The organism is Edaphobacillus lindanitolerans (genome assembly GCF_900156305.1).
Taxonomy (GTDB): Bacteria; Bacillota; Bacilli; order Bacillales_A; family Planococcaceae; genus Bhargavaea; species Bhargavaea lindanitolerans.
Genome location: NZ_FTPL01000001.1, coordinates 747,740 through 804,764, shown reverse-complemented (window position 1 = coordinate 804,764; position 57,025 = coordinate 747,740). Strand labels below are relative to the sequence as shown.

Genomic DNA, 57,025 nt, shown 5'->3' with positions numbered 1-57,025 from the left:
TTGCTTGTTGCCGAACGTCCCCGCCTGATGCCAAGCCTCTCCAAATTCTCCGCCGCCCCGCAGGTTGGCGACGGCGTAGATGCCGCCGTCCTCGATAAAGAGAGCGTTCGACGCCGAGTAGGATGGAGTCATGCTGATGTTGAACCCGCCGTATCCGTATAAAAGAACAGGGTTCGTCCCTTCCGCTGCCACTCCTTTTCTGCGTGTGAGGAACATAGGAACCTTCGTGCCGTCTTTTGAGGGATAAAAAACTTGGACCGTTTCATACCGGCCCGGATCCAGACCTCCCTCTGCAGTGAACACGCTGTCCATTTTTCGTTCATCCAGAGACCAGCGGACAACGGTCAGCGGTGTCAGGAAGGACGTATAGGAAATGAACAGCTTACGGCTTTTCTTATCGAAGGAAAGCCCCTGGACAGTGATCATTTCAGGAAGCGAAGGTCCTGCTTCTTGTTTGCCGTCCAGTTTGTGGATTTCCAGGTGGTGCCAGGCGTCCTTCAAGTAGGCAACGGCCAGACGGTCATCCGCCAGTTTCGGGTAATAAAGGACTTCTTCGCGTTCGGGCAGAATGTCCAGCCAGTTGGAGCGGTCCGGTGAGTTCAGGTCGACTGCGATGATTCTCCCGTTCGGCGCTTCGCTGTTCGTGTACAGGTAGAAAAGGTTGTCTTTGTTGCCGATGTAAGAGTAATAGGCGTCGCCTTCTGCAGCGAGCGGCTTGAATTCGCCGTTATCATCCGCCGGGCGGAAATAGAGCCGGCTTTTGTTCTCGGTCCCTTTCCAGGTGGCGAGGATCAGCCAGCGGCGGTCGTCGGTGAGCGTGGTGCCAAAGCTCAGTTCCTTGTCGCCTGGGCGCTCATGGATCAGTTCGTCGTCTTGCTGGTTCTTTCCGAGTTGGTGCAGATAGAGTTTGTTGTAATTGCCCTCGTCCTCCGGGGCCACAGTTCCGGGCTGCGGATAGCGGCTGTAATAAAACCCTTTATCATCGCCCGTCCAGGTAATATCGGTGAACTTGCACCAACGGATTTCATCAGGGAGGTCTTTTCCGGTTTCCAGATTGCGGATTTTCAACGTGCACCAGTCGGATCCGTTTTCGGAAAGCGCATAGGCGAGCAGCTTCCCGTCATGGCTGAACGAAGTGGCGGTGATCGCCGTCGTGCCGTCCGGGTTAAGGGAGTTCGGGTCGATGACGACTTCCGGCACCGGATCGCCCAGATGCTTCATCCGGCAGAAGACCGGCTGGTTCTGCAGCCCGCTATTCATGTGGAAGTAATAGTGGTCGCCCTCTTTTTCAGGCAAGCCGCAAACAGGATGATTGCGTTTTTCGGTGAGGCGGTCCTTGAAAACGGAGCGGGCGGGCAGGGCGTCGAAATACTTTCGCGTGACGCTGTTTTGCCGATCCGCCCATTGTTTCGTCTTAGGGCTTTCCGGATCCTCCAGCCAGCGGTACGGGTCCAGAACAGTCGTGCCATGGAAGTTGTCGGCAATGTCGGTTTTGGTGTTAGTTGGGTTCATCGTCATCCTCCTAAAATGTTTTCACTCATTCTTATATGCAAGTTGCATACCGTTTCGGCTAACTTTGAGTGAAAAGTCATACTTGCGGAAAAAATAGTGAACTGTACTGCAACAGATGTTATGCTATCATTAATTTTCTAACAATCAATCTGACTTTAGGGGTGTTGCAGATGAATGTGCCTATGATTCTGACGGATTTTCTCGATCGGGCAGTCTGCTTGTATGGGGACAAGCGCGCTGTGATCGACCATGACGGGGGACGTGAATTGACGTACGGTGAACTGAACGCACGGGTGAACCGCCTGTCCCATGGCTTGCGTTCGCTGGGGGTTGAAAAGGGGGACCGGGTGGCATATCTTGCACCGAATACGCTGGAGATGCTGGAGGGCTTCTATGGGATCTTCCAGCTCGGGGCAATCATGGTGCCGCTCAACATCCGGCTGAAGCCGGATGATTATGTATTCATCCTGAATCACAGCGGAGCGAAAGTGCTGTTCGTCGACCAGGATCTCCTTCATCTGATTGAGCCGGTGAGGGACCGGCTGGAGACGGTGGAGACGGTCATCGTTCATTACCGTGAAGATGATGCGGATGAAGTGAGCTACGATGAGTGGCTGGCACAGTTCCCGGCCGGGTCATTCGACCGTGAGGAGCTGGACGAGAACGATGTCTGCAGCCTGCTGTACACGAGCGGGACGACGGGGAATCCGAAGGGCGTCATGCTGACACACCGCAATAACTACCTCCATGCCCTTTCTGTTCAGCATCATTTGAGGGTGAATGATGCGGATACGTACTTGCATGTGCTGCCGATGTTCCATGTGAACGGCTGGGGCGGGCCGTTTTATTACACGGCGAACGGCGCGACGCATGTATGCCTGAGGCGTGCACTTCCGGAATCCATTTATGACGCGATCAATTCGCACGGCGTCACGTCCGTCCATATGGCTCCGACCGTCCTCAATGGGCTTCTGCAATACTATGATTCGGAAAAGCCGCAGACCGGGACGGCGGACCTCCGGATTGTCATCGCCGGCTCGGCACCGCCGCCGGCATTCATCCGAAGGGTCGAGGACGAGCTCGGCTGGGAGTTCATACAGGTATACGGGATGACTGAGTCCTCACCGCTCAGCCTCACTTCGGCGAGCCGTTCGGCGGAGGCGCATCTGTCCGATGAGCAGCGCATCCGCCTGAAGGCAAAAGCCGGTTATCCGATGATCGGAAATGATGTGCGGGTCGTGAACGATTTCGGCGAGGAAGTGCCGCATGACGGAAAGACGGTCGGTGAAGTGGTCGTCCGCAGCAATGGGGTCATGAAGGGGTACTGGAAAAACGAAGAGGCGACTGCCGGAGCCCTGCGGAACGGCTGGCTCCATACGGGCGATATGGGCACCATCGATGAATTCGGGCATGTGGACATCACCGATCGCAAGAAGGACATCATCATCTCCGGAGGAGAGAACATCTCGTCCATTGAAGTCGAAAGCACGCTTTATGACCATCCGGGAATCCTGGAAGCGGCCGTTATCGCGGTGCCTCACGAGAAATGGGGAGAGACGCCGCATGCCTACATTGTTCTTCGGGAAGGCCACGAACTCACCGGGCAGGAAGTCATCGACTTCTCCAGGTCCAAGCTGGCTCACTTCAAGGCCGTCACCGGCGTTACCATTGTCGACGAGCTTCCGAAGACCGCATCCGGCAAGATCCAGAAAGTCCATATCCGTGATGACTATTGGAAAAGGCATGGAGGTGCATCAACGGCCGGCCGTTCGGTGAATTGATGGTGAATGGGCCTGCCGGCAACCCGTGAACGTTGCTGGGGCTGGAAAGACAGAAGCAAGCCCGTGATTCCTGTACGGATTCACGGGCTCTTTTCTGACTTCTTTCAGCGGAACAGGCTGCGGAGCTTGCCGAACAGACCTCCGCTTTTAGTTGATTGGTGCACTCCGGACTTTTGGCGTGCCCGGATTTCCGGATACACATGTTCTTCGGCAAAGCTTTCCTCAATCTTGGAGAGCGGTCTGTCGGGCAGCGGGTCGTAGTTGTTGTATACTTTCAGCTTATCATCATCCGACAGGAAGAACGTCAGGCTTGAAAACATTTTCTCCCCGTCCGCCTGGAGTTCATCCGCAAGCTGCTCGATCAGCAGATCAATTTTCCTGTCCTGCTCAGACCATTCATCATGATCCAGATCGAGAATATACGCCATTTCCATGCTCGGGACGAACTCGGCGCATCCCTTCCGGAAATAATAAAAGAAGTGGTCTGCGGCTCCGTCTTCATACTGAGCGTAAAACATGATCAGGTCCCACTCCTCGGGGATGAGCCGGATCACCGCATCCACCATATCCGGCGTAACAGTGCCGATTCGCTCCATGCTCATTTGATTCTCCTCCTTTGTCGTTCTTCAAATAGCCGTCTGTGTATTACGGTCCACTTCGCAGAAAGTTCCGGGCGGGGCTCCCGGAGGGTCGATGTTTATGTTGCACAACCCACATGTCGGCGGTACGCTAAGATTACCAGAAAATGAAGCGGGTGATGGAATGGACCGCAAAGTGACGGTCGCCGGGAGTCTGAATATGGATCTGATCACGCGAACGCCGAGGCTGCCGAGAATCGGAGAGACGATCCTCGGAGAGACGATTGATTATTTGCCGGGCGGAAAAGGGGCAAACCAGGCTGTGGCGGCCGCCCGCCTCGGGTGCAGGGTTGAGATGATCGGTGCGGTCGGCAAGGATGCATTTGGGGATGCACTGCTTGCAGGGCTCCAAAGCGACGGGATTGGAACCAACTCGGTGCGCAGGACAAATACGCCTACCGGGATTGCAAATATTTTCAGCATAGGCGGAGACAATTGCATCACGGTCGTGCCGGGAGCGAATGGGACGGTCACGCCCGGCAGTCTGGATGAGCGGGCGATGGCCGCGATACGCGGGTCGGATGTTGTGCTCATGCAGCTGGAAATTCCGATCGGGACCGTCTCTCATGTGCTGTCCGAGGCAAAATCTTCGGGAGTTGTGACGATTCTCAATCCCGCGCCGGCGCAGGCGCTGTCCGGCAGCCTGCTTGCGTGCGTGGATTACCTGACGCCGAATGAGACGGAATTTGAACTGCTTGCGGGCCGCGGGTTTACGTCGGATGCCGAACTCGCCCTTCTCATGAGCGAATGGGAGGGACTCCACGGCCATACGCTCATCGTCACACTCGGGGACCGGGGCTGTGCGTACCTTGAGGACGGCGCGCTCCGGCTGATTGCACCGCCGAGCGTGGATGTCGTCGATACGACAGGGGCCGGGGATTGCTTTAACGGAGCGCTCGCGGCCGGAATTGCCGGCGGATGGCCGCTGGATCGATCCCTGCGGTACGCCGTGGCGGCCTCGTCGCTAGCAGTCACGAAGTTCGGTGCCCAGGCCGGCATGCCGCGCATGGAAGAGGTCCATTCCGGGCATGGAGCGGACTGACCGCGAAAGGGGAGGGGAACGGATGGAATCCGGACTTGTATTCTACGGGGCCATCAGTCTGGATGGCTATCTTGCACGGGAAGACGGTGCGCTCGATTGGCTGATCGGAACGGAAGGCGAGACCGATTCAGGCTATGAGGCGTTCTATGAGACCGTGGATATCGTTCTGATGGGAAGGAAAACATACGATGAGATTCTTGGCATGTTTCCGGCTGAGTTTCCGTACGCAGGAAAACGATGCTATGTGTTTTCAAGGAACAGGACGGGCGCGGATGAGTTTGTCACCTTCATCAACGAAGACATCGAAGGGTTCGTCCGCTCGCTGAAGAAGACGGAAGGCGGCCGGATCTGGATGGTGGGAGGCGGCCAGGTGCTGGCACCGTTGATGGATGCCGGTCTGGTGGACGAGTGGATCATCCAGATTGCGCCGGCAATTCTTGGCCACGGACTGCCGCTGTTCCCGAGGGGCATCCGGGAAAGCCGTTTCGAATTGGAGGAAGTCCGCCGGTTCGGCCAGTTCGCGGAACTCCGCTATACGAAAAAGTAAAGATGCCTCTGCGGAAGGGAAGGAAGACATCATGAAAAAACTGTTGCTGGACGTGGATACGGGGATCGATGATGCAATCGGGATCATCCTCGCCGCAAAGCGCGCGGACGTCGTCGGGATCACGACCGTGAACGGGAACACATCGCTTGATTATGCAACGGCGAATACACTCAAGGTGCTGAATTTGATCGGCCGGACGGATATCCCGGTTGTCCGGGGAGCGGATCGGCCGCTTCTCCGCGAACCACATTTTGAAGTGAGCGTCCACGGAAATGACGGAATCGGCGGCGCGCTCAAAGAGATGGACGCCGGTGAGCCGGCATCCGGTTTTGCACCGGACTTTATCATCGAAATGGCGCAGAAGCATGAGAGGGAGCTGACGCTCGTCCTGACGGCACCGCTGACGAACATGGCGCTCGCAATCCGCAAGGAGCCGAGGCTCAGGGACTGGGTGAAGGAGGTCGTCATCATGGGCGGCGCAGTGCGGGTGCCCGGGAATATCACACCGACTGCCGAGTACAACATGTACATCGACCCGGAAGCCGCAAAGATCGTGCTGCAATCCGGCTTGCCGATTACGCTTGTCGGGCTTGACGTGACGGAGCAGACATTGCTCACCGACGTAGAAATCGGACGGATGCAGGGCAGCCCGGAAGGCGAGTTCGTCAAAGACTCGACCGGACAGTACATGAAGCGGTATAAGGAGATCACCGGCATTCATGCATGTGCGATGCACGATCCGCTTGCCGTCGGCGTTGCGCTTGACCGGTCGTTTGTCCGGACGGGGCGGCTGCATGTTGACGTGGAAACGAACTCGGACCTGTGCGACGGACAGACCGTGGCCGATTTCAGCAATTGGACGGGGAAACAGCCGAACCTCGATGTCTGCCTGGAGGCGGACAGCGGGAGGTTCATCGAATATCTCGTCGAAACGATGAAGATGTGAGTACACCGATAAAGAAACATCCGGATACACGGCTCTCTGCAAAAGGCCGTGGATTCGGATGTTTTTAAATAGACGGACATAAGTCTAAGGAGTTGTAAACAACCCGTTTCGATGATAATGTTCTCAGTGGTTTTGTTAGAGTCCCCGTATTTTCTGTTTCGGCCCGGATATATGGGCAGTCAGCCGGCTTTTGGGGCAATTTATCGGAAATTCCTGAAACACGGTTGAGAAACGGGGCAACCTAACGTACAATGAAATTTATTTAAAAAATTCAGTCTATTTTATGACTTAAAAGGAGCGATTGCCGGTGGATGTGTATCGGGAAGCGTTGAAGCTGCACAGGGAACTGGAAGGGAAATTGGAAGTGACGCTGAAGGCGCCGATCGAGACGAAGCGGGATCTGAGCCTGTTGTACTCGCCTGGCGTCGCGGCACCATGCATGGAAATCAGCGAGGATCCGGATAAGGTTTACGACTATACGGTAAAGGGCCACACCGTTGCCGTCATCAGCAACGGCACGGCTGTGCTCGGGCTCGGTAACATCGGAGCGGCTGCGTCCATCCCTGTGATGGAAGGGAAGTCGGCGCTCATCCGCCGTTTCGGGGGGATCGATTCGTTTCCGGTTGTTCTGGATACAGAAGATCCGGATGAATTCGTCAGGTCCGTGACGCTTATGGCCCCGACGTTCGGGGCGATCAATCTTGAGGACATCGCGGCGCCTGCCTGCTTTGAAATCGAGGATCGTCTAAAGGCCGCACTTGATATTCCGGTGTTCCATGACGACCAGCACGGCACGGCGATTGTCGTGACTGCGGGACTCTTGAACGCTGCCAAGCTTACGGGCCGCTCTCTTGTGGACCTCCGGGTGGTCATGAACGGCGCGGGTGCTGCGGGTGTGGCGATCGCCAAGCTCCTTCGCTCATTCGGCGTCGCGGACATCATCATGTGCGATACGGTCGGCGCCATCTATGAGGGCCGGCCGGAGCGGATGAATCCGGTTAAAGAGGAAATCGCCCGGATGACGAACCCGGAGCGGCTCAGCGGCGGTCTTGGTGACGTGATCCACGGGGCGGACGTGTTCATCGGAGTGTCCGCAGCAGGTGCGCTCACCGAAGAGATGGTGCGTTCAATGGCGAAGGAACCGATCATTTTCGCGATGGCGAACCCGACACCGGAGATCATGCCGGAAGAGGCAAAGGCTGCGGGCGCAAGGGTCATCGGCACCGGCCGATCGGATTTCCCGAACCAGGTGAACAACATCCTTGCGTTCCCGGGGATTTTCAAAGGTGCGCTTTCCGTGCGGGCAAAAGACGTGAACGAAGAAATGAAGCGGGCCGCTGCAGAAGCGATTGCCGGGCTGATCGAGCCGGATCGACTGAGCGATGAATACGTCATTCCGGATCCGTTTGATCCGAGAGTGCCGGAAGTCGTGGCGGAAGCCGTTGCCGAGGCGGCGGTCAGAAGTGGCGTCGCCCGCCGAACCGTGACTTACGCCAAAGGCTGACGCAGGAGAAGTTCATTCCTCTATCGAATGGTTATCAGGGAACCGAACAGAGATGGAGGAAATGGACATGAACTATTACGCAGTGTATTTGCCGATGAAGGATGAAGAACTGAGCGCAACTTACCGGCCGGACCACCTTGCTTATCTGGACGCCCGGATGGCGGAAGGGAAAGTGAAGGCAAAGGGCCGGTTCACCGACGGCTCCGGAGGTCTCGTCATCTACCAGGCGGATTCCGCCGAAGACGTCGAGGAGTATGTCAAGCATGATCCGTACATCGTGAACGGCGCCCGCTCGTATGTGATCAAGGAATGGGAAGCGGCATTCGCAGAATAAAAGATAAGAAAAAGCAGCCTCCAGGGCTGCTTTTTCGTTTTCCATGAGACGTTAATGATCAACCCTTCCGCATCAGATAAAGGAAATACGGAGCCCCGATAAGGGCAACGACGATGCCTGCGGGTACGGTCAACCCTGCAGGGAGGGAGTGGCCGATCGTATCCGCGCCGACGAGCAGTAGGGCGCCGACAAGCATCGCAACCGGTAGGAAGCGCTCATGCCGCGGACCCGCGAGTGCACGGGCGATGTGCGGAGCCATGAGGCCGACGAAGGCGATATAGCCGGTGACGGAGACGGCGGCCGCAGCGAGCGCCACCGCAATCGCGATCATGAGGAACCTCGTGCGGGCGAGTTTGACGCCAAGCCCGATGGCGGACGGTTCGGTAAGGGCAAGGACGTTCAATGTATTGGACCTGTAATAGATGAACGGAACGAGCAGTGCCACCCAGGGCAGGAGGGCAAAGACAAAGGGCCAATCTGCACCCCAGACGCTTCCCGCGAGCCATTCGGCGATGAAAGCCACGTCCTGGCGGTCGGCGCCCGATATGAGGATCATCATCCCGCCGGACAGGGCGGAGGCAAATCCGATCCCGACAAGCAACAGGCGGACGGGCATGATTCCCCGTCCCTTTTCCATCGAAAACAGCCAGATCAGACCGGCGGTTGCAAGTGCACCGGCGAATCCGACAGCGGGCAGGAGGAACGCGTAGTTTGGCAGGTCCCCGCCGGCAAACAGGTAAAACACCGTGATGGCCATTCCGGCACCGGAGTGGATGCCGATGATCCCCGGATCCGCAAGATCGTTCCGGGTGACCGTCTGCAGCAGCGTGCCGGAGACGGCGAGCGCGATCCCGGCGAGTGTAATTACGGCCACACGGGGCAGACGGAGCTCGAACAGGACGAACGATTCTTTCGGTGTACCCTGACCGAACAGGACTGGCAGGAGGCGGTCAACCGTCATGCCGGCGGCGCCGGATGAAAGCGCGATGACGATTGCCGAAATGAACATGACGGAAAGGATGATGGCCCACTTGACCGGATGCTTCTTGCGCTCACGCATGACCGAGGCCCCCTTTTCGGACGATGATGAGGAAGAACGGCAGGCCGATCAGTGCCGTGATGGCCACGACCGGTGTTTCGAACGGCGCATTGACGAGCCGTCCGGCCATGTCGGCCAGCACCATGAATATGCCGCCGGCCAGTGCACTCAGAGGGATGATCGCACGGTAGTCGGAGCCGCACACCGCACGGACGAGATGAGGGATGATCAATCCGATGAATGCGAGGTTGCCGACAAGCGCAACAGCCGCGCCCGCGAGCAGCGCTGTAATGACCAGCATGGCGGCTTTGGTCAGGAACACACGCTGGCCGAGCCCGACCGCGACCTCTTCCTGCAGGCTCAATATCGTCAGCTGACGGCTGACGAGCATCGCGGCGATGAGTCCCGCAACAATGAACGGAACGACGATGAGGGAGGCGGGCGTCGTCCCCATGAGTCCGCCGGCCGTCCACATCGAGACGTCTTTGGAAATCTTGAAGACAATGCCGGTTCCGTCTGCAATCGCCTGCAGAAATGCCGTGACGGCAGCCCCGGCGACAACGAGCCGCATGGCGGACATGCCGCCCCTTGAGGTTGCGCCGATCGAAAAAACGATTGCCATGCCGGCGGCCGCGCCTGCAAAGCAGGCGAACAGGATGCCGAACCGGGTGATGCCCGGTATGAGGGCGAGCGACAGGGCGAGTGCCGCGTTTGCGCCCGATGTCAGGCCGAGAAGGCCGGGATCTGCAAGGGGATTGCGCGTGACCCCCTGCATAATGGCGCCTGCAACCCCCAGTGCAGCTCCGGTGAAGACGGCGGCTGTGACCCTGGGAATTCGCAGTTCCCTCAGGACTGCGGCATGTTCGCCGCCCCCTGAGGTGAGTGCGAGCCAAATGTCGCGGACACCGGTGTCTGCCGCGCCGAGTGTCAGGGCGAGCATGTATGCGGCCACGAGCAGCACAGTACCCAGTATCAGCTGTATCGGTATTGGAAGAAGTCTCTTTTGGGACATGGCAACCATCGCTTTCTTTTGAAATCAACGGGCGGCCCCGCACCGGTGTCACACCGGCCGGACCGCCCGACTTGTGTTCCCGGACCGTTTTTATTCGGCACCGAGAAATTGTTCTTCAAAAAACTTCAATTGATCATCGAGCGTCATCGCATCGTTGAAGTAAGCCGTTTTGGCATTCGACTTGATCAGCCGGTCATTCTTCACGGCATCCATTTCCTTGAACCAGCCGGCATCCATGAATGACGTGTCCTGGTCCTCCGCAAGGCTCATGACGACATAATCGCCGGTGTAATCACCGAGCACTTCCTGGGAGATGGCGAAGTATCCGGGTTCAAGCGCCACTTCTTTCACTTTATCCGGCATCTTCAACCCCATGGCCTGGTAAAGGACTTCCGTGCCCCGGCCCCAATTGTCACCGAACAGATAGAATTGTTTCTCATAATTTTCAACGACCGTGACAGTGGCGTCCGCACCTATTTTCGCCTTGATCTTCTCGCCTGTTTCCTTGGCACGCTTCCTGAAGTCATCGGCCCACTCGGTTGCTTCCTTTTCTTTGTTCACGACTTTGGCGACTTCTATGTGCTGCTGGAGATAGTCATTTTTGCCGTACGTGAACAGGACGGTCGGTGCGATTTTCTCCAGCTTGTCCGCGTTTTGGATATTGTTGAGCCCGATGATCAGATCCGGCTCCAGCTCAATGATCTTCTCCACATCTTCATTGGATACGACTTCCGCGTTTTTCAATCCGTCCCGGAAGTTCGGGTTGTCCGCGGACCACGAGTCGACGCCGACGATCGGGACACCGAGTTTGATCAGGTCACCGGCATAGGAAGACAGCACGACAACACGCTTCGGATCGGCAGGGACTTCAACCGGCCCGGTTTCGGATTCGTACGTAATGGTTTCGGAAGACGTTTTTGACGCGTCTCCTTGTTCTTGTTTGCCGGAGTTATTGTCTGATTTCCCTCCGCAAGCAGCCAGTGCAAGCGCGGTGAGGAGTGTGAGGAAGAGCAGCAGTTTTCTGTTCATGAAGGTTGGTCTCCTTTGATCAGGTCATATGTGACGCAGAGCGGTGCGCCTGTGCGCGGATCCTGCCCGATGACGGCGTCGATGTTGAACACTTGTTTCATGACGTCCGGGACAAGCACTTCTTCCGGTGTTCCAGCCTTGATGAGGCGGCCATTCGACAGGGCGATCAGGTGATCGGAGAAGCGGGCAGCCTGGTTCAGGTCATGAAGGACCATGACGATCGTGCGGCCTTCTTCAGCATTCAGCTTCCGAAGCAATTCCAGGATCTCCAGCTGGTGGGCCATGTCCAGATAAGTCGTAGGCTCATCAAGAAAGATGATGCCGGTATCCTGGGCGAGTGCCATGGCGATCCACACGCGCTGGCGCTGGCCGCCGGACAGGGCATCGACCGGGCGGTCCCGGAATTCTCCGGTTCGCGTAACGTCCAGAGCCCAGTCAATCATCCGACGGTCTTCCGGGGAACGCCGTCCGAAGCCTTTCTGGTGGGGGAACCGGCCGTAGGCAACGAGCTCTTCAACGGTTAGCCCGCCGGCACTTTCGGGAGTCTGGGGCAGAATGGCCATCTTCCTGGCGAGCGCTTTCGTCTCCATGGACCGGATGTCAAGGCCGTCGAGTGTGACTGCACCTCCCTGGTGGGGGATGATGCGGGTGAGCGCCTTCAGAAGCGTAGATTTGCCGCAGCCGTTTGATCCGATGATCGTCGTGATCTTGCCGGCGGGGAAGGAAAGATTCATTCCGTCGACGATGACGGTTGCATCATATCCGACACGGACTTCTTCTGCGAGCAGTTGCATATCGGTTGCTCCTTTCCTTTCGGGTGGCTCCCGTGTTATAGTGGTTGAGACTGATTCTCATTGAGAATGATTTTCAATTTCAAATGATAGAGTGAAACGGATTGCATGTCAAACGTTTTCTGAAACGAGGGAGGAATTCGGATGCAAAGGGCGTACGTGAAAGATGTGACGATCATCGGCGGCGGACCTGCCGGGCTGTATTCGGCCTTTTACAGCGGGCTCCGCGGGATGGATGTCCGGCTGATCGAGGCGAGGGAAGAGCTTGGGGGAAAAGTATGCCTGTTTAAGGAGAAGATGATCTGGGATGCGGGCGGCCAGCCGCCTGTCCAGGGCGGTATATTTGCCGGGCAGCTGGTCGAGCAGGCCAATACATTCGGACCGGAAATACTCACAGGGCGGAAAGTGACGGAGATCCGCCGGGCCCCGGACGGTCTGTTTGAGGTGGAGGCCTCAGACGGAGTCATTTATCCGTCACGGTCGGTCATCATGGCGAATGGCGGCGGGATCGTCACGCCGCAGAAACTGAAGTTGTCCGGAGCGGCAGCAGCCGAGATGGACAATCTGTACTACACCGTACCGTCGATTGCGCAATTCCGCGGCCAGACCGTCCTGATCTCGGGCGGAGGCGATGCAGCCGTTGACTGGGCAGCCGAATTCCTGGGCATCGCCAAGGAAATCATTCTCGTCCACAGGAGAGATAACTTCTGCGCCCATGAAGCCCAAGTGGAGAAAGTGCGGGAAGGCGGCGTGCGGGTGGTCCTCAATGCTGCAATTCACCGGCTCGTTTCGGATGTCTCAAAAACGAAGATTGAATGCGTGGAACTGCGTGACTCCAGAACGGAGGAGACATACCGGCTTGCCGTTGATTCGGTGCTCGTCAGCCATGGCTTTGAAATGGATGCGGAACTCGAATTCGAAGGAGCGGCGGAGCCGGAAAGGGAAGACGGACACTTCTTCCTCGGTACCGCGGAAGCCGACACGACCGTGCCCGGCATCTTTGCTGCGGGGGATTGTCTGAAATATGCCGGCAAGGTGAACCTGCTCGTCGGTGCGTTCCAGGATGCCGTCAATGCCGTCAACCGTGCGAAGATGTTTGTCGACCCCGATGCCCATGAGCGAGGCATGGTCTCATCGCATAACGACCGCTTCAAGGAACGAAACCGCAGGATCATCCGGCAAATCGCCGGTGTGGAATGAGATGCACAGCCGGACCATCATGCGACCGGCTGTTTTTACGTTGCGGTACAGGGTGATCGTGTTTGAATAACAATTAAATGAATGGAGAAAGAATTAAATCTAATGGATGATTGTCATCGGAATAGTGTTATAAGGATGAAAAACCTTGAAGAACCAATTCCGACATTCCCGGATCCGTCCTCTGCAGGCATATGCTTGTTCCGGAAGTCTTTTCCTATATAAGAGCGAGGATTCCAGTGGCGCCTGAGTATGGCAGAGGACTGCTTATTTTTGTATGCGTTTTCAAAACGTTGACATGTCTGCATTCTTGTATTTGTTTAAATAAAATATTCAGAAATATATTGTATTTCATCCTTTTCGATGATATTGTATGGACAGTTTGAAGGGTTTCCTTCATTTCTCTTGAAATATTGAAGGGATTCCTTCAATTGCTTCGGACGGGGAGACAGCCGGACGGCTTCTTGGGGCTTTCCGGATTTCATATAATTTGAACGGAGTGATGGGGATGGTTTTAAAGGGGATGATTCAGCGGGAGATGCTCAGGCTTCCGCGGGGACAAAGAAAAGTGGCGGATTATGTGATGCGCCGGCCGCATGAGGTGGCTGTCTGTTCCGGGCAGGAGCTGGGAGACCGGACCGGTACGAGCGAGTCCACGGTGATCCGGTTCAGCTATAATATGGGATTCAGCGGATACCCTGCGATGCAGAAGGCGATCCGGGAGGAGCTGTACCTGCCGGATTCAAGCTTTTCCCAGTACCAGGAGGAGAAGCTGGCGCTCGGAGAAGAGTGCCGGCTGTATGAGAAGGTGATGGAACAGGATCTGAAATCGATTTCGGAAACCGCCCGGCTCATCGATCCGACCGACTTCGAAGTGGCGGTCCGCGAACTGACGATGGCGAAGCATGTGTCCATCCTCGGCCTGCGGGCTTCCTATCCCGCGGCGAACTGGCTCAAGCTCATGCTCGGGATTGTCCGGGACGATGTGAGCGTCATGCGGCCGCAGGCGGAAGATCTCGTGCAGGAAGTGTGCCGGCTTGACGGGCAGTCGGTTGCGGTCGTGATCAGCTTCCACCGGTATTTGAGGGAGACGCTCCTCATTACGGAGCTTGCCAAAAAGAAAGGCGCATTTGTGATCGGCATTTCAGATTCGCAGATGGCGCCGGTGTCCGCGCACTGTGACGTCGTGTTTGCGGTCCAGTCACCTGGCCTGACGACGATTGACAAGGCGGCTCCGCTGTTTTCGTTCATGAATGCGCTCGTTGCGAGTGTCGCCGTGAAAAACCCGGCTGAAGTAAGAAAGCGTCAGGAACTCGTCAGGGAACTGGACAGCGGGTTTTATTTTCTGGAAGGTTTTGAAGCATAATGGAGAAGTGACCCGGAAAGGGGAGGATGAGATGGAAACAGCGCAACAAAAGCCGGTGATCCGGCCGTTTGATTCAAAGGAAGAGATGGGCCAGGTGGCTGCGCTGGAGCAGGCCGTCTGGGGGATGGACGAAACGCCGGTCCACCAATTGTTCACAGCCGTGAAAAACGGCGGCATCCTCCTCGGAGCATTTGACGGGGAGCGTGCCGTCGGCTTTCAATATAGCTTTGCAGGGTTTGACGGAAACCGTACATATCTTTGTTCGCACATGCTCGGGATCCTGCCGGAATACAGGCATTCCGGGCTTGGGGCAGACATGAAGCGGGCGCAGGCGGACATTGCGCGCCAAATCGGCTACGACCTCGTTCGCTGGACATTCGACCCGCTCGAAAGCCGCAACGCCTATCTCAATATCCGCAAGCTTGGCGGGGTGGTCGGTACGTATATCGAGAATTGCTACGGCGAGATGAACGATGCCCTGAACGCAGGGCTGCCGACGGACCGGTTCGAGGTCGACTGGTGGATCCGGGGACCCAGGGTAACAGACGGAGTCCGGCCCGATGCATTGGAGCCGGTCCGGCCGTTTACGGTCGGCACCACGAAGACGGGCCTCCCGGTGCTGGAGACGGACCGCCTCGTACTGCCGGAGGAACGTACGTTTTCGGTATCCGTTCCGGCGGACTTTCAGGAGCTGAAAAAAAGAGATGGTCCGCTTGCGCTTGATTGGCGGATGAAAACGAGGGAACTGTTCGTCCGCGCATTTGAAGGCGGCTACTTGCTGGAGGATGTCGGTCGGAAAGACGAAAAGGTGAATGAGTACGTGTTCAGGATCAAAGACGAAGTGCCGCTCAACTGAGGTTCTGCCCGTTGGGGACCGGCCATACAAAGGAGAGACGGATGATGAAGATCCAGGAGATTCGGATGAGGCATATGGAAATGCGGATGAAGAATCCGTTCACGACAAGTTTCGGGACGATGCAGGACAAACCGTTCCTGCTCATCGAAGTGAAAGACGAAGAAGGGAATTCCGGATGGGGGGAATCGGTGGCATTCCAGCACCCTTGGTATGCGGAAGAGACCGTCGGGACGAATGCCCACATGATCCGGGACATCCTCAGTCCGCTGCTTGTCGGCAAGGAGATTTCGCATCCCGACGAAGTGAGTGAGATTTTCGGAGGCATCCGCCGGAACAACATGGCGAAGTCGGCGATTGAAGGTGCCGTGTGGGACTTGTATGCGAAACGGAACAAGATGACGCTCGCCGAAGCGCTCGGCGGCACGAAGGACAAGATCGATGTGGGCATCTCGATCGGTGTCCAGGACAGCGCGGAAGACATGGTGGAGACGGTCCGCGGCTTTGTCGGCGAAGGCTATAAACGCATCAAGATGAAAATCAAGCCGGGTGCGGACATTTCCATTGTCCGGGCGGTCCGGGAAGCGTTTCCTGACGTTCCGCTCATGGCGGACGCCAACTCGGCGTATACGCTGGACGACACCGATCTGCTGAAGCAGCTGGACGAATTCAATCTGACGATGATCGAGCAGCCGCTTGCGCATGACGACATCATCGACCATGCCGAACTCCAGAAAGCGATCGAAACACCGGTCTGCCTGGATGAAAGCATCCATTCTCTCGAAGATGTAAAAAAGGCGGTCGAGCTCGGAAGCTGCCGGATCATCAATGTGAAGATCGGCCGTGTCGGAGGGCTGACCGAATCGAAGAAGATCCACGACTACTGCATGGAAAAAGGCATTCCGCTCTGGTGCGGCGGCATGCTCGAATCAGGAATCGGCCGTGCGCACAATGTGGCATTGACCACGTTGCCGAATTTCATCCTGCCGGGTGATACGGCCGGCTCGTCCCGCTATTGGGAGGAAGACATCATCGAGCCGGAAGTCGTCGCGGTGGACGGAGAGATCACCGTCCCGACCGGCTACGGCATCGGCTACGAACCCGACATTGCAAAGATTGAGAAGTATACAGTCGATCAAGAAGTGTTTGCGGCAGAAACCAGCGGATCATCCCGCGGTTGACCGGATAAGGCGGTGCTTCCGGGCACCGCTTTCTATCCAGGCTGACGTGACTGAATATTTTAATTGATCTAAACCGGAGGGGGAGCGCAATGAAAGAAAGCATCCGAATCGGAGCGGCATTCGCCGGATTGGTCATCGGCGCAGGCTTTGCCTCCGGACAAGAAATCCTGCAGTTCTTTACAAGCTTTGGGTACTGGGGAATCGTCGGTTCCCTTGTGGCCACCGCCTTGTTCGCATTTGTCGGAGCGAATCTGACCCGGCTCGGAAGCCGGATGCACTCGGTTTCCCATAAGTCCGCAATCTATAAAATTTGCGGGCGCCCGCTCGGCGTGTTTGTCGACGTGGTCATCACGTTCTTCCTTTTTGGTGTTGCGGTGGTCATGTTCTCGGGTGCCGGCGCCCTTTTCAAGGAACAGTTCGGAATTCCGGCCGCAGCCGGCAGTGCATTCCTCGTAATCGCCGCCGTGCTCACCGTACTCCTCAACGTCCAGAAAGTCATCTCGCTGATCAGCGCGGTCACACCGTTTCTGATCGTGCTCGTCCTCATCCTGGCCGGCTACTCTATCTTGACGGCAGACCTGTCGATGTCGGAAATCGTCCGTCTTGCAGGCGAACAGGACCGGGCAGCCCCGAATTGGCTGTTGAGCGGCGCCTTGTATGTATCATTTAATATTGCCTGCAGTGCATCGATGCTTGTCGTGATGGGAGGCACGGAAAAGAATCCGAAGGTTGCTGCGATGGGCGGAGCCATAGGAGGGACAATCCTTGGCCTGCTCATCCTGCTGCTGAATCTCGCCATGCTGGCGAAGGTGGACGTGGCAGGGGGCGCCTCGATGCCCACGCTTGCACTCGCCGGGGAGATCTCTCCCGTCCTGTCGTATATCATGGCAATTGTCCTGCTCGGCATGATCTACAATACGGCGGTCGGCATGCTGTATTCATTCACCGCACGGGTTTCGGAGCCCGGAACGGGCCGGTTCAAAGCGACGGTCATCACAGTCGGAATTGCAGGCTTCTGCCTGAGCTTCATCGGCTTCGTGAGTCTCGTCGGCACGCTTTACCCGATCACCGGTTATCTTGGGTTTACACTGATGCTGGCCGTGTTCGTCCAGTGGTTCCGGTCGTTCGGCAGGCGGAGCAGGCCGGGAGCAATCCTGACAAAGGGATGACCGTTCTGGATGAACTCCAATGAATCCTGCGAATCATAGGGCAGACCGGGGCAAAAGATTGCTTCCCGGGCTGCCTTTTTGTCTGGCGATCTACGGGCTTTGAAAATCCGTACGAAGAATGAAATGCACGAATCCCTTATAATAGGAGTAGCAGGCGGTAAACAACGGAGTTCGCGGAAAGGGAGTACGGCATGAGCAGTTTATTGATCAGCAATGTCAATGTATATGCAGAGAATGAGGAAATCCCCGGAGGAGCGATCCTCGTCCGGGACGGGAAGATTGAGGAAGTGTTTCGCGGCCGGCCGGAGGAACTGCCGGAAGGGACAGAAGAGATCGACGGGTCATCCTTGAATGCGCTGCCGGGTTTTATAGACGGACATATCCACGGGGCTGCCGGGGCAGATGTCATGGACGCGACGGGGGAAACGCTCGGGAAGATGGCCGGGTTCCTTCCGGGCGAAGGGACGACTGCATTCCTCGCCACGACCATCACCCAGTCACACGACCAGATTGAGCATGCGCTTCAAAACATCGCCGTCCATCCGGATGGGCCGGGCGTTGCCGAAATCGTCGGCATCCATCTCGAAGGTCCGTTTGTCGAGAAGTCCAAAGCCGGGGCCCAGCCGGCCGAATACATCATCGAACCGGATGCAGAATTATTCCGCAGATGGCAGGAGCTGTCCGGCGGCCGGATCAAAGCCGTGACGATGGCACCTGAACATGACCGTTCCGGAGCATTCATCCGGGAGCTTTCTTCAGCCGGCGTCGTCGTATCGGCCGGCCACACGGGCACCGGCTTTGCCGGCATGAAAGAAGCGGTCGTCCATGGGGTCTCCCAGGTGACCCATTTGTGCAATGCCATGTCGGGCATCCACCACCGCGACGTCGGCGTCGTCGGGGCCGCATTCCTGCTTGATGAACTGAAGGCGGAATTGATTGCGGACGGTATCCACGTATCCCGTGAAATGATGCAGCTCATCGTGGACAATGTCGGCCCTGGCCGGCTTCTGCTCATTACCGACTCGATGCGGGCAAAGGGACTCGAGCCGGGTGACTACGAACTTGGCGGCCAGCCGGTCCGGGTGACGGAAGACCGGGCGGTCCTTGCCGACGGCACACTCGCAGGAAGCATCCTGAAAATGAACGAAGGTGCCCGCCGCATGCTTTCGCTGGAGGGAGTGACGATGAGGGACATCGTGAAAATGGCATCGGAGAATCCGGCCCGGCAGCTCGGCCTGTTCAACCGGAAAGGCAGCATCCGTGCCGGCAAGGATGCCGATATCGTGCTTGTTGATGATGACTTGAATGTAAAATGGACAATCTGCCGGGGGGGAGTGGCCTATGAGGGATGAACTGCTGGTCATTCCGGCGCCGGAAGACTTCATATTCGATGAGTGTCTCGCATACTTGATGCGGTCGGCCGATGAATGTATGTTCCGCATCAATGACGGAACCGTCACGCGGGCTCTGGATGTGGACGGAGAACCGGTCGTCTTCGGCATGAGCGGCCATCCAGACGGAATAGCGGTCGAGTTTCTCGAAGGGTTTGCGCCAGGCGGACTGGAGGGCTGCGACAAAGTGTCCGGCTTCGTCCGGGACTGGCTGGATCTTGACCGGGATCTCCGGCCGTTTTATGAACTGGGGGAGAGCGATCCGCTGCTGCATGATGTGGTGCAGAAACACCGTGGCCTGAGAGTCGTCGGTATCCCGGATCTGTTTGAGACGTTCGTCTGGGCGATCCTCGGCCAGCAGATCACCGTGGCATTCGCATATGTGCTGAAGAAGCGGTTTGTCGAGACGTTCGGCACAGCGGTGGAAGCCGGCGGGCGCAAGTACTGGATATTCCCGGACGCGCAGAAGATCGCCGGAACGGATCCGGATGCCCTGCGGGAATTAAAGATCACCGGCCGGAAGAGCGAATACATCATCGGGATCGCCCGGATGATTGCGGACGGGGAACTTACGAAGGAACGGCTCTTCGAACTGGGTAACGACAAGCTGATCCAAAAAGAGCTGACGGCCATCCGGGGGATCGGTCCGTGGACGGCGAATTATGTACTCATGCGCTGCCTCCGGTCACCGGATGCCTATCCTGCGGCGGATGTCGGACTCCACAATGCACTGAAGCATGCTGCGGGCCTCGACCGGAAGCCGAACCTGCAGGAAGTCGAGGCGTTTGCCGCGCCGTGGGCAGGTTGGCGTGCGTACGCAACATTTTATCTGTGGCGGCTGCTGCATTGATGGCACGGCATTCAGAGCGTCGGAACCCCCTGAAAGCGAAAGAGGCAATCCTTACGGTGAAGTCCATGCACCAATGGTGATGGAAAAAAGGTCCGGGCAGATGTTTGCCCGGACCTTTTGAATGCAAGTGTTATTGTTCAATCGGGAACAATGGAAGTTTCCCGAGGAAGATGAGGTCTTCCCGTTCCGCCGCATCGCCTTCTGCAAGGATGGCCGCACGTGCCACGACCTCCGCGCCGGCGTCCGCGACGAGCTCTTCGAGAGCCCGGATCGATTCACCGGTACTGATGACATCATCGATCAGGATGACGCGTTTGCCTTTGATCAGGTCTGCGTCGGGCCCGTCAAGGATGAGCGTCTGCTCTTTCTGGGTGGTGATCGAACGGACCGTTTTCTCCAGGGGCCTGTCCATGTAGGCCTTCAGTGTCTTGCGTGCCACAATGTAGCGCGGCATGCCAAGGTTCTTGGCAACCTCGTGGACGAAAGGGATGCCTTTTGCCTCTGCCGTGACGAGGAAGTCGGCTTCCGGGAGTTTTTCGGAGATAATGGCCGCAGAGTCCGTGGCCACCTCTGTGTCGCCGAGCACGACGAAGCTGGCGATCTTCAGGTCTTCGGACACTTGGATGATCGGGAGTTCGCGGATGATGTTCCCGATCTTGAGCATATACGTCTCTTTCTCTTTCACTGAATTCATTCCTTTCATGTTCTTACACAGCACCGAACAGGCCGAGCAGGAAGTCGGTGACGACACCCGCAAGCATGCCGAAGAACGGATCGGTAAGAGCCGTGACCATCATCGTAACGGCACCGGTGATGCCGGAGCCCGCACCCTCACCCGTCAGGGAGGCGATGGCATTGCCGGGCAGCGTCACGAATGCGCCGAGCACGAACAGGAACCCGGCAATCGACGCGCTCGGGACGAACCTGCCGATTTTCGGGAGGAGGCCCGTGACGAGAATGATCGCCATGAGGATCATCATCAGGATGCCGGACAGCACCGCATGGGGAGCGCTCGCTGTCGCCGAGATGACAATCTCGACCGGAGCTCCGCCGAAGAAGGAAGAGGCCATGTCGGCAAGCGAAGAGATGACGGTGATCGTGTCCACGTTCACATGGGCTCCGGCGATTTCCCCGTTGATCTTGCCGAAAGCGATGTTCGCGCCGATGTTCAGGCAGACAAGTGCCAGCGCACCCCGTATGACCGAAGGGTTCACAATGAGCTTCTGGCGGATGAAGCCTTCTTTCATGGACGGAATCGGCTGAGACTGGGTTCCGCTTTTCTTGGCGAATGCGTACGCGACGCTCGACAGGATGACTGACACGGTGATCGTATAAACGAGGTCGGATGTGGCGATGTACGTGAGCAAGGCGCTCGCCATCGAGACAATTCCGATCAGGCGGTCAGCCCGCGCCATATCCCACGCCACCTTGGACAGCATGATGCCGACGCCGGCCATCATGCCGCTTGTGACGATCGGCCCGATCCAGTCGATGATGCCTTCCAGTACACCGAACAGACCGATGACGGTCAGAATGGCGGCGCCGAAGAAGATCATCGAAAGGCGTTCGCGCATATTGCGTCCCATCGTCCCGGCGAGCGTGATGGTTTCCGCTTGATATGAAATGACTGCTACGTTGCTGGTTGCCGCGTTGCCCGCCGCTCCGACGATGAACGCAAGGGCCGTCGGAATGGATGCAAATCCGAATGTCAATGCGAGAAGCCCCTGTGGCAGGGCATTGAGCACACCGCTGAGCGCGGCGAGCACGTCTTTCCAAATATCCATTGTGCACTCCTTTATCCCAAAATAAAAGCGCCGCTCCGGACGGGAGGGCGCATCAGAAAGCAGCGGCATCGGCCGCTGAACGCATGCACCCATAGTGGCAGAGTTATGGCCCCGCCGTAGAGACACCCGAACCGGATTATCGGGCATATATGGGAAGTTATTCAACGCCATCAGTTTATCATTTAAAAACCGAATGGCACAATGCAATAATTGGATGGAAAGTGCTTATCCTAGGTAAATAAGTGAACGAAATTTGATAAATTCATCTGAATGTACGTATTCGAGGTGCGGAAAGCCTGTGGATTCATTCAAGGAACTGTCATGACGGAAGCGATGGACGCTCGCAAATCGGGCAGAAAACAGTGTACACTTGCCTTAGTTGAAAGTGCCCAAAGGAGCGAATTCACATGAAAAAGGTTTTAGTGGTCGGCGGGGGCATCACCGGGCTGTCTGCAGCGCACCGGCTTCAGCGGCTGGCGGCAGAATCGGCAGAGGACATCAAGATTACGCTGATCGAGTCCGAGGACCGGCTCGGAGGCAAAATCCGCACGCTGCAGGAAGACGGATTCATCATGGAAACAGGAGCGGATTCGATTGTCACCCGCCATGAGGGGATCCGGACACTGGTGGATGAGCTCGGTCTCGGTGACCGGATCGTCCATAATGCAACCGGCATTTCCTATCTGTACAGGGACGGCCGGCTGCATGCCATCCCCGCGGACACGGTGTTCGGCATCCCGATGAGCGAAGAGTCGCTTATGAACTCGACGCTCATCTCCGAAGAAGGGAAGCGGGCTGCCTTGAAAGACTTTGAGACGTCAGATCATGAGTTCACGCGGGACAGCCCGGTCGGGGCGTTCCTCCGCGAGTTTCTCGGGGACGAGCTCGTCGAGCGGCAGGTTGCGCCGGTTCTATCCGGAGTGTATTCGGGCTCGATCGATTCGCTGACGCTCGGATCGACGCTCCCGTATTTGCTTGAATACAAGAACGGATACGGGAGTATCATCAAGGGACTCGGTGCCAACCGAGCAAAGTTCGAGGCCCAGTCCAACAAGAAGTTCCTGTCATTCGACGGCGGCCTGTCGGTTCTTATCGATGCGCTTGAAGAAGCGATGCCGGACGTGGAATTTTTGAAAGGGACACGGGCGGAGCATCTTCAGAAAACGGATGCAGGATACGAGCTTGAGACCGCAGGGGCAGGAACACTGCAGGCCGATGCAGTCATCCTCGCCCTGCCGGACGGGCAGGTCCGCCGGATCCTCGGGGAAGGAGCGCCGGAGCCGCTGTTCGGAAAGTTCATGAACGCATCCATCCTGACGATGTATCTCGGGTACGACCTGCCGGATGCCGAGCTTCCCGCCGACGGGACCGGGTTCATCACAGCCGGTGACGGACAGGTCGTCTGCAATGCATGTACCTGGACAAGCCGGAAATGGACCCATACTTCGCCCGATGGACGGCTGCTCGTCCGGCTGTTCTATAAAAACTCCAACCCGAAATTCGGGGACATCAAGGAAATGGACCGGAAGTCACTCATCGCCCTTGCGCGCCGGGACCTGGAAAAGACCCTTGGCGTCACCGACGAACCGGTTGTTGTGGAAGTGACGCCATGGTATGGGCTCATGCCGAAATACGGGCTCGGACACCGGGCGGCCGTCGATGAGCTTGAACACCTGCTTCACAGAAAATATCCGGGGGTCCGGGTCGCCGGGGCCGCCTTCCATGGGGTCGGTATCGGCCTCTGCATCGAGGACGGGCGTGGGCAGGCGGAGACTGTCTATAAAGAGTTCATCAAGAAGCAGTAAGAGGGGGAAGGAAATGGTGAAGGTACTCTCAGTCGGGGAGTTGCTGATCGACTTCACGCCGTACGGGTTATCGGACAAGGGGGATCCGTTGTTCGAGCAGAATGCGGGTGGCGCGCCGGCAAATGTCGCCGCGATGTTCGCGCGTCTCGGGGGAGACGTTTCGATGGCGGCCAAGGTCGGTGATGATGCATTCGGTGAATCGCTCGTCCGGACACTCCGGGAAGCGGGCGTTGACACTGCCCCAATCAGGCGTACAAATGAAGCCAATACGACACTCGCGTTTGTCCACCTCGACGAAGGCGGGGACCGGTCGTTCAGCTTTTACCGGAAGCCCGGTGCGGACGCATTGCTCCGGGAGGAAGAGATCCCGGATGCACTGATTGCAGGCGCGGGGCTCATCCATGCGGGTTCCGTTTCAATGACGAAAGAGCCGGTATGCAGTGCGACTTTGTCCGTCATCCGCCGGGCTGCGGCAATGGGGAAGCCGGTGTCGTTCGACCCGAACATCCGGGAAAGCCTGATCGAAGACAGGGAAAAGCTGCTGCGGGATATCCGTGACATTCTCCCGTCCGTGACTTATCTGAAAGTGGCGGAAGAGGAGCTTGAGTGGATTGCGGGCGAGCCGGATGAAGAGACGGCCTGCACCTTCCTGCGGAAGGAATACGGCATTCCGGTCATCGTCTCCACAAAAGGCGCACGCGGCAGCGCCTGTTACTCGGAGGACGGGTGTGCGGAGGCCCCCGGATTCGAAGTGACGCCGGTCGATACGACAGGGGCGGGAGATGCCTTCTGGGGTGCATTTCTCCATAAGGTGATCGGTTCAGGCGCAGGCGGAAAGACACCGGAACCCGGTCAGCTTGAACGCTGGCTGCGCTTCGCCAATGCGGCGGGCGCCCTCGCCACGACAAAACGGGGCGGGATTCCGGCGCTGCCGGACAAGCGGGCAATTGAAATGCTCATGAGTTGATCTGGCCGGTCTCCATTGCGGGGACCGGCTTTTTTTATCGGTCCTGCAATAAGTAATATTCCGCCCTTCCCGTCGAGCGAAATCACGAAATTCAAGCGGAGAGCCAACTATACTCAGTGATTTTCCTATGAAAATAACAACGTCGCTGGGTTTCCCCCAGGGGCGAAGTCAGAGGGGATGAGGGATTCATGGGCGGGTTTTTCATTTCTGTGTTTTCATTAAAAAATGTTAAAGATGTTTACATATGTTTAAATTAATGTTATAGTTTTAAATAATTTTACAGTTTAAGGGGAAGTAAAATTGAAAAATGTAAGAAAGGTGTTTTTTGTTGCTTTTTTCCGCAACATTAACTTTTACGTTATTTATCGGTAATGCTTCAATGTCATCTGCAAGTACATTAGACGAAGGAATTAATTCAGGATTAGCAGAGGGCGAAATGGTTGTTGATACATTTACTGAATTGATTCCTGATAATGAAGTAATAGGAGAAGAGATATTTTTAGAAGAAGATTCAGATGAAGTTTTAAAAGAAGATTTAGGTGGAGGTAATTTAATCACTCCTTTTGAAAGAAGAAAAGGATGGTACGGTGTTTCTTCTACTTATCAAGGATTAACATATGGATCATGGCTTTTTGCTGGCGCTTCTACAATAAGTGGTGGAAGGTTAACTGCTTCTCATACTAAAACTGTAGCTAATAGATATTCAGGAACCTTGAAAATACCAATTAAATCGCTAGAAAGTGTAGTTGGTTTTGATACTACTAAATCATGGTCTCAAACGGTTGGATATGTATCTGATAGTTATCCGAATGGAAGATATCGCTTGGAGTACAGACATGTTTATAAGAAATATAAAGTTAAACAGGAACAAAAGTATGATAGACGAGCACCAGTAGTTTATGATACAAAGTATGTGTATCCGCAAAAATGGGTAGAGCGTCAGTATAGAGTCGTTAAATTCTAAATAGAAAAGAGTAATGAATATGAATAAAGGAATAATGGGGGCTATATTTTTATTAATAGCCACCATATTTTACTCAGTTAGATATATTTGCGCTTCAATAGGTCTATCAAATAGTGATACATGGACTTTAGAGGAGTTTAATGTAATTCTTGAGAACGTACCAAATAACTTATTAATTTTCAGCATTGTTTTTTTATTAGTAGGATTGATATTTATCATATGGGAGCTTTGGGATTTGAAAAACAAAAATGAAAATTAAATTATTTTTGTTTGAGGATAGGCCGAAACCCGTTTGAATGTTGTGTCGCGAAAAGAAATTAAGATATAAGAGATACGAGAGATATTCTCGTGTCTTTTTTGTTTTGTGTTATGGCTCGCGATCGGTCGGCACGTATTATGCCTCCGGCTTCTGTTTGTGCCGGCATGATCCGGCCGGTACAATGAAACCAACTTGATTTGTCTTGGAGGTCGACCAGATGATTTACGAATTGGAGATTAGGCTCGGTGCTGAACCATCGGTGATCGGAAAGCTGGAGGTTGAACCTGGGATCACGTTTGGGGACCTGCATTTTGTACTGCAGGAAGCGTTCAACAAAGAAACATCCCATGTGCACGGGTTCTTTGTGAGAACAAGGGACGGCGAGGGTACGGCTGCACACATCGGTCCGGGTCCTCGGTCAGGATCAGATATGCCCGTGCCGGAAATCGATGAAGCGGCTGCCGTTGTCGGTGACTGGCTGAAGAGGCCGGGGGATGAGGTGCTGTATGTGCACGACCTCGAAGCAGGCCCGGAGCACCGGATCCGGCTGCAGTCCGTTAAGGAAGCCGGTCATGCAGGACTGGACCCGCGCGGCATGCAAAGCGGGGAAATGCCTGCGGAAGAATACGCCCGCCCGCTGACGGATGACGGAAGCGGTTGCCGGCTACCCGGCGCCCCTGCTTCGGCAGCGGATAAGGTACCCGGAGGAGCGGACGATCTCATGACCGGCGGTGAACCCGGTGCATGGCTCGTCGGAGACGGTTCCGAACAACTCGGGGGTGACTGGGATCCTGAATATGTGCGTGCTGTATGGACGGATCTCCTTACCCGGGCAAAGGAAACCGCCGAGAAGAAGCCCTGGCAGCAACTTAACAGCCGCCAGCTGATCGCGGTGGAGGATCCGATGCTCGACGAGCCGGTGTTCGTGTCGGTTCTCGGCTCGGAAGGAGAGGAGTTCGGAATCGTCGTTTATTATGGCTGGGAAGGCTATGCCTACTTGAAGAAGAAGTTCGACGGGACGCGTTCGGAGGATGAGGAGTTCTACGGGATGACCGGAGCGGCCGTCTATTTCGAAGACCGGGGCAACCTCACAAAGGATGATTACCGGCTGATCAAGGACTTGGGCTACTCCTTCCGCGGGAAGAAGCAGTGGCCGGTGTTCCGGAATTTTGAACCCGGTTATGTTCCCTGTCTTCCCGGTCTGGAAGAGGCCGGGCTACTCGCGAACATCCTGCTGGCAGTCGACACCGTTGTTCAGATCCGGCAGGCCGGAAACGAAATCCCGGAATTCCGGGAAGGCGGACAGATGCTGGCATTCATGGAGACGGAAGACGGCATGATGGCACCGGAATATATTGATAGACCGAAGCTGGCGCCGGAGCCCCCGGTACCGCTCATGCTCGGTGAAGAAGAGCTGATGGAACTGAAGGAAATGCCGACCGGGACAGCCGCCTGCGAATATGACTTGTTCCGGAATCCTGAGGCGATGGCGGAAGTCGCAGGCGATCGTCCGTTTTACCCGTTGATTTCTCTGTCCGGGGATGCGGATACCGGAGCCTTGAACGGTTACGATCTGCTTCCGTCGCCGCAGATGGCGATGCTCGCACAGTCCGCGTTTGCCGGGACCATCGGCAAGAACGGCATCCTTCCGGGTGAAGTTTACCTGACCGAACCGGTCGCGGCCTGTCTGAAGCCGCTCACCGATGAGCTCGGCCTGAAGGTGAAGGTGGTTCAGCGGCTTGGCCATATGGATCGGCTGAAGCGCGAAGTGCTGGCCGGGCTTTGCCGGTCATGAGGAAATGGCAGGAGCGGTCCTTTACGGTTCCGCTCTTTTTTGCGTTCAGGCACCGGTATGATAGGATTGAATGAGTAGTCTGAAAGTTTGAGAGGAGATGGGAGAAATGGTCCAAAAGTCAAAGATGACCGGAGAGGCGAAGGAACTGCTTTTGGTCAATGAGTACATCGACGGGGTGCTGGATCCCCAGAAGCCGATGCTCGGTCCGGTGAAGGACGGCGGCCATATCGTGGCGCATACGGCACCGGGGTGCTGGGGGCCGATGATTACGCCATGCATCAAGGGCGGCCATGAAGTGACCAAGCCGGTGTATGTCGAGGGGGCGGAAGTCGGGGATGCGATCGCCATCGAGATCAAGTCCGTGGAAGTGACCTCCCGCGCAACGGCATCGGGCAATGACAAGCCTGTCGAAGGGCGTTTCCTTGGGGATCCTTTCGTGGCCGTGAAGTGCCCGGGCTGCGGGACGCTGTATCCGCAGACGGTGATTGAGGGGATCGGACAGGACTCGATCCGCTGCGCGGAATGCGGGGAGAACGTCACGCCGTTTGAGTTTACGAACGGCTATACGATGGCCTTCGATGAACACGGGGAAGTCGGAGTGACGCTTTCGAAACAAGCGGCCGAGGAAGTGGCGCGCAGCGGCCGGGAGTGGATGAACACACCGGACAACTCGGTGCAGAATCCGATTGTCACGTTTGCCCCGCACGACCTGGTCGGGGTCATGGCCAGGACACGCCCGTTTCTCGGCCAGCTTGGCACGACACCTTCCAGACCGACGCCGGATTCCCACAACGCGGGTGATTTCGGTTCGTTCCTCGTCGGGGCGCCGCATGAGTATGCATGCACGGATGAGGAGCTGGAGACGCATCGGACCGACGGCCATATGGACATCAACCGGGTCCGTGCCGGCGCCGTTCTCGTTTGCCCGGTGAAGGTGCCGGGCGGAGGCGTATACCTTGGAGACATGCACGCGATGCAGGGGGACGGTGAAATTGCGGGCCATACGACGGATGTGGCAGGGGTTGTCCACCTCCGTGTCCGCGTCCTGAAGGGGGCCGGGCTCGCAGGCCCTGTCCTGTTCCCGAACGCGGAAGACCTTCCGTACACGGCAAAGCCGTTTACAGACGCGGAACGGCGCGCAGCGGAGAAGGTGGCCGCCCGCTGGAATGTTCAGCAGCTTGAGGAGTCGCTTCCGGTTTCATTCGTCGGCACAGGACCGACTTTGAATGACGCGACCGGCAACGGCATGCAGCGCGCATCGGACGCATTCGCCGTTTCGGTCGAGGAAATCATGAACCGGGCGACCATCACGGGCGCCATCGAAATCGGCCGCCATCCTGGAGTGGTGACGGTCACGTTCCTGGCTCCGGTGGATTATTTGAAGAAAGCCGGGCTGTATGAGCTGGCAGCGGGACAATATCGGAAGGAATCATGAGGAACGGGCCGGATGCTTGAGGGCATCCGGCCCGTTTTTCATTTTCACGTATCCGAACTCACACAGAGGAATGTCACAGGCGCGCCAAACCGGTTGTACCAGTAGTGGGGCTTGCCGGCATCATAGAAAAGGGATTCGCCGGATGCCAATTCATGGAGACCTCCATCGGCTTCCACCGTCAGCCTGCCATCGAGTACAAAGACGAATTCCTGGCCCGCATGCATGATCGGCTTTCCTCCGTTTTCCCCCGGTTTCAGGGTGACGCGCATCGGCATGAAGTCGGGTGCGGGGAAGCCTTTCGCCAGGTTCTGGTAATGGATGCCGTACGAGGCGATCCGCTCAACCATATCCGGCCCGTTTCCATGGCTGGTCTCTTCTTCTGCGAAAAAGTCACCGGGGCTCACCCGGAGCGCGACGGCGATTTTCTTGAGCGACTCAAGCGTGGCGGACGAGACGCCGCGTTCGAGCTGGGAAAGGAAGCTGATGGAGAAGCCGGTGAGGCCCGCCACATCCTTCAAGGTCATTTTCCGGTCCTTCCGGATCTGTTTGATGCGTTCTCCGAGTTTCATGGTCATATGCATTCGTCCTTCGAAGCCAGTTGACAGAATATTAGTGCCGATATTATGATGGTAGCACAATTGAAGTGGTGCTTCAATTGAAGGGGATTGGGGGAAATCCAATGGAAAAGAAAGATATGAGGCGTGTGCTCATCGCGAGCCTTGTGGGGAGTTCGATCGAGTGGTTCGATTACTTCCTGTACGGGACCGTCGCCGCGCTTGTATTCAACACGATGTTTTTCGTCGCGGAAGATCCGTCGATCGGACTCATCCTGGCCTATGCATCGTTTGCACTGTCATTCTTCATCCGGCCGCTCGGCGGTGTGATCTTCAGCCATATCGGCGACCGGATCGGCCGGAAGAAAACACTTGTCCTGACGCTCAGCCTGATGGGGATCGCAACATTCGGGATGGGCCTCCTGCCGACTTACTATGCAATCGGCATATGGGCACCGATCCTGCTCATTACATTGAGGCTGATCCAGGGACTCGGAATCGGCGGCGAATGGGGCGGTGCGATGCTGCTTGCGGTCGAATATGCGCCGCCCGAGAAGCGGGGCTTCTTCGGTTCCGTCCCGCAGATGGGCGTCACCATCGGAATGGTGCTCGGTACGCTGGCGCTGTCCATCATGACGCTTCTTCCTGAAGACGCTTTCATGAGCTGGGGCTGGCGCGTGCCGTTCCTTCTGAGTGCACTGCTTGTGCTGTTCGGTCTCTGGATCCGGAAAGGCATCGAAGAAACGCCGTCTTTCAGGGAAGTCCAGGCAAAGGGGACCATCCCGAAAGTGCCGGTCGTCGACACATTCAAGTACCACTGGCGTGAAGTGCTCATCGCCGTCGGAGCCAAGGTCGTCGAGACGGCGCCGTTCTACATCTTCGGGACGTTCGTCGTGTCCTATGCGACGACCAATGTCGGGCACTCCAGCAATGAAGTGCTGATGGCGGTCATGGTGGCGACGATCATTACGACGATCCTCATCCCGGTCATGGGCCGTCTTTCGGACAAAGTCGGGCGCAAGCCGCTTTATGTGTACGGTGCAATCGCAATGGCGCTTTATGCCTTCCCGTACTTCTGGATGCTCCATCAGGGCTCCAACCTGATGATGTTCATGGCGACGATCATCGGACTCGGCATCATCTGGGCACCGATCACGGCCGTGCTCGGGACGATGTTCTCGGAGATCTTCTCGGCGGAAGTCCGCTATACGGGAATCTCGCTCGGCTACCAGATTGGGGCGGCACTTGCAGGCGGAACGGCCCCGCTCATCGCGGCGGCACTGCTTCTGAAGTTCAACAACTCCTATGTTCCGGTGGCTCTTTACATCATCTTCACGGCCGTCATCTCGCTGATCGCCATCTGGGCGGTGCGCGACCGGAAGGATCAGCACCTCGATGAGCCGGTTGTGGAAGATACCGCCGTGCCGGTCCGGGAAAAGGAGTTCGTTTAACGCACAACAGTTATAAAAGGTGGTTTTTGCTTTGATTACGATGAATGAACAGCAGATCATGGATTTTTACGGCATGGACGAGGCCATCCGGGACGTGGAGGGTGTTCTACATTCGCTCGCTGCCGGAAAGGTTGAAAACCCGATCCGGACAGTGATCGAATTTCCGGACCGGAGTGCATCGGTTCTTTATATGCCATGCGCAGATCTGGCAGACGGGATTGCGACGAACAAAACCGTCACGATCTTCCCCGAAAATCCGCAGTCGAACGGATTGCCGACAACACAGGGGGTCGTGCTCGTGACGGATGCGACGGACGGACGCCACCTCGCCATGCTCAATGCCTCCTATCTGACGAGGCTGCGGACAGGTGCAATGAGCGGCATCGCGACCAGGCATCTTTCAAGAGAGGATGCTTCGGTACTCTGTGTGATCGGCACCGGCGGCATGGCCTATGAACAAGCGCTTGGAGTGCTCGCCGTGCGGAATATCCGGGAGATCCTCCTCTTCAATCCGACCGAATCGAAGGCGAAGGCATTCGGTGGGCGGCTCCGGACGGAAGGACGGATCAGTGATGAAGTGAAGCTGGAAATCGTCCGGGACGTGAACGAGGCGGTGGAGCGTGCGGACATCATCAACTGTGCGACACGATCTGAAACGCCGGTGTTCGAGGGGACGGCGATCCGGCCGGGAACACATGTGAACGGGGTCGGGTCCTATCTTCCGCATATGCGGGAAGTGGACGTTGAATTCATCAGCCGCTGCTCAAAGATTGTGGTGGACGATCTTCATGGCGTGACCGAGGAAGCCGGTGAACTCATCCATGCGGACCGGGAAACCGGCTGGTCGTTCGATGACCTCCACGGAGAGCTTGTCCATCTGGTGACCGGAGAAGTGCCGGGCAGGGAGAGCGGGGAAGAAATCACATTCTTCAAATGTGTCGGAGCCGCATACTACGACCTTGCCGTTTCGAAGGGTGTTTACCGGAAGGCGGAAAAGGAACGCCGGGGCGTGCAGGCCGACGTTTGATGGGCAATGACCGGGCACATGCGTCTTCTGTTGGTTGAAATCGTTGCTCGCATAGAAAGAACGAAAAACGGGACGTCCCTGGCAAGCCGGACATCCCGTTTTTGCGTATTTGTCAGAGTACCTTCTCCAGAAAATCCTTCGCCCGGCTCGTTTTTGGCGCGGAGAAGAACGTGTCCGGCCGGCCTTCCTCGATGAGGACGCCCTGGTCAAGAAACAGCACCCGGTCGGCAACTTCTCGGGCGAAGCCCATTTCATGGGTGACGACGACCATCGTCATGCCGCTTTTGGCAAGGTCCTTCATGACGTCGAGCACTTCCTTGACCATTTCGGGATCAAGGGCTGACGTCGGCTCGTCGAACAGCATGAGCCTCGGCTCCATTGCGAGTGCGCGGGCGATCGCGACACGCTGTTTTTGTCCGCCGGAAAGGCTGGACGGATACGCACCGGCCTTGTCACTGAGGCCCACCCGCCTGAGAAGCTTCTGTGCCTGTTCTTCCGCTTGTGCTTTCCCAAAGCCTTTCACCTTCATCGGTGCATACGTCAGGTTTCCGAGGACAGTGAGGTGGGGGAACAGGTGAAAGTGCTGGAACACCATGCCGATCTCCTGCCGTGCGGCCCGGATATCGGCATTTTTCGAGGTGAGATCGCGGCCGCTGATCCTGATCGTTCCCCGGGTCGGCTGCTCCAGCAGATTGAGGCAGCGGAGAAATGTGGATTTCCCCGAACCGGACGGCCCGATGACCGCCACGACTTCACCCGGCTTCACGTCCGTCGAGATCCCTTTCAACACTTCAAGGTTTCCAAATGACTTTACGAGTCCATCAACGTATATCACTGGCTTTCAGCCTCCTTTCGATCCGGCGTCCGATGAGCGTGAGGATCATGACGAGGATCCAGTAGATCAACCCGACGAACAGGAGCGGCTCAAACTGGCGGTACATGCTGGCGCCGACAACCTGCGCGCGCCGCATGAGATCGAGGTAGCCGATCGTCGAGACGAGTGCGGATTCCTTTGTCAGGGTGATCACTTCGTTCATGAGGGCGGGCAGGATGTTCTTGAACGCCTGGGGCAGGATGATGTCTTTCATCATGGCACGGTAAGGGATGCCAAGCGCCTGGGCGGCTTCCACCTGGCCTTTGTCCACGGCCTGGATGCCGGCACGGATGATTTCCGAGATGTAGGCGGCCGAGTTCAGCCCGAATGCCGCAATGGCTGACAGAAAGGGCGTGATGTCATAGCCGGTCAGCTGAGGTACGGCAAAATAGATGAGCATAAGCTGCAGGATGAGCGGTGTTCCCCTGAAGACTGACGTATAGGCAATGGCGAACGCCCGGAGCGGAACGGGTCCGCTGATCTTGAAAAGGGCCAGAAGCGTCCCGAGCAGTGCACCGATGAGAAGTGCAACGAATACAAATTTCAACGTGACCCAGATTCCTTCGAGCATATACGGGATATAAGGGGTCATCTGCGAGAAATCGAGGTTCATGGGAAGGTTCACTCATTTCATTCGTTCCGGGTGCCGGAACTTGATGCATGATTGGGGGCAGCCGATGAACCGGCAGCCTGGACGGAAAAGTCATTCCTGATCGGAAAGCCACTTGTCTTTCAATTTCTGGAGCGTGCCATCTTTCTCCATTTCGGCGAGCACTTTGTTGACGTCGTCGACGAGGTCGCTGTCTTTTGGAAATGCGACGGCCATCCCCGGAGAGCTGGTGGTCGGATCATCGAATCCACCCAGGCCCTGCTCTTTCACATGGCCGTCTGCCACCGATTTGTCCATATAGGCAGTGTCGATCCGTCCGGTCTTCAGTTCCTGTATGAGCAGGATCGAGTTGTCGAGTGACTTGATTTCAAAGTCGATTCCTTCAGTCTCCTTCAGCCGCTTGGCACCGTCTTCCTGGATGGTGCCGAGCTGGACGCCGACCGTCTTGCCTTCCAGGTCTTCGATCGACTTGAGGTCCGAGTCTTTTTCCGTGACAAAGAACTCACCGGAACGGTTGTATTCGGTCGAGAAGTCGACGTTCTGCTTACGCTCATCGGTTGCACTCATTCCGGAGAGGACCATATCCACCCGCCCGGTCTGGAGGGCACCGATGAGACCGTCGAACTTCATATCGTTGATCTCGAGTGTATAGCCAAGCTCATCCGCAATATGATTGGCGAGGTCGATGTCAAAGCCGACTTCCTTGCCCTCCGCGTTGCGGGATTCAAAGGGCGGGAAATCCGCCGAGGTCCCCATCTTCAGGACTTTCGTTTCGTCGGCTGATGCGGAACCTTCGTCCGGTTCGCCGGCGCCGCACGCTGCGAGGAGAAATGTCATCGAAGCGAGGGAAGCGAATACAATGGCCTTTGTTTTATTGAACATGCATAAAACCTCCGTTTGATGTATATTTATACGATAATGCTTATTATAATTCGATATCCGACTGATGTAAAGATGCTTTTTGTGAAATGAAAAAAGCACCCGTTCCCTTGTTGGGGAATCCGGGCGCTTCAGAAATCCTGCATTTCGGCCGTGCCGATCAATACATCGAGCTCGATGGTGATGACCGGCTCCTCACGGTCGAGGAATTGTTCAATCTTATTCCGGTCACCCGTCCATCCGAGGGGAGTCATGGTGACGAGATCCTTCAGCATGTCTTGGGCGATCTCTGCCTGATAGCGGAGCGGAATGGTTTCTTCAAGGCGGAAATGGCGGCTGAACAGACCGACGGTTTCTTCGTTTGAGTACTCGGAACGTCCGTCTTCTCCGTGGGCAGCTTCCCTGAGTTCCTTCAGATAGCCCGCAGCGGGAATGACTTTAATGAGTTTTCCGCCGGGGGCGAGCATCCGCCTGAACTCCGAATAGTTCGAAGGGGAGAGGATGTTCAGGATGGCCGTTGTCTGACGGTCAGCGAACGGGGAGGCTGCGAGATCGCCGACGATCCAGGCGCAGTCCGGGTAATCTCGCGCCGCCAGGCGGACACCCTCCTTAGCGATATCCAGGCCGGCAGCCTTCAGGGAAGGACCGCAGATTTTGCGCAGTTCGTTCAGGTGGGACCCTTCGCCGCAGCCGATGTCGGCGGCCAGGCCTGCCCGGCCGTCGAACAGGCTGGTCAACAGCTCCGCCATGGTTTGGTGAAGCGGTGTATAAAGGGCGGATTCTGTGATGATCCGGCGGCGCGCCAGAAACAGTTCCTTCGAATAGGAGGCGGCAGGCGAGCGGGACAGCATATTCACATAGCCCTGCTTGGCGATGTCAAATGAATGGCGGTTGGTGCAGACAAGCGACGGATGTTCATCGACCGAGACGGAGCTTCCGCATACGGGGCAGCGGAGGGCGTCCGTAATCACGGCGAGGCGTCCGGCGCCCGTGGCTCGTTTGTTCATCAAATGGCTCCTTTGATCAATATCCTCATAGAATGGCTGATGCGATGATCTTGTCGAGCTTGCGTATGTCGACTCCGCGTCCGAGGTTGATCTTCATCCGGCCGGTTCGCGTCCACAATTCGATTTCCGCATTGAGGTCGAGGCGTCCGGCATTTTCGGTCGAGTACATATCGATCGACTTGAACGGGATCGAATAGACTTCCACCTTTTTTCCCGTGATCCCCTGCTTGTCCGCGATGATGAACCGTTTGTTTGTGACGACGGCCACATCACGGACGGTCTTGTAAGCGATCTGTGCCTCTTCGCCGTCGATGAACAAATCCCCGATGCCTTCCGGTACAGGCACTTCCTGTGAAAATGTCCATGCCAGCATGGTGTGCAGATCTGCCATTTCAATTCCCCCCTTCCCTTTCATTCAGTCTTATTATTCCATAGAAAGGCGGTTCTGTCTTACCGGTCAGACGGTTCACTTGAAACATTGTTGTCACAATCATGGATTCAAACCGTACACACATAGGGTATGAAAGAAAAAGGTACATAGAAGAGGAGAGTGGGGTCAATGTTTCTCGCATGGCGGGAGATCAAGCAGAACAAGCTGAGGTTCGCCCTTATTACGGCAGTGCTGTTGCTCGTATCGTTTCTCGTGTTTTTCCTGTCGGGGCTTGCGAGCGGACTTGCCGGGCTGAACCGGGAAGCCGTCGATAAATGGCAGTCGGACACCATCTATCTGACCGAGGAGTCGGACAAGAGCCTGAACCAATCGATGATGACGGCTGAAAAGGCGGATGAAGTGGAAGGTGGCGAGACGGCCGTGCTCGCCGAGATGAACCTGATCGCAGACAATGGCGAGGCAAAAAACGGAGTGGCCTTGTTCGGAATCCGGCCGGATGAATTTATCATGCCAAAAGTGACCGAAGGCAAACCGTTCAAGGACGAAAACGAGGTCATCGCGTCAGATTACCTGAGGGATGAAGGATTTTCGGTCGGTGATGAACTGTCACTTTCCTCCACGGATGAAAAGTTGACGATCACCGGGTTCACAGACAAGTCAAGGTTCAATGCTGCACCGGTGCTTTTCATGGACCTGCCGGATTTCCAGAAGATCAAATTCGGCCAGGCTGCAGAACAGATGGAAGAAGGAGAGGAAACCGTCAATGCGGTGGTCGTAAAGGGCGGTTCGGGGGAACAGGTCCCGGATGAACTTGAGAAAATCGAGACCGAGACGTTCATCAAGAACTTGCCCGGCTACACGGAGCAAAACCTTACACTGACGCTCATGATCTACTTCCTGTTCGCCATATCGGCAGCGGTCGTGGCGATTTTCCTATACGTCCTCACCGTCCAGAAAATCGGCATGTTCGGTGTCATGAAGGCGCAGGGAATCTCGAGCGGCTACCTCGCCTGGTCGGTCATTGCGCAGACGTTCATCCTTGCCCTGATCGGTGTCCTGATCGGGTTTGGACTGACGATCGGCGTCGGCCAGTTCCTGCCGAACGCTGTCCCGGTGACATTCGACTACGGCCTGATGGCAGTCTATGGGGCTGTGCTCGTCGCGGTCGCCGTGCTCGGTGCGCTCGTATCCGTATGGACGATTGTCAAAATAGATCCGCTGGAGGCGATTTCGGGATGACGGACCATGTGCTGCAATTAAAAGAAGTGACGAAGACGTTCGGCTCCGGAAGGACCGAGGTACAGGCACTGAAAGAAACGACGCTCGAAGTCGCACGCGGGGAAGTGATTGCGATCATCGGCCCGTCAGGCTCGGGCAAATCCACACTGCTGACCATCGCCGGCGGGCTTCAGACGCCATCCGGCGGAGAAGTCCACATTGCCGGCGAGCGGATCACGGATCTGAACGAAAAGCGCCGTTCGCGCGTGCGGCTCGATCATGTGGGGTTCATCCTCCAGGCATCGAATCTAGTGCCGTTCCTCACGGTTTCCGAACAGCTCAGGCTGTTGGATAAAGTGAAGAAGGGCAATATGTCGGCCGCCGAACGGGACGGCCTGTTTGAAGAACTCGGGATTGAAGAGCTGACGGGAAAATACCCGGGTGATCTGTCAGGCGGGGAACGGCAGCGGGTCGCCATCGCAAAGGCACTGTACAGCAATCCGTCGCTGCTGCTCGCGGATGAACCGACGGCATCACTTGACTCCGACAGGGCTTTTGAAGTGATGGGCCTCCTGAAAAGCGCTGCGGTGAAGAAAGACGCCGCCACCATTGTCGTGACACACGATACCCGGCTGACGGACTATGTGGATAAAGTTTATAAGATGGTCGACGGCACGCTCCGTCTCGAGGAAGAAAAGGAGGCCGAGCGTCTGCCTGACGAACGGACAGAGTTTCTCGAACCGGAGGAGGAACGGGATGGCGTTTGACTACGGCCTCAATTTTGACGCGATTGATTTCCGGAAGCGCCCGGATCAGTACCGGGTCGGCATGGGCGAGCAGGGCGTGTTGCTTGTCGAGCCGTATAAAAGCGAAATATTGCCCCTATGGCGTTTCCGGACGCCCGACGTTGCGAGGGAGTCGGCGGAAGCGATCTATGGGAAGTTTGAAGAATACCGCAGGGCGGATGATTTCGTCGGAATGGACATGGCCAGGAAGTTCATCCAGATGGGGTACACCCGTGCCCGGCGGTACGCCAATCACCGGGGCGGCAGGAAATACCGTGAAGACGGCAGCGAGCACGAGCGTACCGAGGACCCCGTGAAGGCGGAATCTGCAGCGATTTTCAAGGAATACTGGGACCGGATCCGTGCGGACAGCGACTATCTCCTCCGGAAGCGTGCACATCAGAAGAAATACGGCTGACAGATTTTTGGTATAAAGACCCCACAGCTTCCGCATACTGTTCCTGACCACGAGATCAGGAATGGAGGAAATGAAAATGGGCGTTATGAGCGGCAATCCGAAAAACGAACCGCTGCATTACGGAGAAGTCATCGGCATCTGGGCCTACGTTGCGGCCAACAATGGTTTGATTAGTATGTACGAGTCGTTCGTCAACCATGCAGGCGACAAGGACCTGGTCACGGCACTTGAAGACCAGATCAAGATGATGAAAAACGAAAATACGACGATCGAAAAGGTATTGAAGGAGAACGGGGTCAACCCGCCGCCGACCCTTCCGTCCCGGGGCAAAGCCTCTGCGGAGGAAGTTCCGCAAGGTGCCCGGTTCATGGATCCTGAAATCGCCGCAATCATGGCAGCCAACGCGGGCCAGGGACTTGTTTCCTGCAGCCAGGTGCTCGGCCAATGCTTCCGCGAAGACGTTGCGATGCACTTCATGAAGTTCCACGCTGATCGAGCTTCTGCAGGCGGACAATTGCTCCGCCTCACGAAAGAAAAAGGCTGGCTCATCATGCCGCCGCTTCACCAGCAGAACAAACAGGAAAGCTGACACATCCGGCATCCCCGAACTGGGGGATGCCGGTTTTTAGATTGAGAGGAGGACTCGGTAGTAGCGAATAAAATCCACTCCCTCTGATATCCAATGCCCATCCAAATCCATTGACAATAAATCGTCCACCCCCTAAACTATTAAATTAGTTGAGGGGGTGGACGATTTTGCAGGAGAAGCTCAGGGAAGCAATCGGATTATTTGAGGAAGTGATGATTTACGGGGCGGAGCATGTGCTGCGTTCCGTAGATGTGGATATCTGGAGGGAGTATTCGCCTGAACAGATCCAGGCGCTGAAAATTCTCTCGGCGTCCGGACCGATGTCGAACGGGCAGCTCGCGTCCATGCAGGGAGTACATAAAAGTGCCGTCTCCTCCCGTCTGAAGAAACTGGAGGAGAAAGGGCTCGTCAGCTCAGTGCGGGACCCTGCAGATCAGCGGGCAAAGCTGATTGCCGTCACCGGGATCGGACTGGAGCTGTTGAGAAAATCCGACACGGCCATCTATGAGAGTGTGGAGGGCCTGTTCAACGATGAAATCTCCGAGGAAGAACTCGACGCGTTCATCCATACGTTCCGCAAGCTGAAAGACATTTTGAGATTTAAGGAGTTGTAAGCTTTGAAGAAAGTGCTTAAATTCCGCTGGCCGATATTCATCGTGCTCGCCGTTCTGACTGTCGTGTTGTTTGTTCTTGCACCGGATCTGGCGAAACAGGCAGAAGATGCGGGCTCGTTCCAGCTCCCGTCCGATGCAGATTCCCAGAAGGCGGCTGATATCCTCGAGAAGGCGGGTGCGTCGGATGAGACCATCTCGCTCGTTTATCCGCTTGAAGAAAAGGCGGATGAACGAACGAAACAGGAGATATCCAAGACTGCATCCGATATCAAGGCGATCGGCAAGCCGGTGACGGGCGTGCTCGATCCGTTTGAAAACGAAGAGATGGAGAAGCAGCTCGTTTCGGAAGACGGAAAGACGGTCCTCCTCCCGATTACAGTCGACGGGGCGGATGAGGAAATTGTCGAACTTGCCGATCGGGTCAAGTCGGACATCGTTCCAAAAGACCGGAAAGTGTATATGACAGGGGAAGCCATCATCAACAATGATGTGAACCTGAGTGCACAGGAAGGGCTAAAAAAGACGGAGCTGATTACGATCGGTCTCATTTTCGGCCTGCTCCTGATCGTGTTCCGGTCCCCGATCACGCCGCTCATCCCGCTTCTGGCGGTCGGAATGACCTATCTGCTCAGCCAGTCGCTAGTCGCATTTTTCGTCGACTGGTTCGGTTTCCCGGTGTCCAATTACACACAAATCTTCCTCGTGGCGATTTTGTTCGGCCTCGGGACGGATTACTGCATCCTGCTGCTCAGCCGTTATAAAGAAGAGCTGCTGGAAGGCCATGATGTAGAGGATGCCATCGTCAATACGTACAGAACGGCGGGCCGGACCCTGTTCATCTCCGCAGCCGCGGTGTTCATCGGCTTTGCGGCAATCGGGTTTGCACAGTTTCCGATCTTCAAGTCGGCCGTCGCGGTCGCTGTCGGAATCGCAACGCTGCTCCTGATCCTGACGACGGTCGTCCCGCTGTTCATGATGCTGCTCAAAGATAAACTGTTCTGGCCGGCGAAGGGCAGCGCGTCCCACAAAGACAGCAAATTGTGGATCCGCATGAGCGGTCTGTCGGTCATGCGGCCGCTCCTGTCGATGGCGGTGGTGGCCATCATCACCATCCCGCTCTTGCTGACCTATGACAATGACCTGTCATTCAAGACGGTTGACGAAGTCGACAGCAGCCGGGAATCGGTGATGGGGCTGAACCGGATTTCCGACGCGTTCGGCGAAGGGGATTCCCTGCCGGTCGGCGTCATCCTGAAGAAAGACGGAAAGATCACGGATGAAGACACGGTCCCGTATCTCGAGCGGATCAGCGAGGACCTTGAAAAGGTGAAGGGCGTCAAGGATGTCCGGACCATCACCCGTCCGACGGGCGAACCGATCGAGGATCTGTATGCGGACCGCCAGATCGGCCTCATGGCGGACGGTCTGGAAGACGCGATCGACGGGATTGCCCAGGTGCAGGACGGCCTCGGGCAGGCGAAGTCCGGACTTGACAAGATGGCATCCGGGATCCCTTCGGGCGGCACAGACGCCGGTGCCGGCCTCGGCCAGGCGGCTTCCGGCCTTGGCCAGATCAATGACCAGCTGGCCAGGATCAGCGGCGGACTCAGACAGGGCATGCCGGCCGCACAGGCTGCCGGTGCGCTTGACACACTCGGAGGCGAACTTGGGAACATCCAGGCCGGCCTGAACGGTGCCGCCGGTCAGATGCAGACGGCCGGCGGCCAGATGGGCCAGCTCTCCGGAGGCCTCGGCAAGCTGTCCGACGGCATCGGTTCCGCCGAGAAGGGTCTCGGAGAGATTTCGGGCGGTCTGAGCGACCTCGCCGGCATGATGCAGGATATGGGTGATTCGAAGCAGATCCGTGAAACGGGCGTTTTCATTCCCAAAGACACTCTCGAAAACGACGACTTCGCTCAGGTGCTCGAACGCTACACGATCGATGAAGAATCCGGGATCCTCCTGGAGGTGATTCTCGACGAAGATCCGTATTCCCGTGAAGCGATCGGAACCGTTGATGAAATCAAAGCTTCCGTGGAAAAATCGGTGATCGGCACGCCGTTCGAAGACGCGGATGTCTATTTTGACGGCATCTCGGTCATGAACGCCGATCTGGACGACATTTCGTCGTCGGACTTCAGCCGTACGGTGACGATCATGCTCGTCGGCTTGTTCATCGTGCTGTTCATCCTGTTCCGCTCGGCGATCATGCCGCTCTACATGATCGGCTCCCTACTCCTGACGTATTACACGTCGGTGTCCGTCACCGAGCTGATTTTCGTGAACGGTCTCGGCTATGACGGTATCAGCTGGGCGGTTCCGTTCTTCGGATTCATCATGCTCATCGCGCTCGGGGTCGACTACTCCATTTTCCTGCTCGACCGCTTCCGCGAAGAGAGCATCAACCGCCTCAACACGCGGGATGCCCTGAAAAAGTCGATGGCCAAAATGGGGACGGTCATCATCACGGCGGCTGTCATCCTCGCCGGCACATTCGGCGCGATGATGCCGTCCGGCGTGCTCAGTCTCGTGCAGATCGCCACAATCGTCATCACCGGCCTCCTGCTCTACGGGCTCATCATCCTGCCGCTTCTCATTCCGGCGATCACCGTATCGTTCGGCCGCGGCGTCTGGTGGCCGTTCAGAGGCTGACGTCTTAAGAAGCTGGACCAGATAAGAAATGCTGAAACCGGGCTGTCCGAATTCGGGCGGTCCGGTTTTTTTGTCCGCGTGTGACTTTAGGCGGGGATAAGGGGAAAAGAAGAGCATCAGGGAGGGATCAGACATGGAATTGCATGAAGGGAGTCTGTTTTGGCCTGGAACGGTGAAGGATGACAGGCCGTTTGGTGAGAAGGAACCGGACGGGCGCGTGTATGGCGCGGCCGTTATCGGAGGAGGGATGTCCGGGGCGATCTCCGCTGCGGTTCTGAGCGGAGAGGGGCTTGATGTTGCACTTATCGACGGACGTGCAATCGGCGCTGGCAGTACGTCGGCAAACACGGGGCTGCTCCAGTATTCCAATGACATCATGCTGCATGAACTGGCCGATCAGATCGGCTGGGAAAAGGCGGTCCGATTTTATCGCGGCTGTGCGGAAGCGATGGACGGACTCGGGCAGCTTGCGGAGAAGATGGATTTAGATTCCTCATACATAAGCCGGTCGAGCCTGTATTATGCAAGCAGGGAAGACGACCGGGAAAAGGTCCGGTGTGAATACGAAGCACTCCGCAAGAACGGTTTCCGTGCGGACTACTGGGACGAGCCGGAAATCGGACACCGCTTCCCGTTCCAGAAGCCCTGCGCCATCGTGACGCACGGCGATGCGGAAGTAAATCCGCTGGCCTATTGCCGGGGTGCTGCCCGGTTGGCGGAGAGAAGGGGTGCGGATATATTTGAAGAAACAAAGGTGGCGGGTCTGGCGCGTGTTGAAGGTTTAATCCAAATCCGGACCGGTAGAGGAACGATCCTGGCAGAAAGGGTCGTCCTGGCAACCGGCTATTCGCATACACTCTTGGCCGATCATTCAGTTAAAAACCTGAACCGGACATTTGCCATCGCAACGGAACCGGTGAACGACCTGTCTTTCTGGCACGACCATATGATGATCTGGGAAACAAAGCGTCCCTATTTGTATGCCAGGACAACGGCCGACAATCGAATCATCATCGGCGGACTCGATCAGGAAACCGTCTCTATGCCGCAGAGCATAGAGCGGATCAGAGAGAAGGGAATCCGGCTTGAGTCTGCGCTCGCTGGTCTTTTCCCCGATCTCGATGTAGATGTATCGCACATCTGGACCGCCGTTTTCGGTGAATCCGATGACAACCTCCCGATGATCGGCCGGCATCCGGAAGAAAAGGACGTGTATTACCTCTTGGGCCTCGGCGGCAACGGCACCGTCTATAGTATGATGGGCGCCGGGGTGATTGCCGATCTCATGAGAGGGAAGGAAAGTCTTTTGAGTGACATCGTGGATCCTGCGGGACGAGCCCGTTTTTGGAGGATGGCGGATAGAGAGGAATAGAAAACCGTCCGGACTGCCCGTCGTGCGGTTTTTTTGTACGCGAGATGGAAAATAGTTGCGAATAGCCGGTATGCGGGCGTGAATAGATAGAAGGGGCTCGTAAATAGATGGGAAGGGTTTATGAATAGATAGAAAGAGGACATGAATGGACAGGAAGCTTCCTTTGTGAATCCGGTTGTGACTGCAACTGCCGACTTGATTCGACACGTTAACGTGAATTATGGGAGAATTCCATTTATAATTATTTGATAGAAAGAGGGGGAGGGCATGGAGATAGAGATGAATCCGCTCGGAGACAGCGCGGCCGTCGTCACACCCGGCTTGCCGGCCGGTGATGAGATGACGGCAGCCGTCCGGGCGATTGCAGAAGCGGTGGAACGGGCGGCCATCCCGGAAGTGACGGACATCATCCAGGCGTATGTGAACGTGACGGTTTGTTATGATGCATCGGGCGGGACGACTTACACTGAAATGAAGGACCGGCTGTGCGGCATCCTTCGGGACGTAAAGCCCGCTTCAACGGAGGCCGGACGCACGGTGGAAATTCCGGTGTGCTATGGCGGAGAATTTGCTCCGGACCTGGAGTTTGTGGCGGCGCACAACGGGCTCACCGAGGAGGAGGTCATCCAGATTCATTCCGGCGGTTCCTATGACGTGAAGATGATCGGGTTTGCGCCGGGCTTTCCGTTTCTCGGGGGGCTGGACGAACGGATCGCCGCACCGCGCCGGCCGTCGCCCCGACTCGAAATCCCCGCACGGACGGTCGGGATCGCCGGGACCCAGACCGGAGTGTATCCGATCGGGACTCCGGGCGGCTGGCAGCTGATCGGCCGGACGCCGGTCGATCTGTTCCTGCCGGATGAGGAGATCCCGAGCCTGCTCCGGGCGGGCGACCAAGTGAAGTTCCGGCCGATCTCAAGAGAAGAATTCGAACGGCGGGAGGGGGAGCACCATGATCACGATTAAACAGCCCGGCCTCCAGACGTCGGTGCAGGATCTTGGAAGACCCGGCTACCAGCAATTCGGTGTAGTGGGGGGCGGGGCGATGGACACCGTCTCCCTCCGGATCGCGAACATGCTTGTCGGGAACGCGCCCGGCAGCGCGGCACTCGAAGCCGCGCTTGCCGGACCTGCTGTTGTATTTGAAGAAGACCGGCTGATCGCCCTAGCCGGTGCGGATCTCTCTCCTGAAATTTGCGGCATGAGAGTACCGATGTGCCGCCCGGTGGCGGTGAAGAAAGGATCCGTACTCCGGTTCGGCCGTCCGGTTTCCGGATGCAGGGTGTATATCGCCATTGCCGGCGGCATCGATGTGCCCGAAGTGATGGGCAGCCGGTCGACTTACATAAAGGCGGGAATCGGCGGGTTCTGCGGGCGGCTGCTGCAAAAAGGGGACCGGCTGCCGGCCGGGGAAGCATCCGAAGCGGCCCGGGCACTCACCGATCGACTGCTCGGAAGCGGGTCGGGCCGTCCGTTCTCGGAAACAGGCTGGTCCGTGGCGGAGGAGTGCGGCACTTCCTTGGCCGAGGAAGCGGAGGTCCGGATGATGCGCGGGCCGCAGTTCGGATGGTTCGATGAGGAAAGCCGGGAGCGATTTTTCGGCGGGGCATTCATCGTGTCTTCGGAATCGGACCGGATGGGCTACCGGCTGAAGGGCGCCGGGCTGAAGCTGGCCCATCCGAGGGAATTGTTGTCGGAAGCAGTCGTGCCTGGTTCTGTTCAGGTGCCGTCGGGGGGCAGTCCGATCCTGCTCATGGCGGACCGGCAGACAACCGGTGGCTATCCGAAGATCGGACAGGCGGCAACGGCTGACCTTCCGGTGATCGCCCAGTTGCCGCCGGGTGGCCGCCTCCGCTTCCGAGAAGTGAGCGTGGAGGAGGCACAGTCCGCGCTCGTCCGGCAGACGAACGACCTTCGGCATTTGCAGGCTGCGATCGAGTTGAAAATGAAAGGGGATTCATAGGGATGCCATTTAAAGTTGATTTGAATTGTGACATGGGAGAATCGTTCGGAGCCTATCAGATGGGCAATGACGCAGAGATTTTGGAGTTTGTCTCGAGTGCGAACATTGCCTGCGGTTTCCACGCGGGCGATCCGTCTGCGATGCGCAGGACCGTCCGGCTGGCGCTCGAGAAGGGCGTCGGGATCGGTGCGCATCCCGGAACACCGGATCTCGTTGGATTCGGCCGCCGGACGATGGCCCTGTCTCCGGAAGAGGCGCATGACCTCGTCGTCTATCAGATCGGCGCACTTGATGCATTCATACGGGCAGAAGGCGGCGCCATGCAGCACGTGAAGCCCCACGGCGCGCTCTATAATATGGCCGCCCAGGACGTGAGGCTGTCGGAGGCCATCGCGGAAGCGGTTTATCAAGTCAACCCGGAGCTCATCCTGTTCGGGCTGTCCGGCAGTGAACTGATCCGTGCAGGCGAGAAAGCCGGTCTCCGGACCGCGAGCGAAGTGTTCTCCGACCGGACGTACGGACCGGATGGCTCCCTCACCGACCGCCGTCAGACGAACGCCCTGCTCACCGATCCGGAAGAGGCCATCGCACAGGTTGTCCGCATGGTGAAGGAAGGGAAGGTCCGCGCGACGGACGGAACGGATGTCGATCTGAAGGCCGACACGATCTGCATCCACGGCGACGGTGTCACCGCGCTCGACTTCGCGAGGCGCATTTCTGAACAGCTTCCGACCGAGGGGGTCGAAGTGGGCGCAATCGGTTCATTCAATTGACCGGACGCAATGCGGCAGGGGAAGAGAGCCGCATTGCTCGTGGGAGGCAGCGGCTTATTCAAGATCGAAAGCGACTCACTCAAGGGTGGAAGCGCACTCTAGAATGAACGCGACTCACCGGGGGAGAAAACGGCCCATTCAATAATGAAAGCGACTTACTCGGGGAAAGAAGCGACGGGCTCGGAAAGAAAACCGCTCACTCGCTTCTCGGGTTGCGCATCTCGCGCTGAACGAAGGCGGAATTACATAAGACGGGGGAAACCAATGAACAACACGTTGGATCAAAAGAAACAGAACCGCAGCATCCTGCTCGGAGCTGCGTTTCTCATGGCAACGTCTGCAATCGGGCCGGGGTTCCTGACGCAGACGACGGTATTCACCGAGCAGCTGATGGCGAGCTTCGCGTTCGTCATCCTCATCTCCATCCTCATTGACATTGCGGCACAGCTGAACATCTGGCGGATCATCGCCGTATCGGGCAAGCGTGCGCAGGACATTGCGAACGATGTGCTGCCGGGACTCGGCTACTTCCTGGCGCTGCTCGTCGTCATGGGGGGCCTTGCGTTCAACATCGGAAACATCGGCGGTGCGGGTCTCGGGACGAACGTTCTGTTTGGCATTGACGCGAAGGTCGGGGCTGTCCTCAGCTGTCTGTTGGCGGTCGGCATCTTCCTCGTGAAAGAAGCGGGCCGGATGATGGACCGGTTCACGCAGGTTCTCGGCTTCGTCATGATTGCCCTGACGCTCTATGTCATGTTCACGGCTTCTCCTCCATACGGGGAAGCGGCGCTCCGGACAGTGGCGCCGCTCGAACTCGATGCGCTGGCCATCGTTACGCTCGTCGGCGGGACGGTCGGCGGCTACATCACCTTTGCCGGCGGACACCGGCTGATCGATGCCGGCATCAAAGGAAAAGAAGCCCTGCCGGAGGTATCCCGCGGTGCGCTGTCTGCAATCGGCATCGCCTCGCTCATGCGGGTGCTCCTGTTCCTTGCCGTGCTCGGCGTCGTCTCGCAGGGGCTGAAGCTCAATCCGGACAACCCGCCGGCGTCGGTATTCCAGCTTGCCGCGGGAAATATCGGATATAAGATCTTCGGCGTGGTCATGTGGTCTGCGGCCGTCACGTCGGTGGTCGGCTGTGCCTACACATCCGTCTCCTTTATCCGGACGTTCAGTGAATGGATCGACCGGCACCACAGGAAATTTATCATCGGCTTCATTCTGGTTTCGACACTCGTGTTCGTCATCGTCGGGCAGCCGGTGAAGATCCTTGTGCTCGTCGGCTCGCTCAACGGACTGATCCTGCCGCTCGCGCTCGGCGTCATGCTGGTCGCAGCCTATAAGTCCAAAATCGTCGGTGATTACAGACATCCAAAATGGATGACGGCCATCGGGGCCATCACCGTCGTGGCAATGGCGATCATGGGCATTTATTCGCTCATGAACGGCATCCCTCAGTTGTTTAAGTGAATCGGCGCGTCATGATCAGAAAACGGACTTCCTTCGGGAGGCCCGTTTTTTCGTTTGGGAATAGGACTATTTACTCGTCATGACAACTACCAAATCGATGGAATGAAAAAAATGATAGATATTTAGTCATAGTTTTTGATAGATGCACATATACATAGTAAGGCAGGGCAAAATAGGGAGCCGGAAGGGGGACAGGCTGTGAAAAAGAGACTGACTGCATCGGTAATCGCCCTGATTGTCGGCGCAGGCGCGGTTCATGCAACCGGCATGAACACGGGCTCTCTCTCCGGTTGGTATGAGGGTGCCTTCCATAAGGAGAGTGAGAGGATCGCCAAGGCAGCGGCAGGAGAAATGGCCGGGATGTTGGCCGATGCCGGGATGTTCGTCCTCGAAGCCGGGGAATGGGCGGAAGACCAGATCGTCTCTTGGACAGAGACAGAAGAACAACGTGCCGAGCGGGAACTGAATGCCCGCGTGGCCGAAATCCGGAGCCAGCTTGACAGCACGGCGGCCCGGCTCGACACAGAGCTGAGGGACGGCATCGCAGACCCAAGAGAGCTGGAGGCGCAGATAGAAGCGGATGTTAACCGCCTTTTTGAAGAAATCCTGAACGAACACTGAGAGAACCACCAAACCATTACACGAAGAAAAGGGGATTTTACACATGTTGAAAACAGTCAAAGGCAAGATCGTCGCAGGGGCCATCACAGTCGCACTCGTATCCAGCGCCGGGGGAGTGGTATTCGGAGCATCGGATGCAGGATCGAAGCTAAAGAACTGGTACGATGTCCAGTTTGGAAACGCGAAAAAGACAGTTGAAGCAGAAGCGGACGCTTACTGGAAAGATGGTTTGACAACAGAAGACAAAGAAATCGGGTTGATGATCGACCAGGCGAACGCTGAAATTGCAGCAGAGGGCATGAAGCAGACTGAAGATAAAACTAAAAATATCCGTAAGGCAGCCGATGGCTACATTGACGATTTGAAAATGGAGCGAGAAAAAATTATTGCCGGTATGCAAAAGCAGTTTGATGAAATCTACAGTAATCGTGTGACCCAATTCCAGGCGGAAGGCCAAACCTATGTTACGAAAAAGATTGGAGAGCTATCTGCAGCTACAGGGAAGACCGGAGAAGCAGAAGTTGAAAAAACAAAAAAACAGCTGAACGATGTTAAAGACCAGGCAGTTAAAGACCTGAAAGAAACAATTGAGAATTCCAAGAGGGATCTGCTTACTAAATTGAATTCAAACTCCATGAAAACGAAGCAAGATCTGGAGAAAGCTGTGGACGGTGAAATTAACCGTATTCACGGGGTGGTGGAAACTAAGAAAGTGGAGCTTGTCAACGAGCAGAAGAAGGTCATTGAAACTGCTGCAAAGACCATCCAAAGCAAAGCTGAACTTGAACTCAAGGCACTCGTGAACGGCATCGGTCTTTAATTCCACACATCCAGGACCTCTTCCAGGGGGTCCTGCTCTTTTAATGGAGGGAAGACATGAACAGCAAAGGGAGTAAACGACTCGTGCTTGTGCTCGGATTCTGCCTGTGTATCTTATTCGGCACCGGTGTGGGGTCGGTGGTGGCCGGACAGGATGCGGGAGTGATGCTGGAAAATTGGTTTAACGGGAAGCGGTCGGAATCTGTGAGTGAAATCGATTCGGCAATCACTGCCGAAAAGGAACGGCTGATGGGCGAGCTCCGGCAGAAGTTGAACGAGTCGGTCGGATCGGCGGCCAAGGAGCTGGATGATTTCACGGAGTCCGAAAAGCAGAGGCGCGTCCGGGCGCTCAATGATTATGCGGCTTCATTGATAGCGGGTATCGGCAACGGCCGAGGAGACTGGGACAAAGAGACGTACTTGGCGGAAGTCGACAAAGCCGTAAACAAGGCGATCCAGGAAATTGACAGAGCGGCCGAGAAAGCGAAGAAGAACGCCGAGAAAAACAAAGGCATGCAACAGGAGCCGACGACCGGGGCGGAACCAGTGAAACAGGAGGCACCGTCTGAAACAAAGTCGTCCGAAAAGACAGTTATACCCGCGAAACCCTCGTCTCCGGATCAGCCTGGGTCTCCTTCGGAAACACCGTCTGCGCAGCCGTCTTCCGAACAGCAATCAGAGGATGCACAGGCAGCTCCTCTGGACACCACTCTTGCGGAGCCGGGTGAAGAAGGAACGGATGCACCAGAATAAATGAATGAACCGATTGACAAAAACCATCCGTCTTGCTATTCTGATTAAAACAACGAACGGAAAGCGGGTGATGTGGTATGGCTAACGTAATGGAGATTGCAGTGAAACGATCCGGTCAGCCAGGTTCCACACGCCCGCGGGGTGCGTTTTGACGCATGCCTCTTGTTTTGTGTGCCTGAACCTCCATGGCTGCCGGATCGGCGGTCATGGAGGTTTTTCATTTTGGCACGGATAAACAGGAGGAATTCATTTGAAGTTCAATCAATCAGGTTTTCATGAACCATTTTTCAGCCAGGCGAAGGACTGGTTATCGGAATCATCACTGGAAGGCTGTGTGCCGGGACGGGTGGTTCTTGAACATAAACGGATGTATCGGGTGATGACCGGAGAAGGGGAATGGCTGTCTTCCGTATCGGGAAGTTTCGACCATATGGCCGTTTCACGGATGGATTATCCGGCGGTCGGCGACTGGGTGCTCGTGCGGAAAATGCCGGGGGAAGAGCGGGGGATCATTCACCGCCTGCTTGACCGGACTTCCGTGTTCACCCGAAAAGTTGCAGGCCAGCAGGTGGAGGAGCAGATCGTGGCGGCAAATATCGACCTTGTTTTCCTGGTGATGAGTCTGAACGCCGACTTCAATATCCGACGGCTTGAGCGGTATTTGGTCGCCGCATGGGATTCCGGGGCGAAACCGGTGATTGTCCTGACAAAGTCGGATCTGTGTGAGGATCCGGATGTTTATTTGAATCAGCTCGACGGCATCGCCTATGGGGTGGACGCCGTTCCGGTCAGTGCGGTGACCGGAGAGGGGATCGACCAGGTTCAGGAATTTCTCGGAGAAGGCGTGACCGCTGCCATACTGGGCTCGTCGGGAGCGGGCAAGTCGACGCTGGCGAACCGGCTCGCCGGTCATGAGATCATGGACGTCCAGGGAATCCGGGAAGACGATGCGAAAGGCCGCCATACGACGACCCACCGGGAACTCATCCCGCTCGCCGGCGGTGCCTGCCTCATCGACACGCCGGGCATGCGGGAACTCCAGCTTTGGGATCAGGGGGAAGGGCTCGAATCCGGGTTCCGGGATATCGAGGAACTGGCCGACCACTGCCGGTTCCGTGACTGTACGCACAAAAAGGAACCCGGCTGTGCGGTCCGCGAAGCGGTCGAGGAGGGCCGGCTTCCTGCCGACCGGCTGGAGAGCTTTTTCAGGCTTCAGCGGGAAATCGCCTACATTGAACGGAAAAACGACGTCCGGGCACAAATTGCCGAGACGAACAAATGGAAGCAACTCACCAAGCAGGCCAAACGAAAATCACGGAAGTAAATAGAACATAAACAGCGCCTCCCGGCTGCCGGGAGGCGTTTTGAATCCATTTGGGTTAAGCACTCGCGTCGGAACTGGGGCCGCTCGAGCGAAACTTCGACCACTCGCGTCGGAACTGAGGCCACTCGTAGCGAAACTTCGACCAGTCAGACCGAAACTGGCCCAACCGAGCCGAATCTCCGCCCATTCACCTGTCCCATGAACAGCCATCCAATTTCTCACCGGATTCCGATAAAGTAGTACACCAAGAGTGCGACAAGTCCGACCGGTATCCCGAATTTCGCCCATTCCAAGCTGGTGATCTTCAATTTTCCCGCTGCGATGATGTTCGGGATGTTCCCGGGGATAAGCATGCCGCCGCTGATCAGGAGTCCGAGCAAGATCGCACGGATGGCGTCATATTGCATCAAGGGACTGATTTCGGCTGCGGCAAGGGTGGCGTTGTCGAGTATGGCGGAGAGCATGTTGATCCAGTAAAGTGTGCCCGGGGCGACGTCGGTCAGGTGTTCCCGGATGAGCGGTTCGAATCCCGTGCCCAGAAGCGTGAGGGCCATGACGAACACATAGACATTGAAGGTTCGCGAAATGAGGGAGTAGAACGGTTCCTTGAGGTTCCCCGTGTCTTCCGCGGCAATCCGCTCAAGCGGAGGATCAACCCAGACCGCGGCGAGCAGCCCGAACAGAAGAATGGCTGTCAGCACATCCAACCCGATCAGGTGGAACAGGAATGAAAAATCCGCGCCGAGTTTCTTGACCGTGATCGTCGAGAGCGGTTCACCGATCGGGGTGAGGGCGGCACCGAGCCCGATCGAATAGCAGGCGAGGATAACGAGCCGGATTTCGGACCGCCTCCGGAGGCGGAGGGCGGATGTGACGGTGACGAGCACGAGCGCTGCGATGATTGCCGTGATCATGCTGGAGACGAGACCGAGCAGCATGACGATCAACGCATATAACAGCCGCTCGGGAATCACCCGCTGCAGCCACCGCACACTGCGGTCCATCTGCCGGGAAAACAGGCGGAACAGGATCCCGGCGATCAGGACAGCCCCCGTGATCGGAAGAGGGTCGGACAGTGCGCGTCCCAGCAGTTCCCGGCTGAATACGCCGCTGACCAAAACGGCCGCGATGCCCATGATGAGAAGGAACCATTCCAGCCGGCGTTCCACTGCTTTTATTGCAAAGGGCAGGATGAGTACAAGGAATAAGATGATCATCAATCCGGTTGTCATCTGGGCCGCTCCTTTTCAATAGACTCCTGCCATCATACGTTGCGGAGGAGTTGGACATGCATCCACGCAAAAATAGAGCAGCCGCATGTACCGGCTGCTCCATCGGATATTCGGGTCAATCGATCAGGTCGCTCTGTTTGAGGGACTCTTCCATGTCCTTCTCCAGGTCTTCGATAAACTGAACGTAGTCTTTGGTTCCTTTATAGTTCACTTCGGTGCCGAGAGATTCAAGACGTTCTTTGAAGGAGTCGCTGGAAGTGACCTTCTCGAATGCGTCATTCAATTTTTCGATGATCTCTTTAGGCGTGCCCTTCGGTGCGACAAAACCGCGGTTCGCAGCAGAAACGACATTGATCCCCTGTTCTTTCAGAGTCGGGACATCCGGGAAGTCATCGCTGCGTTCTTCTCCGGTATATCCGAGGAACTTCATGCGGTCCCCTTCTACATAGTCTTTCCCGGCGACAATCGATACGCTGCCGAGTGCCACGTCGTTCGCGACAACGGCTTTCATCCGTTGGGCCGTTCCGTCGTAGCCGATGATGTTGAACTTGATATCCGCCGCGGTCTGGATCAGGGCCGGCTCAAGTTCCGAGATCGAACCGATGGATGCCGCATAGGAAATTTCACCGGGCCGTTCTTTTGCATCATTCACAAGGTCTTCCATGGAGTTCCATGGATTTTCAGGACTTGTGGCAATCATATTGTATGTGGATGTAATCAACGAGATCGGTTCGAAATCCTCAAATCCGAAGCTTGCCTGTCCTGTCAGCTGGGACATGGCCATGGAATCGTGGACCGCAAGAAGGGTATACCCATCCGGCTTCGCGCTCAGTGCTTCCTGGGAGCCGATGACGCCGCTTCCGCCCGCGATATTTTTAACGACCACCGTCTGTCCAAGAACTTTCTCCAGTTCTTCCGCTGCAATCCGGTTCACTGCATCGGTATCTCCGCCCGCATCCCATGGAACGATCAACTGGATCGGTTTGTTCGGATAATCAGAATCAGCCGATCCCGATTCCTTTGCAGAGCCGCTTCCGCAGCCAGTAAGGGCCATCATGGCGAGTCCCATGATCCCCGCAGCCAATAATAACTTTTTCATCATCTTTACAATCCTTTCCCAATGAGACGATTACTCTTTCAGCAAACCGCTGGTCTTGAGCAATTCCTTCATCTCTTCTTCGCTCTGTTTGATAAATTCCTTGTAATCCTCTGTGTTTTTAAAGTTCACATCGGTGCCCATATCGACGATCTTTTTCACGAAATCCTCGTTCGATGCCACTTTTTCCAGTGCATCGCTGAGCCGTTCGATGATCGCTTCAGGTGTCCCTTTCGGCGCGACAATTCCCCTGTTGGTTCCTGATACCATATCCAGCCCTTGTTCCTTGAGAGTCGGGACATCCGGCAAGACGTTGCTTCTTTCCGCGCCATTGTATCCGATCAGTTTCATCCGGTTGTCGGCTATGTAGTCTTTCCCGGCTATTGCCGACACGCTGCCGAGTGCCACGTCGTTGGCGACCACCGCCTTCATCCGTTCCGCAGTTCCGTCATAGCCGACGATGTTCAATTTGATGTCCGCCACCGATTCGAGCAGGACAGGCTCCAGTTGTGAAGTGGAACCGATCGATGCGGCATACGAGATTTTGCCAGGATTTTTCTCCGCGTCTGCGACCAGGTCGGCCATCGAGTCCCACGGATTATCCGGGCTTGTCGCTACAAAATCGTAGGAAGATGTCAGCATTGCCACGGGTTCAAAGTCGCTGTACCCGAATTCCGCCTGCCCGGTCATTTGCGACATCGCGACAGAATCATGGACTGCGAGCAGCGTGTATCCATCCGGTTTGGCGGTCAATGCCTGTTGGGCCCCTACGACCCCGCTTGCCCCCGCTACGTTTTGAATGACCACTTTTTGCCCCAGTTCCTTGGAAAGCTCTGCACTCGCGATTCGGTAAATGGCATCCGTATCACCGCCGGCGCTCCAAGGAACGATCAGTTGGATCGGCTTTTCCGGATATCCTGCTGCGGCATCTTCGGCTTCGGCGGAAGAACCTGAATCGCTGCAGGCCCCCAATACCGCAGAGAAGAGAAGAAGTGCTGACAAAATGATCTTCTTTTTCATTTTTCGGCCCCCTTTTTGGTTGAGCAGAGACGGTCGTCAAGTGAAATGGCAGTACCCAAACGCTTGTAATTCAGGTGGAATCACGCCTTTCCTATGGTTAATAAACCGTATGATAGAACCAACGGAACTGAAAGTCAATGTATTTTGATAATTTATTCTTGTCAGGTTTTGAATAAAGCGCTTACGAAATGAAGGCGAATTGGTTTTTTATTGAACTAATAGTGAGTCTAAAAATGAATTATCATGACTTTTTGTATCGAAAATAGATTGACAAGTTAGAACTTCTTGAATATGATGTTAAACAAAATGAAAGCGGACATTGATTTGGGCTTACAATTTGTTTTGTCTGAATAGAGATCCCCGCTATTCAAAACAGGAGAGTGAGTAAATGCAGGCGGCAAAAAGAGACTTGGTAAATGCACTGGTGGTCATCGTGTTTTGCGGGATTGCCTATTACGGCGCATTGCAAATCCCGATTCGCGGTGCAGCCAAGACTGAGGCGGACTTCTTTCCGAAGATCATCATTGGACTCTTGCTGTTTTTGGCAGTTTGTCTGTTGGTGAGCGCAGCCTACCAGTTGTGGAAGGGGAAGAGCGCACAAAGAGAGAAAGTGGCGGTGGCAGGTTTTAGGCAACGTTTTGCAGAGAACCGGAAAGTCATCCTGACGTTTGTCATCTTTGCAATCTATATCTTCCTGCTTCAGGAAATCGGTTATTTCATCAGTTCGATCTTGTTCTTGTTCGCGCTCTACCTGTTGCTCGTCCCGGGTAAAAAGCGGTATGTGGTCGGAATCATCGGCGCCGTCCTGATCACAGTCCTACTGTTTGTTGTGTTCCAATACGGACTGTCGGTGTATCTGCCGGGCGGAACACTGTTTTAAACGACTAGATTAAAGAGAGGTGAGACTGAATGGAAGATTTACTTCTTAGTTTTGAAACGATCCTGAATATCAAAACGATGCTGATCCTCCTGACGGGTGTCGTTGTCGGGATCGTTGTCGGGAGCATCCCGGGCTTTACGATCACGATGGGGGTCGCACTGACCCTGCCTTTCAGCTTCAGCATGGATCCGATCAACGGGATCGCGCTGATGATGGGGGTCCAGGTAGGGGGGAGTTCAGGCGGGTTGATCACGGCCTGCCTTCTGGGCATTCCGGGGACTCCTTCAGCCATGGCGACGACTTTCGACGGATATCCGATGGTCAAGAAAGGCGAGGCCGGGCGTGCACTGGCAGTGGGGCTGTGGGCTTCATTCATCGGTACGATCATTTCCGGGATTGTCCTCATCTTCATGACGCCGCTTCTGGCTGAATGGGCATTGAACTTCGGACCGTGGGAAATGTTTGCGCTCATGCTGTTCGGGATCAGTGCCATTGCCAGCCTGAGTGAGGGCTCGCTTGTCAAAGGGCTGATCGCAGGCGTAATCGGCATCGCCTTTGCCATGGTGGGCACGGATCCGCTGGTCGGGACGAGCCGATTTACATACGGATTCACTGAATTGCTTGCCGGGTTTAACTTCCTGCCGGTGCTGATCGGTGTCTTTGCATTTTCCCAGCTCATGACGGACATCAAAAATCCGCCGGACAGCATGGACATCAAGGTGAATTCGAGCGTCAGTTATCCGATATTGAAAACGCTCAAGGACATGTGGACATCCAAACTGAATGTCATCCGGTCCAGCCTCATCGGAGTCTTTGTCGGAATCCTTCCCGCGGCAGGGGGAAGCATCGCGAACATCTTGAGCTATGACATTGCCAAGAAGTTCTCCAAAACACCGGAGAAATACGGCACGGGTGAAAAAGACGGAGTCATCGCCGCCGAGTCTGCCAATAACTCGTCCATCGGCGGAGCTTTTGTCCCGATGCTGGCATTCGGAATTCCGGGAGATGCCGTTACGGCAATGATGCTCGGCGCACTCCTGATCCACGGTATCCAGCCGGGGCCGCTCTTGATGCAGAACCAGCCGGTTCTCGTTTACGGGATTTTCATTTCCATCTTCATCGCGGCCATTTTCATGCTGCTCGTCCAAAGCTTCGGCATCAAGGCATTCCTGAAGATCAATGATATTCCTCAGCACGTGCTCATTCCGCTCATTCTGATGCTTTGCGTCTTGGGCAGCTTCGCGGTCAACAACAGGACTTTTGATGTTTGGGTGCTTCTTTTGTTCGGACTCATCGGCTATTGGATGAAAAACAACGGCTTCCCATTGCCGCCTTTCATCCTCGGCATCATTCTCGGGCCGATGATCGAGCAAAACCTCCGGCAGGCCATCACGATCAATTCAGACCTTTCCGTGTTCATGACCCGTCCGATCTCGGCCGTA

Annotated in this window: 55 protein-coding genes and 1 riboswitch (2 of these 56 cut by a window edge); of the genes, 38 read left to right on the top strand and 17 right to left on the bottom strand. The window is 56.2% G+C overall.

Annotation, left to right across the window (positions count from 1 at the left end; translation table 11 throughout):
- A protein-coding gene (locus B0B07_RS03815) for a prolyl oligopeptidase family serine peptidase (RefSeq protein ID WP_076757021.1) crosses the window boundary here: on the bottom strand, positions 1–1,512 show its 5' portion. Its footprint begins 531 nt before the window's first position; 1,512 of the gene's 2,043 nt are visible here — the first part of the coding sequence; its start codon is at positions 1,510–1,512; the stop codon falls past the left edge of the window.
- Between the two features lie 170 nt (positions 1,513–1,682).
- Between B0B07_RS03815 and B0B07_RS03810 the strand changes: the two genes are divergently transcribed.
- Positions 1,683–3,293 carry a long-chain-fatty-acid--CoA ligase gene (locus B0B07_RS03810; protein ID WP_076757020.1) on the top strand — a complete coding sequence of 537 codons (1,611 nt, stop codon included), beginning with the start codon at positions 1,683–1,685 and terminating at the stop codon, positions 3,291–3,293.
- A gap of 104 nt (positions 3,294–3,397) precedes the next feature.
- Here B0B07_RS03810 and B0B07_RS03805 read toward each other — a convergent pair whose 3' ends face one another.
- Positions 3,398–3,895: an immunity protein YezG family protein gene (locus B0B07_RS03805; protein ID WP_076757019.1), complete on the bottom strand. Its 498-nt coding sequence runs from the start codon at positions 3,893–3,895 to the stop codon at positions 3,398–3,400.
- Positions 3,896–4,055: 160 nt separating this feature from the next.
- On the opposite strand from B0B07_RS03805, the gene rbsK reads away from it, so the two are divergent.
- The 5 genes from rbsK (at position 4,056) to B0B07_RS03780 (ending at position 8,304) form a co-directional block, all read left to right on the top strand.
- Positions 4,056–4,973, top strand: coding sequence for a ribokinase (gene rbsK / locus B0B07_RS03800; protein WP_076757018.1), 918 nt, complete (start codon positions 4,056–4,058; stop codon positions 4,971–4,973).
- Positions 4,974–4,995: 22 nt separating this feature from the next.
- Positions 4,996–5,520, top strand: coding sequence for a dihydrofolate reductase family protein (locus B0B07_RS03795; protein ID WP_076757497.1), 525 nt, complete (start codon positions 4,996–4,998; stop codon positions 5,518–5,520).
- 31 nt (positions 5,521–5,551) lie between these two features.
- Positions 5,552–6,466 (top strand): nucleoside hydrolase, encoded by a 915-nt coding sequence (locus B0B07_RS03790; protein ID WP_076757017.1) that lies wholly within the window; start codon positions 5,552–5,554, stop codon positions 6,464–6,466.
- 307 nt (positions 6,467–6,773) lie between these two features.
- A complete protein-coding gene (locus tag B0B07_RS03785) occupies positions 6,774–7,970 on the top strand; it encodes an NAD(P)-dependent malic enzyme (RefSeq protein WP_076757496.1) in 1,197 nt (398 codons plus the stop codon).
- 67 nt (positions 7,971–8,037) lie between these two features.
- Positions 8,038–8,304, top strand: coding sequence for a YciI family protein (locus B0B07_RS03780; RefSeq protein WP_076757016.1), 267 nt, complete (start codon positions 8,038–8,040; stop codon positions 8,302–8,304).
- Positions 8,305–8,362: 58 nt separating this feature from the next.
- Here B0B07_RS03780 and B0B07_RS03775 read toward each other — a convergent pair whose 3' ends face one another.
- From B0B07_RS03775 to B0B07_RS03760, 4 genes are all read right to left on the bottom strand, one after another.
- Positions 8,363–9,364 (bottom strand): FecCD family ABC transporter permease, encoded by a 1,002-nt coding sequence (locus tag B0B07_RS03775; RefSeq protein WP_076757015.1) that lies wholly within the window; start codon positions 9,362–9,364, stop codon positions 8,363–8,365.
- On the bottom strand, positions 9,357–10,355 hold the full coding sequence (locus B0B07_RS03770; protein ID WP_076757014.1) for a FecCD family ABC transporter permease: 999 nt from the start codon (positions 10,353–10,355) through the stop codon (positions 9,357–9,359). Before B0B07_RS03770 ends, B0B07_RS03775 begins: the two co-directional genes overlap by 8 nt.
- Positions 10,356–10,445: 90 nt before the next feature.
- Positions 10,446–11,384, bottom strand: a complete 939-nt coding sequence (locus tag B0B07_RS03765; RefSeq protein WP_076757013.1) for an iron-hydroxamate ABC transporter substrate-binding protein — start codon at positions 11,382–11,384, stop codon at positions 10,446–10,448.
- The gene (locus B0B07_RS03760) at positions 11,381–12,178 is read right to left on the bottom strand and encodes an ABC transporter ATP-binding protein (protein ID WP_076757012.1); all 798 of its coding nucleotides are present in this window, start codon (positions 12,176–12,178) and stop codon (positions 11,381–11,383) included. The genes B0B07_RS03765 and B0B07_RS03760 overlap by 4 nt, the downstream gene beginning before the upstream one ends.
- Before the next feature lie 141 nt (positions 12,179–12,319).
- On the opposite strand from B0B07_RS03760, the gene B0B07_RS03755 reads away from it, so the two are divergent.
- The 7 genes from B0B07_RS03755 to B0B07_RS03725 all read left to right on the top strand — a co-directional run bounded on the left by B0B07_RS03755 (position 12,320) and on the right by B0B07_RS03725 (position 20,182).
- Positions 12,320–13,375 (top strand): NAD(P)/FAD-dependent oxidoreductase, encoded by a 1,056-nt coding sequence (locus B0B07_RS03755; RefSeq protein WP_076757011.1) that lies wholly within the window; start codon positions 12,320–12,322, stop codon positions 13,373–13,375.
- 499 nt (positions 13,376–13,874) lie between these two features.
- Positions 13,875–14,738 (top strand): MurR/RpiR family transcriptional regulator, encoded by an 864-nt coding sequence (locus tag B0B07_RS03750; protein ID WP_084186528.1) that lies wholly within the window; start codon positions 13,875–13,877, stop codon positions 14,736–14,738.
- 31 nt (positions 14,739–14,769) lie between these two features.
- Positions 14,770–15,594, top strand: a complete 825-nt coding sequence (locus tag B0B07_RS03745; protein WP_076757495.1) for a hypothetical protein — start codon at positions 14,770–14,772, stop codon at positions 15,592–15,594.
- 44 nt (positions 15,595–15,638) lie between these two features.
- A complete protein-coding gene (gene menC / locus B0B07_RS03740) occupies positions 15,639–16,772 on the top strand; it encodes an o-succinylbenzoate synthase (protein WP_076757494.1) in 1,134 nt (377 codons plus the stop codon).
- Positions 16,773–16,861: 89 nt separating this feature from the next.
- The gene (locus B0B07_RS03735) at positions 16,862–17,941 is read left to right on the top strand and encodes a YkvI family membrane protein (protein WP_076757009.1); all 1,080 of its coding nucleotides are present in this window, start codon (positions 16,862–16,864) and stop codon (positions 17,939–17,941) included.
- A 191-nt stretch (positions 17,942–18,132) separates the two neighbouring features.
- The gene (gene nagA, locus B0B07_RS03730) at positions 18,133–19,293 is read left to right on the top strand and encodes an N-acetylglucosamine-6-phosphate deacetylase (RefSeq protein ID WP_076757008.1); all 1,161 of its coding nucleotides are present in this window, start codon (positions 18,133–18,135) and stop codon (positions 19,291–19,293) included.
- Entirely contained in the window at positions 19,283–20,182 is a 900-nt protein-coding gene (locus B0B07_RS03725; RefSeq protein WP_076757007.1) for a DNA-3-methyladenine glycosylase family protein, read from the top strand. Before nagA ends, B0B07_RS03725 begins: the two co-directional genes overlap by 11 nt.
- A gap of 130 nt (positions 20,183–20,312) precedes the next feature.
- Here B0B07_RS03725 and B0B07_RS03720 read toward each other — a convergent pair whose 3' ends face one another.
- Both B0B07_RS03720 and B0B07_RS03715 read right to left on the bottom strand, forming a co-directional pair.
- Entirely contained in the window at positions 20,313–20,846 is a 534-nt protein-coding gene (locus B0B07_RS03720; protein ID WP_234982264.1) for a phosphoribosyltransferase family protein, read from the bottom strand.
- A 43-nt stretch (positions 20,847–20,889) separates the two neighbouring features.
- Positions 20,890–21,966: a guanine permease gene (locus B0B07_RS03715; RefSeq protein ID WP_076757005.1), complete on the bottom strand. Its 1,077-nt coding sequence runs from the start codon at positions 21,964–21,966 to the stop codon at positions 20,890–20,892.
- A gap of 72 nt (positions 21,967–22,038) precedes the next feature.
- A riboswitch (purine riboswitch) is annotated at positions 22,039–22,139 on the bottom strand.
- A 234-nt stretch (positions 22,140–22,373) separates the two neighbouring features.
- Here B0B07_RS03715 and hemG point away from each other — a divergent pair.
- The 6 genes from hemG (at position 22,374) to B0B07_RS03695 (ending at position 29,191) form a co-directional block, all read left to right on the top strand.
- A complete protein-coding gene (gene hemG, locus B0B07_RS03710; RefSeq protein ID WP_076757004.1) occupies positions 22,374–23,771 on the top strand; it encodes a protoporphyrinogen oxidase in 1,398 nt (465 codons plus the stop codon).
- Between the two features lie 13 nt (positions 23,772–23,784).
- Positions 23,785–24,738: a carbohydrate kinase family protein gene (locus B0B07_RS03705; protein WP_076757003.1), complete on the top strand. Its 954-nt coding sequence runs from the start codon at positions 23,785–23,787 to the stop codon at positions 24,736–24,738.
- A 328-nt stretch (positions 24,739–25,066) separates the two neighbouring features.
- The gene (locus B0B07_RS15105) at positions 25,067–25,702 is read left to right on the top strand and encodes a hypothetical protein (protein ID WP_144264281.1); all 636 of its coding nucleotides are present in this window, start codon (positions 25,067–25,069) and stop codon (positions 25,700–25,702) included.
- 19 nt (positions 25,703–25,721) lie between these two features.
- Positions 25,722–25,961, top strand: a complete 240-nt coding sequence (locus B0B07_RS15100; RefSeq protein WP_144264280.1) for a hypothetical protein — start codon at positions 25,722–25,724, stop codon at positions 25,959–25,961.
- Between the two features lie 217 nt (positions 25,962–26,178).
- A complete protein-coding gene (locus B0B07_RS03700) occupies positions 26,179–27,756 on the top strand; it encodes a DUF7309 domain-containing protein (protein ID WP_076757002.1) in 1,578 nt (525 codons plus the stop codon).
- A 106-nt stretch (positions 27,757–27,862) separates the two neighbouring features.
- The gene (locus B0B07_RS03695; RefSeq protein ID WP_234982237.1) at positions 27,863–29,191 is read left to right on the top strand and encodes an acetamidase/formamidase family protein; all 1,329 of its coding nucleotides are present in this window, start codon (positions 27,863–27,865) and stop codon (positions 29,189–29,191) included.
- A 44-nt stretch (positions 29,192–29,235) separates the two neighbouring features.
- On the opposite strand, the gene B0B07_RS03690 is transcribed toward B0B07_RS03695, so the two are convergent.
- Positions 29,236–29,766 carry a helix-turn-helix domain-containing protein gene (locus B0B07_RS03690; protein ID WP_076757001.1) on the bottom strand — a complete coding sequence of 177 codons (531 nt, stop codon included), beginning with the start codon at positions 29,764–29,766 and terminating at the stop codon, positions 29,236–29,238.
- Positions 29,767–29,870: 104 nt separating this feature from the next.
- Between B0B07_RS03690 and B0B07_RS03685 the strand changes: the two genes are divergently transcribed.
- A complete protein-coding gene (locus B0B07_RS03685) occupies positions 29,871–31,196 on the top strand; it encodes an MFS transporter (RefSeq protein ID WP_076757000.1) in 1,326 nt (441 codons plus the stop codon).
- A 31-nt stretch (positions 31,197–31,227) separates the two neighbouring features.
- Positions 31,228–32,223, top strand: a complete 996-nt coding sequence (locus B0B07_RS03680) for an ornithine cyclodeaminase family protein (protein WP_076756999.1) — start codon at positions 31,228–31,230, stop codon at positions 32,221–32,223.
- Between the two features lie 112 nt (positions 32,224–32,335).
- On the opposite strand, the gene B0B07_RS03675 is transcribed toward B0B07_RS03680, so the two are convergent.
- The 5 genes from B0B07_RS03675 to B0B07_RS03655 form a co-directional block, all read right to left on the bottom strand.
- Positions 32,336–33,058: an amino acid ABC transporter ATP-binding protein gene (locus B0B07_RS03675; RefSeq protein ID WP_076756998.1), complete on the bottom strand. Its 723-nt coding sequence runs from the start codon at positions 33,056–33,058 to the stop codon at positions 32,336–32,338.
- Entirely contained in the window at positions 33,045–33,710 is a 666-nt protein-coding gene (locus B0B07_RS03670; protein ID WP_076756997.1) for an amino acid ABC transporter permease, read from the bottom strand. Before B0B07_RS03670 ends, B0B07_RS03675 begins: the two co-directional genes overlap by 14 nt.
- A gap of 90 nt (positions 33,711–33,800) precedes the next feature.
- On the bottom strand, positions 33,801–34,589 hold the full coding sequence (locus tag B0B07_RS03665; RefSeq protein ID WP_076756996.1) for an ABC transporter substrate-binding protein: 789 nt from the start codon (positions 34,587–34,589) through the stop codon (positions 33,801–33,803).
- A gap of 128 nt (positions 34,590–34,717) precedes the next feature.
- The gene (locus B0B07_RS03660; protein WP_076756995.1) at positions 34,718–35,593 is read right to left on the bottom strand and encodes a putative RNA methyltransferase; all 876 of its coding nucleotides are present in this window, start codon (positions 35,591–35,593) and stop codon (positions 34,718–34,720) included.
- A gap of 25 nt (positions 35,594–35,618) precedes the next feature.
- Positions 35,619–35,984: a PH domain-containing protein gene (locus B0B07_RS03655; protein ID WP_076756994.1), complete on the bottom strand. Its 366-nt coding sequence runs from the start codon at positions 35,982–35,984 to the stop codon at positions 35,619–35,621.
- A 168-nt stretch (positions 35,985–36,152) separates the two neighbouring features.
- Between B0B07_RS03655 and B0B07_RS03650 the strand changes: the two genes are divergently transcribed.
- From B0B07_RS03650 to rsgA, 15 genes are all read left to right on the top strand, one after another.
- Positions 36,153–37,223: an ABC transporter permease gene (locus B0B07_RS03650; RefSeq protein ID WP_076756993.1), complete on the top strand. Its 1,071-nt coding sequence runs from the start codon at positions 36,153–36,155 to the stop codon at positions 37,221–37,223.
- Complete coding sequence (locus B0B07_RS03645) at positions 37,220–37,969, top strand: ABC transporter ATP-binding protein (RefSeq protein WP_076756992.1); 750 nt, start codon at positions 37,220–37,222, stop codon at positions 37,967–37,969. The genes B0B07_RS03650 and B0B07_RS03645 overlap by 4 nt, the downstream gene beginning before the upstream one ends.
- On the top strand, positions 37,959–38,405 hold the full coding sequence (locus B0B07_RS03640) for a DUF4385 domain-containing protein (RefSeq protein ID WP_076756991.1): 447 nt from the start codon (positions 37,959–37,961) through the stop codon (positions 38,403–38,405). The genes B0B07_RS03645 and B0B07_RS03640 overlap by 11 nt, the downstream gene beginning before the upstream one ends.
- A gap of 76 nt (positions 38,406–38,481) precedes the next feature.
- Complete coding sequence (locus tag B0B07_RS03635) at positions 38,482–38,994, top strand: DUF3231 family protein (RefSeq protein WP_144264279.1); 513 nt, start codon at positions 38,482–38,484, stop codon at positions 38,992–38,994.
- Positions 38,995–39,161: 167 nt separating this feature from the next.
- The gene (locus B0B07_RS03630; RefSeq protein WP_076756989.1) at positions 39,162–39,608 is read left to right on the top strand and encodes a MarR family winged helix-turn-helix transcriptional regulator; all 447 of its coding nucleotides are present in this window, start codon (positions 39,162–39,164) and stop codon (positions 39,606–39,608) included.
- A 3-nt stretch (positions 39,609–39,611) separates the two neighbouring features.
- Entirely contained in the window at positions 39,612–42,260 is a 2,649-nt protein-coding gene (locus B0B07_RS03625; protein ID WP_076756988.1) for an MMPL family transporter, read from the top strand.
- Between the two features lie 133 nt (positions 42,261–42,393).
- The gene (locus B0B07_RS03620; protein WP_076756987.1) at positions 42,394–43,632 is read left to right on the top strand and encodes an NAD(P)/FAD-dependent oxidoreductase; all 1,239 of its coding nucleotides are present in this window, start codon (positions 42,394–42,396) and stop codon (positions 43,630–43,632) included.
- 267 nt (positions 43,633–43,899) lie between these two features.
- Positions 43,900–44,598 (top strand): 5-oxoprolinase subunit PxpB, encoded by a 699-nt coding sequence (pxpB, locus tag B0B07_RS03615; protein WP_076756986.1) that lies wholly within the window; start codon positions 43,900–43,902, stop codon positions 44,596–44,598.
- The gene (locus B0B07_RS03610) at positions 44,585–45,595 is read left to right on the top strand and encodes a 5-oxoprolinase subunit C family protein (protein WP_076756985.1); all 1,011 of its coding nucleotides are present in this window, start codon (positions 44,585–44,587) and stop codon (positions 45,593–45,595) included. The genes pxpB and B0B07_RS03610 overlap by 14 nt, the downstream gene beginning before the upstream one ends.
- 2 nt (positions 45,596–45,597) lie before the next feature.
- A complete protein-coding gene (locus B0B07_RS03605; RefSeq protein ID WP_076756984.1) occupies positions 45,598–46,368 on the top strand; it encodes a LamB/YcsF family protein in 771 nt (256 codons plus the stop codon).
- A gap of 264 nt (positions 46,369–46,632) precedes the next feature.
- The gene (locus B0B07_RS03600) at positions 46,633–47,838 is read left to right on the top strand and encodes an NRAMP family divalent metal transporter (RefSeq protein WP_076756983.1); all 1,206 of its coding nucleotides are present in this window, start codon (positions 46,633–46,635) and stop codon (positions 47,836–47,838) included.
- Positions 47,839–48,036: 198 nt separating this feature from the next.
- Entirely contained in the window at positions 48,037–48,459 is a 423-nt protein-coding gene (locus B0B07_RS03595) for a hypothetical protein (RefSeq protein WP_076756982.1), read from the top strand.
- Positions 48,460–48,502: 43 nt separating this feature from the next.
- Positions 48,503–49,279, top strand: coding sequence for a hypothetical protein (locus B0B07_RS03590; protein ID WP_076756981.1), 777 nt, complete (start codon positions 48,503–48,505; stop codon positions 49,277–49,279).
- A gap of 56 nt (positions 49,280–49,335) precedes the next feature.
- Positions 49,336–50,031: a superantigen-like protein SSL4 gene (locus tag B0B07_RS03585; RefSeq protein ID WP_076756980.1), complete on the top strand. Its 696-nt coding sequence runs from the start codon at positions 49,336–49,338 to the stop codon at positions 50,029–50,031.
- 250 nt (positions 50,032–50,281) lie between these two features.
- On the top strand, positions 50,282–51,355 hold the full coding sequence (gene rsgA / locus B0B07_RS03580; RefSeq protein ID WP_076756979.1) for a ribosome small subunit-dependent GTPase A: 1,074 nt from the start codon (positions 50,282–50,284) through the stop codon (positions 51,353–51,355).
- Between the two features lie 218 nt (positions 51,356–51,573).
- Here the strand turns inward: rsgA and B0B07_RS03575 are convergent, their stop codons facing one another.
- The 3 genes from B0B07_RS03575 to B0B07_RS03565 form a co-directional block, all read right to left on the bottom strand.
- Entirely contained in the window at positions 51,574–52,587 is a 1,014-nt protein-coding gene (locus B0B07_RS03575; protein ID WP_076756978.1) for a DUF1646 family protein, read from the bottom strand.
- Between the two features lie 115 nt (positions 52,588–52,702).
- Positions 52,703–53,686 carry a tripartite tricarboxylate transporter substrate binding protein gene (locus tag B0B07_RS03570; protein ID WP_076757492.1) on the bottom strand — a complete coding sequence of 328 codons (984 nt, stop codon included), beginning with the start codon at positions 53,684–53,686 and terminating at the stop codon, positions 52,703–52,705.
- A gap of 30 nt (positions 53,687–53,716) precedes the next feature.
- Complete coding sequence (locus B0B07_RS03565; protein ID WP_076756977.1) at positions 53,717–54,703, bottom strand: tripartite tricarboxylate transporter substrate binding protein; 987 nt, start codon at positions 54,701–54,703, stop codon at positions 53,717–53,719.
- Between the two features lie 388 nt (positions 54,704–55,091).
- On the opposite strand from B0B07_RS03565, the gene B0B07_RS03560 reads away from it, so the two are divergent.
- Both B0B07_RS03560 and B0B07_RS03555 read left to right on the top strand, forming a co-directional pair.
- Complete coding sequence (locus B0B07_RS03560) at positions 55,092–55,583, top strand: tripartite tricarboxylate transporter TctB family protein (protein ID WP_076756976.1); 492 nt, start codon at positions 55,092–55,094, stop codon at positions 55,581–55,583.
- A gap of 29 nt (positions 55,584–55,612) precedes the next feature.
- Positions 55,613–57,025: the 5' portion of a tripartite tricarboxylate transporter permease gene (locus tag B0B07_RS03555; RefSeq protein WP_076756975.1), read on the top strand. It continues 90 nt past the right edge of the window; the window shows 1,413 of its 1,503 coding nt (coding positions 1–1,413); it begins with the start codon at positions 55,613–55,615; its stop codon lies beyond the right edge, outside the window.

Bases quoted from the DNA above. Each gene is read 5' to 3' on its own strand.
- B0B07_RS03810 (WP_076757020.1), top strand. From the start codon at position 1,683: ATGAATGTGCCTATGATTCTGACGGATTTTCTCGATCGGGCAGTCTGC.
- B0B07_RS03805 (WP_076757019.1), bottom strand. From the start codon at position 3,895: ATGAGCATGGAGCGAATCGGCACTGTTACGCCGGATATGGTGGATGCG.
- rbsK (WP_076757018.1), top strand. From the start codon at position 4,056: ATGGACCGCAAAGTGACGGTCGCCGGGAGTCTGAATATGGATCTGATC.
- B0B07_RS03795 (WP_076757497.1), top strand. From the start codon at position 4,996: ATGGAATCCGGACTTGTATTCTACGGGGCCATCAGTCTGGATGGCTAT.
- B0B07_RS03790 (WP_076757017.1), top strand. From the start codon at position 5,552: ATGAAAAAACTGTTGCTGGACGTGGATACGGGGATCGATGATGCAATC.
- B0B07_RS03780 (WP_076757016.1), top strand. From the start codon at position 8,038: ATGAACTATTACGCAGTGTATTTGCCGATGAAGGATGAAGAACTGAGC.
- B0B07_RS03775 (WP_076757015.1), bottom strand. From the start codon at position 9,364: ATGCGTGAGCGCAAGAAGCATCCGGTCAAGTGGGCCATCATCCTTTCC.
- B0B07_RS03770 (WP_076757014.1), bottom strand. From the start codon at position 10,355: ATGTCCCAAAAGAGACTTCTTCCAATACCGATACAGCTGATACTGGGT.
- B0B07_RS03765 (WP_076757013.1), bottom strand. From the start codon at position 11,384: ATGAACAGAAAACTGCTGCTCTTCCTCACACTCCTCACCGCGCTTGCA.
- B0B07_RS03760 (WP_076757012.1), bottom strand. From the start codon at position 12,178: ATGCAACTGCTCGCAGAAGAAGTCCGTGTCGGATATGATGCAACCGTC.
- B0B07_RS03755 (WP_076757011.1), top strand. From the start codon at position 12,320: ATGCAAAGGGCGTACGTGAAAGATGTGACGATCATCGGCGGCGGACCT.
- B0B07_RS03750 (WP_084186528.1), top strand. From the start codon at position 13,875: ATGGGGATGGTTTTAAAGGGGATGATTCAGCGGGAGATGCTCAGGCTT.
- B0B07_RS03745 (WP_076757495.1), top strand. From the start codon at position 14,770: ATGGAAACAGCGCAACAAAAGCCGGTGATCCGGCCGTTTGATTCAAAG.
- menC (WP_076757494.1), top strand. From the start codon at position 15,639: ATGAAGATCCAGGAGATTCGGATGAGGCATATGGAAATGCGGATGAAG.
- B0B07_RS03735 (WP_076757009.1), top strand. From the start codon at position 16,862: ATGAAAGAAAGCATCCGAATCGGAGCGGCATTCGCCGGATTGGTCATC.
- nagA (WP_076757008.1), top strand. From the start codon at position 18,133: ATGAGCAGTTTATTGATCAGCAATGTCAATGTATATGCAGAGAATGAG.
- B0B07_RS03725 (WP_076757007.1), top strand. From the start codon at position 19,283: ATGAGGGATGAACTGCTGGTCATTCCGGCGCCGGAAGACTTCATATTC.
- B0B07_RS03720 (WP_234982264.1), bottom strand. From the start codon at position 20,846: ATGCTCAAGATCGGGAACATCATCCGCGAACTCCCGATCATCCAAGTG.
- B0B07_RS03715 (WP_076757005.1), bottom strand. From the start codon at position 21,966: ATGGATATTTGGAAAGACGTGCTCGCCGCGCTCAGCGGTGTGCTCAAT.
- hemG (WP_076757004.1), top strand. From the start codon at position 22,374: ATGAAAAAGGTTTTAGTGGTCGGCGGGGGCATCACCGGGCTGTCTGCA.
- B0B07_RS03705 (WP_076757003.1), top strand. From the start codon at position 23,785: ATGGTGAAGGTACTCTCAGTCGGGGAGTTGCTGATCGACTTCACGCCG.
- B0B07_RS15100 (WP_144264280.1), top strand. From the start codon at position 25,722: ATGAATAAAGGAATAATGGGGGCTATATTTTTATTAATAGCCACCATA.
- B0B07_RS03700 (WP_076757002.1), top strand. From the start codon at position 26,179: ATGATTTACGAATTGGAGATTAGGCTCGGTGCTGAACCATCGGTGATC.
- B0B07_RS03695 (WP_234982237.1), top strand. From the start codon at position 27,863: ATGGTCCAAAAGTCAAAGATGACCGGAGAGGCGAAGGAACTGCTTTTG.
- B0B07_RS03690 (WP_076757001.1), bottom strand. From the start codon at position 29,766: ATGACCATGAAACTCGGAGAACGCATCAAACAGATCCGGAAGGACCGG.
- B0B07_RS03685 (WP_076757000.1), top strand. From the start codon at position 29,871: ATGGAAAAGAAAGATATGAGGCGTGTGCTCATCGCGAGCCTTGTGGGG.
- B0B07_RS03670 (WP_076756997.1), bottom strand. From the start codon at position 33,710: ATGAACCTCGATTTCTCGCAGATGACCCCTTATATCCCGTATATGCTC.
- B0B07_RS03665 (WP_076756996.1), bottom strand. From the start codon at position 34,589: ATGTTCAATAAAACAAAGGCCATTGTATTCGCTTCCCTCGCTTCGATG.
- B0B07_RS03660 (WP_076756995.1), bottom strand. From the start codon at position 35,593: ATGAACAAACGAGCCACGGGCGCCGGACGCCTCGCCGTGATTACGGAC.
- B0B07_RS03655 (WP_076756994.1), bottom strand. From the start codon at position 35,984: ATGGCAGATCTGCACACCATGCTGGCATGGACATTTTCACAGGAAGTG.
- B0B07_RS03650 (WP_076756993.1), top strand. From the start codon at position 36,153: ATGTTTCTCGCATGGCGGGAGATCAAGCAGAACAAGCTGAGGTTCGCC.
- B0B07_RS03645 (WP_076756992.1), top strand. From the start codon at position 37,220: ATGACGGACCATGTGCTGCAATTAAAAGAAGTGACGAAGACGTTCGGC.
- B0B07_RS03640 (WP_076756991.1), top strand. From the start codon at position 37,959: ATGGCGTTTGACTACGGCCTCAATTTTGACGCGATTGATTTCCGGAAG.
- B0B07_RS03635 (WP_144264279.1), top strand. From the start codon at position 38,482: ATGGGCGTTATGAGCGGCAATCCGAAAAACGAACCGCTGCATTACGGA.
- B0B07_RS03620 (WP_076756987.1), top strand. From the start codon at position 42,394: ATGGAATTGCATGAAGGGAGTCTGTTTTGGCCTGGAACGGTGAAGGAT.
- pxpB (WP_076756986.1), top strand. From the start codon at position 43,900: ATGGAGATAGAGATGAATCCGCTCGGAGACAGCGCGGCCGTCGTCACA.
- B0B07_RS03610 (WP_076756985.1), top strand. From the start codon at position 44,585: ATGATCACGATTAAACAGCCCGGCCTCCAGACGTCGGTGCAGGATCTT.
- B0B07_RS03605 (WP_076756984.1), top strand. From the start codon at position 45,598: ATGCCATTTAAAGTTGATTTGAATTGTGACATGGGAGAATCGTTCGGA.
- B0B07_RS03600 (WP_076756983.1), top strand. From the start codon at position 46,633: ATGAACAACACGTTGGATCAAAAGAAACAGAACCGCAGCATCCTGCTC.
- B0B07_RS03590 (WP_076756981.1), top strand. From the start codon at position 48,503: ATGTTGAAAACAGTCAAAGGCAAGATCGTCGCAGGGGCCATCACAGTC.
- B0B07_RS03585 (WP_076756980.1), top strand. From the start codon at position 49,336: ATGAACAGCAAAGGGAGTAAACGACTCGTGCTTGTGCTCGGATTCTGC.
- B0B07_RS03575 (WP_076756978.1), bottom strand. From the start codon at position 52,587: ATGACAACCGGATTGATGATCATCTTATTCCTTGTACTCATCCTGCCC.
- B0B07_RS03570 (WP_076757492.1), bottom strand. From the start codon at position 53,686: ATGAAAAAGTTATTATTGGCTGCGGGGATCATGGGACTCGCCATGATG.
- B0B07_RS03565 (WP_076756977.1), bottom strand. From the start codon at position 54,703: ATGAAAAAGAAGATCATTTTGTCAGCACTTCTTCTCTTCTCTGCGGTA.
- B0B07_RS03560 (WP_076756976.1), top strand. From the start codon at position 55,092: ATGCAGGCGGCAAAAAGAGACTTGGTAAATGCACTGGTGGTCATCGTG.